Genomic DNA, 43,087 nt, shown 5'->3' with positions numbered 1-43,087 from the left:
CCCCCAAGCTGCGCCCGTTTCCCCTCGCCGCCGCCATCCAGGCCCTGTTACTGGCAGGTACCGCCTTTGGCACCGTGGCCGTCACTGCCCCTGCCGCCCGCGCCCAGGCGCTTGAGAATGCGCAAGCCAAGCGCCAGTACGCGGTTCCCGCCGGCCCGCTGGAGCGGACCCTGACCGCGTTCGCCAGCGCGGCCGGCGTGGAACTATCAGCCGATGCGGCGCTCTTGCAGGGCAAGCGCAGCGCCGGCCTGGCGGGCAGCTACACGGTGCGCCAGGGCTTCGAGGAACTGCTGCGCGGCCACGGCGTGCGCCTGGTGGCGGGCGCCAACGGCGCGTATGCGCTGCGGGCAGAGACAGCACCTGCAGCAGCCGGCGCCCAGGCCAGCGCCACCCTGCCCGCCATCACCATCCATGCCAGCAGCGAACGCGAAACGGCGACAGGCCCCGTGCGCGGCTATGTGGCGCGGCGCTCCGCCTCGGCCACCAAGACCGATACGGCGCTGAACGAGAACCCGCAATCCGTCTCGGTGGTCACGGCCGATGAAATCAGCGACCGCAATGCCGAATCGCTCGACGAAACCCTGCGCTACACGGCTGGCGTGACGCCGAACCAGCGCCCGCTGGGCAGCGACGATTCCTCGCTGCTGCGCGGCTTCACCATCGAGACGAACGGCATCCTGCAGGACGGCTTGCGCAATTCGGGCCGCACCTTTGGCGCCTCGATCGAGCCGTATGGCCTGGAACGCCTGGAAGTGCTGCGCGGCCCCGCGTCCGTGCTGTACGGGCAGATTCCACCGGGCGGCATGGTCAACGCCGTCAGCAAGCGCCCCAGCGCGGATGCCGTGCGTGAAGTGGGGATTGAGTACGGCAGCTACCAGCGCCGCCAGCTGAAAGCCGACGTGGGCGGCGCCCTCGACGCGCCAGGCGCCTGGACGTACCGGGTCGTCATGCTGGGCCGCGAAGCCCATACGCGGCTAGCCCACGACCGCGACAACCGGCTGTACTTCGCGCCTTCGCTCACCTGGCAGGCAGGCCCCGCCACGCGTCTGACCCTGCTGGCCCGCTACGAGCAGGACAACCAGCAGTACGCGTTTCCCAACCAGCTGCTGCAGCCTGGCCCGCGGGGCCAGGTCGACCCAAGCGTCAACCTGATGGGCGACGATAACCGCTTCAAGCGCCGCAATACCATGCTGGGCTACGAATTCGAGCACAGCTTCAACGACACCTGGTCGCTGCGCCAGAACCTGCGCTATACGCGCCTGAAGAACGACCGCACGGACATGTTTCCCCTGGGTCTGAATGACGACGGCACGGTGGAGCGCTATTTCATGCCCGTCGATACGGCGTCGAAGAGCCTGTTCGCCGATACCCAGCTGCAGGCGCGGTTTGCCACCGGCGGCCTGGCGCACCAGGTGCTGCTGGGCGCCGATTACGCGAACATCCGCAACACGGACGATTACTGGCATCAAAAAGGCTTTATCGCGCCGATCGACCTGTACCAGCCCGTGTACGGCAAGCAGCCGCTGGTGCCATCGAAGGCGCCCACGCGCGCCGATGCGCCGTCGCGCCAGCTGGGCCTGTATGCGCAGGATCAATTGAAATGGGACCGCTGGGTCGTGACGGCCGGCCTGCGCCGCGACAAGGCCACGCAGTCGCGCGACGTCACCGACCTCCATAGCGGCGCCGTCAAACCCGACTTCCACCAGTCGCCATCGGCCACCACGGGCCGCGTGGGCGCCGTCTACCTGTTCGATGGCGGCTGGGCGCCGTACGTCAGCTACGCCACCTCGTTTTCGCCCGAACTGGGCATCACGGCCACCGGCGACGCCCTGAAACCGTCGCGCGGCAAGCAGTTCGAAGCGGGCGTGCGCTATGAACCCGCGGGCCAGCGCGCCAGCTACACGGCGGCCGTCTTCGACCTGGTGCGCGACAACGTCACCACCTCCGACATCGGCAACCCGGGCCGCCTGCAGCAAACGGGCCAGGTGGGCTCGCGCGGCGTGGAACTGGAAGCGCGCACGGAGTTCGCCAGCCGCCTGAGCCTGATCGCGCAATACACCTACCTCGATACGGAAGTCAGGAAGAGCAATAACGGCGACCTGGGCTTGCAGCAAGCGGGCGCGCCGCGCCACAGCGCCTCGGCCTGGGCCCGCCAAGCGTTCAACCTGGGCACGGCGCTGCCCGCATATGCGGCGCTGGGCATGCGTTTTCTCGGCGCCATGCGCTCGAACTCCGACGGCGAGAACCTGAACATCCGCAATGGCGGCATCACGCAGTGGGATGCGGCGCTGGGCGTGTCGCGCGGACCGTGGCAGTTTGCCCTCAACGTCAACAATGTGCTCAACAAGCAGACCCTGTATGACTGCGGCTACCTGCCCAACCTGTGCTATCGCAATGCCGAACGCACGGCCAACGTCAGCGCCATGTACCGGTTCTGATGCCATCGCTGCAGATACGGCCGGCATTGGCGGCCATGCACCGCTACGCCGGCCTGCTGATGGCCGGCTTCCTCATCGTGGCCGGCGTCACGGGCAGCGCGCTCGCGTGGAAGGATGAACTGGAGGCGGCCCTGCTGCCCGCCGTCTTCCGCGCGGCGCCGCCAACGCCGCGCGCCGCGCCGCTCGACGCCCTGCTGCTGCGCGAGTCCGTCGCCGCGCGCTTCCCGCAGGCGCAGGTCAGCTACGCGCCGCTGTCGGCGCCAACAGGCCGCAGCATGGTGTTTTACCTGCGCCCGGGCGACGAATCACCGCTGGCCAGCGATGAAGTGTTCATCGATCCGTACACGGGCGCGCTACTGGGCCAGCGGAAATGGGGCGAGATCGGCCAGGGCGCCATCAACCTGCTGCCCTTCATCGAGCGCCTGCACTATGCGCTGGCGCTGGGCGACACGGGCTTGCTGATTTTCGGCCTGATTGCCATCGTCTGGACCATCGACTGCTTCATCGGCGCCGCCCTCACCTTCCCCGCGCGCCTGAAAAAACGCTCGCCGGGCAGCAAACCGTGGCTGCTGCGCTGGCGCCCGTCGTGGCTGCTGCGCCGCCATGGCGGCAGCTATAAACTGGTGTTCGACCTGCACCGCGCGGGCGGCCTGTGGCTGTGGGCCATGCTGCTGGTCTTCGCCTGGAGCGGTGTCGCCTTCAATCTGTACGGCGCGTATGCGGCCGTGATGCATCCGCTATTTCCCCATCAGCCAGCCGAGGAAGTGGTGGCGCGGCACACGCCGTCGCCGGGGCCGCGGCTGGACTGGCCAGCGGCGCGCGCGCAGGGCCGCAGCCTGATGGCGCAACTGGCGCGCAGCGGGCACTTTGCCATCCTCGAGGAAAATGCGCTGGCCTACGAGCGCGGACTGGGTGTCTACAGCTACAGCGTGCGCAGCAGCCGCGACGTGCGCGCCCACAAGGGCCTGACCACCGTCTTCTTTGACGCGGCCAGCGGCCGGCAACTGGCCGTCTGGCTGCCCACGGGCGAGGCCAGCGGCGACACGATCCGCAGCTGGATCAGCGCCCTGCACATGGCCTCCATGTGGGGCTGGCCCTTCAAACTGTTCATCTGCGCCATGGGGATGCTGGTAGCGGGCCTGAGCGTGACGGGGGTGCTGATCTGGCGCCGCAAGCGCCAGGGCAAGGCCAAGATTCATTAGCATGACTTATAAGACCATGCCGATTACAACGGCTTATCAAGGAGTGGATGTCGCCGTAAAGTAGCTCCTGTCAATTACCGAAGGAGCCAGCCATGCATCGCGTCACCCTGAACAACGGCATCAGCATGCCCGTCGCCGGCTACGGCGTCTTCCAGATACCCGACCCGGCCGAGTGCGAACGCGCCGTGATCGACGCCATCGCCGCCGGCTACCGCCTGATCGATACGGCTGCGTCCTATCTGAACGAAGCGGCCGTCGGCCAGGGCATCCGCCACAGCGGCGTGGCGCGCGAACAGCTGTTCGTCACCAGCAAGCTGTGGGTGCAGGACACGGGCTACGAGCGCACGCGCGACGCCATTGAGCAGTCGCTGCGGCGCCTGCGGCTCGACTATCTGGACCTGTTCCTCATCCACCAGCCATTCGGCGACGTGCACGGCTCCTGGCGCGCCATGCAGGATGCGTATCGCGGCGGCAAGCTGCGCGCCATCGGCGTGAGCAATTTCCAGCCCGACCGCCTGATGGACATCATCGCCTTCAACGACATCGCGCCCGCCGTCAACCAGGTCGAAGTGAACCCTTTCCACCAGCAGGCCGACAGCGTGGCCTTCATGCTCGAGCACGGCGTGCAGCCGCAGGCGTGGGCGCCGTTCGCCGAAGGCCGCAACAAGCTGTTCACGAACGAATTGCTGCTGGGCATCGCCGGCAAGCATGGCAAGTCCGTGGGCCAGGTCGTCCTGCGCTGGCTCACGCACCGGGGCATCGCCGTGCTGGCCAAGACCGTGCGCCGCGAGCGCATGGCGGAAAACCTGGCAATTGACGATTTTGACCTCGACGAAGCGGACATGGCTGCCATCGCCACCCTGGAAACGGGCGCCAGCAGCTTCTTTTCGCACCGCGATCCCGCCATCGTCAAGTGGATGGCCGAACGCAAGCTTGATATTTAAGGGAAAACACACATGCCAACAAAAGATACAAGCACGGGCCGCCGCGGTTTCCTGCTGGCGGCGGGCAGCCTGGCCTCCATGCCATTGATCAGCTCGGCACAGAGCCAGGCGGTGCGCGCTACGGTGGCGGGCCGCCGCAAGCTGGGCCAGCTGGAAGTATCGAGCATCGGCCTGGGCGTGCAAAACATGAGCCGCACCTACCAGACGACGGTGCCCAGCCGTCCCGAAATGCATAAAATTATCCGCACGGCCTGGGAACGGGGCGTCACCCTGTTCGACGCGGCCGAAGCCTACGGCCCGCACGAGGTGGAGAGGATACTGGGCGAAGGCGTGGCGCCATTCCGCAATGACATCGTCATCGCCACCAAGTTCGGCTGGAATATCGACCAGCAGACGGGCGAGCGCCGTCCCGGCACCAACAGCCGCCCCGATCACGTCAAGCTGGTCGTCGACGGCATGCTCAAGCGCCTGCGCACGGACCGCATCGACTTGCTGTACCAGCACCGCGTGGACCCGCACGTGCCCATCGAGGACGTGGCCGGCGCCGTGCAGGACCTGATGCGCGAAGGCAAAGTGCTGCACTGGGGCTTGTCCGAGATGGGCGCCAATACTTTGCGGCGCGCCCATGCAGCCCTGCCCGTTTCCGCCGTGCAGAGCGAATACTCGATGCTGTGGCGCGGGCCGGAAGACGGCGTGCTGGCCCTGTGCGATGAGCTGGGCATCGGCTTCGTGCCGTGGAGCCCGCTGGGCGTGGGCTTCCTGGCGGGCGCCATCGACATCAAGACCCGCTTTGCCGAGGGCGACATCCGCCAGGTGGAATCGCGCTTTGCACCGGAAAACCTGCCGCACAACCTGGCGCTGGTGGCATTGGTAAAAAACTGGGCGGCGCGCAAGCAGGCGACACCGGCGCAGATCGCCCTGGCCTGGCTGCAGGCGCAGCGGCCGTGGATCGTGCCCATCCCCGGCACGACGCAGATGGCGCACCTGGAAGACAACCTGGGCGCGGCTGGCGTGCGTTTTACCCCGGCGGAACTGGCCGAGCTGGACCAGGCCGTCGCCGCCATCGCCATCCGGGGCGCGCGCCTGCCCGATGCCGTGCTGGCCTACTCGGGCGTGGAAGCGGCAGTGCGGCCTATCCTCAGGGAAAACCGATAAACGCCTGCGGCACGGCCTGCGTCAGCCACACGCCGTTGTCCGACACATAAAACACGTGGCCCTGCGCCTGCATGGCGGCCGCATCGACCGTCAGCACGACGGGCTTGCCATGGCGCACGCCCACGGCCACGGCCGTTTCGCGGCTGCCCGACAGGTGCACGTGATTGCGCGCTCCCGGCAACAGGCCTGCCGCGCGGATCGCCTCGACAAAGCGGCTGGCCGTGCCGTGGAACAGTATGGCCGGCGGCGTGGCGGGCGGCAAGGCGATATCGACGGCGGCCAAGGAATGCCCCTGGTTGGCGCGGATGCGCAAGCCGTCGCCGCTGATGGCGTAGCGCGACTTGCTGTCGCGCGCCACCACGTCATCCAATTGTTCACGCGAAAGGCGGCGGCCATGCCGGGCTGCCAGCGCCAGCAGCTGGCCGATATCGGCCCAGCCCTGGGCATCGAGTGCGAGGCCGATTTTTTCAGGCGCGTGGCGCAGGATGAGGGAAAGGAATTTGCTGGTATTTACTAAATGATCTGTCATGCCCCAGTTTAACGTTGTCAGAACGCATATGACAAGGTCAGGCGCGCGGAACGCGGTTCCACCGGATGAAAATGCCGGTCGTTCACCCCGTCCGCCCCCTCCCCGGGCAAGCGCGACGCATAGTAGTAATCGATGTCGCTGGCGCGTTTATTCAACAGGTTGAAGACGTCGAGCGACAGCCGCGTCTTGCGGTTGAGCTGGTACGCAAGGCGCGCATACGCGAGCGTCGTCGAGGCGGAGCGCACGCTATTGTCCTCGATCAAGGGACGGGGGCCGAAATAGCGCAGCTGCAAGGCACCCGACCACGGCCCCCGGTCCGTCACCGTCACGCCGAACGACGCCACCTTGCCGATCGCGCCGGGAATGAAGTTGCCGGCCGGATCGTTCTGCGTGTAGCGCGAGCGCGAGGCGGCCAGGTCCAGGTCGAATTGCAGCCACGGCGCGGCAACATAATGGTTGTTCCACTCGATGCCATGGCGGCGGCTGGCGCGGCTGGGCTGCGTTTCGCCCGCGTCGCCCACGAACAGCAGTTCCGACGCGAGATCAAGCCGCCACAGGGCCAGCGAGCTTTGCAGGCCCGGCAGCCATTCCGTGCGCGCGCCCAGTTCCATGCCCCTGGTCGGCACCAGGGGCGTGACGGGAGCCGAAGGCGTGCCATCGGGCAAGCGCGTCTGCGTCGTGCCCCGCGCATCGTTGCTATGGAAACCCTTGCCGTAGTTCACAAAAAATTCCGTCTGGCGCCACGGACCGAGTATCAGGGACAGCTTGGGCGACACCACGTGATCCTGCGCCGTACCGCTGTTGCCGGCTATGCTGCTGGCCACCTTGAAACGGTAGGCGTCGTAGCGCAGGCCCGACACGGAACGCAGCCAGGGCAGCCATTGCGTCGTGTTTTCGCCGTACAGGCCGATGCTGGCCTCGCGCACCTTGTCTTCGCGCACCGTGCTTTGCCGCACTCTGTCCACCGTGTTGTACAGGCCCACGGGCGACAGGCGGTCATGGCGCGCCTGCACGCCGAGCTTGTTGCGCATGGAAAACCCCGCCAGCTCGGTGGTCCAGCTTTCGCTGGCGTTCACGCCCGCCACCGTGCGGCGCTCGCTTTGCCGGAACTGGTCGCCGGTGGCCGGGCTGGCCAGGAAATACGTGAAATCGCTGTTGAGTTCCAGCTGCGAGCGGATCAGGTAGGCGTCCAGCTCGAACACCCGGTTTTCCGTGCGCCGGCGCATGGCGTACGACAGGCTGGCGCGCGACGTATCTCCCCCGTCGCTGGGCGCCAGACTGCCGAAACGGCCGATCTGGCCGGACGCTATGGCGCGCAGCGGCACCTGGTCGGTGGCGTTCCAGCTGTTGCGATACGCCATGCCCGTCACGCTGAACCCGTCGTCCGGCGTGCCTTGGCTGTAGCGCAGCACGCCGCTGTATTTGCGCACGTTTTCCGGCACGTCCCAGGGACCGTTGTTGCGGTTCACTTCCAGGCCGTACAGCAAGGTGCCGGGCCCGGCAGCGGCCGAATCGGCCACGACGGCGCGCACATAGCCGTGCTGGCCCACGGACACGCTGGCCTGGCCTTGCGGCAATCTGTCGGCCAGGCGGATGCGCGCCGCGCCCGCCGAGGCGAAATCGCCTTCGCCGGCGAAATACGGCCCCTTCTTGTAGTCGATGCGCTGCACCAGCTCGGGAATGAGGAAATTGAGGTCGGAATAGCCTTGCCCATGCGCATGCGTGCGCATGTTGACGGGCATGCCGTCGACGTAGGTGGCGAAATCCGTGCCGTGGTCGAGGTTAAAGCCGCGCAGGAAATACTGGTTGGCCTTGCCGTCGCCGCTGTGCTGGGTGACGATCAGTCCCGGCACGAATTCCAGCAATTCGCCCGTGCGCAAGGCGGGCCGGTTGACGATCAGGTCCCGGGTGATGACGCCCTGGCTGGCCGCGTCCGAGGTGCCGACGGCGTTGTCGTAATGGCCCGTCACGCGCACGGTGCGCGACGCATCCGTGGACGATGCGGCCTCCGGTGCAGCCGCCTTGCCGGCGCCGGCCAGCAGCAACAAGGCACAAGCTGCCATCTGTTTGCGTTTTATCAATTGCATCGCGCCTCCCCTTTTTATGATGTCAGTACAGGCTCCTACGGGATATATACGCGGCAGGCCGGCTGCCTGGATTCAGTCTTTTTCAAGGAGCGACCGTGGACCTGAACGACAGCGCCGACAAGGCGGGCAAAACGGCCACGGCGGCCGTGCGCAAGCGCGACGTGCTGCCGTATATCCTGCTGTTCATCCTGCTGGCGGGCTTGCTGGCCGTGCTGGCGGGCGCCCTGCTGCCGCCGTATTACCATGCCGTGCCAGCCCTGTTGTGGAGCCTGGGCTTTTGCGTCAGCGGCATGCTGCTGGGCTTTTTGTTCGGCATACCGCGCAGCCTGCCGTCGGGCACCGTCAATGCCGCGCCGCCCGACGAGCGGGCCAATGGCAAGGGCCGCTCCGCGGACGAACCGCCCGCCGCCGGAGCCGAGGCGGCGGCCGGCAACCCCAGCAATACCTTGTTCCTGGGCACGCCTACGCCCATGGAAATCAATTCGAACCTGGTGGAAGTGTCGGACTGGCTGACGAAAATCATCGTCGGCGTGGGTTTGATCGAGCTCAAAAGCCTGCCCGGCAGCGCGCGCAGCATGGCCGCCTTCATCGCGCCCAGCCTGGCCACGGACACGCCCACGGCCATGGCCATCGTCGGCGGCATCATGCTGTTCTTTTCCGTGCACGGTTTTTTGATCGGCTACCTGCTCACGCGCATTTACCTGTCCATCATGATCAAGCGCGCCGACAGCCTCGTCAAAAACGAATCCGTGCGCCTGGAAAGCGGCAAGGAAATCGAAGTGACGGAACTGAGCCGTTTGCAGCAAAAGTCGCTCGACGACATGCAGGAAGCCGTCACCCAGCTGCTGCTGGCCCATCCGCCGGACGGCGGCGCCACCGTCACGGCCCTGGCCGGCATGCCGACGGCGGAAAAGCCGTCCAGTCTAGTGCTGTGGCTGGACGACCACCCGCGCAACAATACCTTGCTGGTGGAACAGCTGGAACGGGAAAACATCAAGGTGGACCAGGCCGTCTCGACGCGGCAGGCTCTGACCATGCTGCAACAGAAGCCCTATGCGCTGCTCATCACGGACATGGCGCGGGTGGAAAATCGCCGGCGCATCAAGGATGCGGGCGTGCGCACGGTGCGCGAAGTGCGGCAGGCACAGCCTGCATTACCGATCATCGTGTATTGCAGCAAGGATACGTTGGCCAGCTACGGCACGGAAGCGGAAGCGGCCGGCGCCCGCTTCATCACCACCTCGGGCACCAGCCTGCTGGCCAGCGTCAACAAGCTATTGCACGAAGAACGCGGGAATGGGGGTCAACCGTCTAGCTCGTAATGGTAGCTGCCCACATAATGCAGCGAGCTGCGCTGCGGGTGCGCCAGTTGATTGGGCGCAAACACGCACACGGCCGTGTCGGCCAGCACTTTCTGCCCATCCGCGTCCGCGCTGGCCTGCGCCAGCCAGCTATCGCCATACGACGCGCCGTCGAGCAACGCTGCCAGCGGCGCGGGCGCGGCCAGCAGCGCGCTCTCGATGCAGGCCGGCTCATACTGCGTGAGGCCCGTTTCCAGGAAGAATGGCGACGGCACGGCGTCGCCATCTTCCGTGTAGGCGGGCGCCAGGTAGGCCTGCAGCGCTTCCCAGCTGGCAAAGCGGCCGCTGCAGGCAAACACGTGGACGGTGGACACGCTTACAGCTTTTCCATCTTTTGCCGCACGGCCGGCGCCGTCGAGGCCGTCGGCGCCAGTTCCAGATAGGTTTTATACGCCGCTTTCGCCTTGGCGGCATCGCCGGCCTTGGCATAGGCGTCACCCAAGTTCAAATAGGCAATGGCGCGCGACGGGTCCATCTTGACCGTGTTTTCAAACCAGCGGGCCGCTTCGCGGTATTTTTCCTGCTTGTAGAAGACAAAGCCCAGGTTGTTGGCGGCCAGCGCGAAGTCGGGGCGCAATTTCAGCGCTTCCGTAAATTGCGCTTCCGCCTGCGCGTACTGTTTCTCTTTGTACAACTGCAAGCCCCGGTCATTGGCCCGCTGCGCCAGCTGGCGCGTCGAGGTCGGTACGGCGCCCGGCGTGACGATCTTCTGTTCGCCGCCCTGCAAATCCTTCACCGTCACGCTGGCCGCTTGCGGCTTGGCGTCGAGCTTGCTGTTCAGCGCGATGGCTTCCGTCGACAGCTGCGTCGTGTTCGGGCTGAGGAATTCCGTCTCGCCCGGCAATTCGAAGACGAAATCGCCCCCTTCCGAACCGGGCAAGCTGCCGAACGCGGGCGTCTGGTTCGATACGCTGGACACGGCCGGCGCCACGTAGGCCGCCAGTTCCGTGGCCGTGATGAGGCCGTCGCCGTTCAGGTCGCCTTTGCCCGCCAGGCCTTGCAGCAGGGTCCATGTAAACACGGAATGCCCGTTCGGCCCGCCATCGGCCACCAGCTGGTCGCCGCCGCCCGCCGTCAGCATTTGCCGGCCGATGCGCTTGGCGTTGTCGCGCAGGAAAGAGCTGGAACCGGCGCCGCGCGTCAAGCCCAGGCCGCTGTAGCAGGCGTCCATGACGAAGAACGCATGCTTGGCCGTCAGACTTTCCGCGATATTCTGGATTTCCGTCATCGGAATCGCATCCGTGGCGAACTGCGCCGGGTCGGAATCGACGGGAACGATGTAGCCGAGGTCGCGCCCGGAACTGAGTTTGCGCGTGGCGCCGTGGCCGGCGAAGAAGACGAAGATGCGGTCATTCTTTTGCACGCCGCCATGGGCCAGCTTGTCGTGGAAAGCGGCCAGGATATTGTTGCGCGTCGCTTCGCCATTCTTCAGGGTCACGACGCGCTCGGGCGCGAACGCGAATTTCTCGATCAGCGTTTCGCGGATGCCTTGCGCATCGCGCACCGCATATTGCAATTTCGGCCACTTGGCGTAATCGTCGATGCCGATCACGACGGCCCAGGAATTGGCGTAGCCGGTGGTGACGGGCACTTTCTCGGGCGCGGGCGCCGTGCTTTTCGCCACCTGGAAACTCGTGCCATCCCAGCCCGCGAATTGATAGCCTTCGGCGATCAGCTTGTCGAGCACGGCCGGCAAGGCTTTCACCGTGCGTTCGTGGATGTCGTGGAACAGGACGATGCCGCGCCCCGCCTTGTCGACGGACGCCAGCACGCGGTTCGTGATCGAGCTGGGCACGGGGTCGGCCCAGTCCAGCGAATCGATATTCCACATCACGGATTTCAGATGCGCATCGGCCAGCGCGGCCATGCCTTCGCTGTTGCGTGCGCCATACGGAAAGCGGAACAGCGCGGCCCGCTCGGGGCTGATGGCTTTTAGTAAGGTGTCGGTGCCGAGGATTTCGCCTTTCAGCTTGTCGCCCGTCTGCTTCGATAACTGTGCATGACTGAAACTGTGGTTGCCCACGGCATAGCCCTCTTTCATCAGCTTGCGGCTCACTTCCGCGCCCGCGTTCAGCTTGGCGCGGCCTTCCGCGTCCAGGCTTCCTAGGTTGCGGCCCACGTTGAAGAACACGGCCGGCACGCCATACTGTTTCAGGATGGCGCTGATTTCTTCCGTGTAGCGGCGGTGCGGGCCGTCGTCGAAGGTCAGCACGATGGTTTTCTTCGGCAAACCGAGGCCGAAGATTTCCGCTTCATCCTTCTTGGGCACGGGCTTGGCTTCCGGCACGGAGCCGGCCGGCGGTACTGCCGAAGGTGCCACATAAGGCACGACGATGCCGTTTTCCTTCAGAATCTGTTCGCGGCTGTACATTTTTTTCAGCTGCGCCACATAATCGTCCCACCGTTCGCGCTTGAGTTCGATGGCGCGCTGGCCCAGGTTGCCGAAGATTTGCCGGATTTCCTTCTCGTAATTGCGCTCGATCTCGCCCAAGGCATCGAGGTCTTCGGAAATGCGCTTGTGCAGCTTGATTGCCGGCAAGGACGAATCCTTGGCCACGTCGGCCAGCATGCTTTGCAGCAGTTCGCGGAAAGCCAGGCGGTCCGCGTCGTACAGGCCGGGATCGGATTCGATATACGTCAATAAACTGTCGAGTGCTTCGAAGCGCCCCGGATTCGTGGGCGCCGTCAATTGATCCAGCGCAGCATCGAGCCTGGCGATGCGTTCCTGGTTTTCATGGAACAGCGCCTGCCCCACTTTACGGGCTTCGTCGCGCGCGCCTTCCGGCAAGCTTTGCTCGTCGGCCAGCAGCACGATGATCTTGCGGAAATTGCCCAGCAAATCGCGGAACTGGGCGGCCACGGCGGCCGTATCGACGGTGGATTGGGGCGCGGCGGCCGGGCTGCCCGAGGCCGGGGCGCCCGGCGTGGCGGTGGCGGCGGGACGGGTGTAGCTATAAATGCCGGCCCCAGCGGCGAGAGCCACGACAACGGTGGCGGCAATCTTGATCGGCTTGGAAGTCACAGGCTTGTCATTCCCTTCACATACTATGCATACAATTCAGATGGCGCGGATGCGCTCGATGCATAATTGTAAAGCACGCCTGGCACAAGCCCGGCCCGCACGGTGAATTTCGGCAATAATATCGCTGCACACCTTCATAGATAGTGAAAACGGAAAAGACGATGCACAAGAAACTCTGCGCCGCGGCGCTGATGCTGGGCGTGGCCCTGATGCTGCTGCAACTGCGCGCGCATGCGGGCGATGGCACGGACAAGGTCGTGGCCGGGCGCGTGTGCCTGCCGCACTGAGCCACGCCCAAGCTTCCGCTACACTTTCGCAGGCTCCCAGTAATTGGCCAGGCCCAGCTTTTTCAAGCCGGCCGCCACGAAACGCGGTTCCAGCAATTCTTCCGCCGTCAACGGTAGTCGGATCAGCTTTTGTTCCTGCGCAAACGCCAGCACCCGGCGGTAATGGCGGTACACGGCGTCGTCGTACAGGGGCGACCAGCGCTCCTTCCACTGCAGGCCCGGATCGTCGTAGCTGCGCCGCACCACGCTGTCCGGCGTGCCGTTGCGCGTGCCATCCTTGATGATCGCTTCGCGGTTGCCATCGAGCGCCGCCCAGTGCTGGGCCCGCAGCCAGGCCGTGGCGACCAGTTCGGCGATGTCGGGATGGGCTTGCGTAAAGTCGCGCCGCGCCCACAGCTCCGCCCGCATCTTGCGTTCCGGCAAGCCCTTGCTGGACCAGATGATGCGGCCGATGCCCTTGTCTTCCAGCGGGTAGCCATTGATCATGAACAAGGCGTCGACGGCCCCTGTGGCCAGTGCGGCCGTGCCCGGTTTCAAGTCCATATTAATCAGGCGAAAATCCGTGGGCGACATGCGCTGGTCGGCGATCAGCTGGCGCAAGCCCAGTTCCCACGGCCGGCCCCGGTGCACGCTGATGCGCTTGCCCTTCAGGTCGGCCAGGGACGTGGCACGCGAACCGGTGGGCACCAGCAGGAACTGGTCCGTGCCCCGCCCCGCCGGCACGATCACCTGCGTGCGCACGCCGCCCGCGTTGAGTATGACGGACGGCAAGTCGCCATACGCGGCCATGTCGATGCGCCCGCTGGCGAACGCCTCGTTCATGGTCGCGCCCGTGTCACCCGTGACGGGCAGCCATTCCAGCCGCACGCCCCGCTGCCTGAGCTCGCGGGCCAGCCAGCCTTCCTGCTGCACGCGGTAGGCGATGCCGCCCAGTTCCGCCTTGCCGTTTTCCGCAAAGCCCGTCGAGGCGATGCGCAGGGCCGCCGGCGGCGCCCCCGCCGCTTTCGCCGCCGAGGCCGCCTTTCCTGCCAGGGGCAGCAAGGCCAGCCCGCCCATCACCGTGCGTCGCCGCATCGCATTCTCCTCATCATCGAACATGGCCACCGTTGACGTGCTTCCCGCTCAGGCCGCGCGGCGCGTCTGCGCCAGCGCCGCGTCGAAAGGACGGGGATCGATCCACGCGCGCACGTCGACCTTGCTGGGCAGGAAGTTCCAGCGGAACAAAAAGTCGCTGAAATCCTGCAAGCCGGCGACCGACGTTTCCGCCAGGTCCGTGTCCAGGCGCAGGTGGGCATCCTTGCCGTAGGCCACTTGCACCCAGTGCTCGCTGGCATTCGATTCGCGCGCCAGGAAACGGCGCGTCTCGTCCGCATTGCCGCGCGCCCACGCTTCGGCCCGCAGCACTTGCTCGACCAGGGTGACGGCCGAGCTGAAATGGTGGTCGAGCAGGTGCGCATCGACGCTCAGGGTGCGCGGCGTGCCGTTATTGGCGCGGATCAAGGGTTCCGGATGGCTGCCCGTGTCGATCACCGTGTGCAAGCCGAATTGCTGGGCCAGCTGGGCGGCAGAGGCGCCTTTCAGGAAGATGGCGTCCACCTCGCGCCGCAGCAAGCCCAGCAGCTCGGGACTTTGCCCGCCGCGCCGCGCGCCGCTGAACAGATTCGTTGCCGCGCCCCGCTCCGGCGCCGTTTCGCTCTGGCCCGCCTGAATGACATAATCGACCAGTTCCACGTCGGCAACCGTCAAGCCTTCCAGGCTCAGCGCGTTTTCCAGCCCCCGCAAGGCTTGCGCGCGCGCAAAGTCGATCTGCGCCCTGGCCCACAGGGGCAAGCCGAAGCGCCGGCCCTTCAAGTCGCGCACCGTCTGAATGCCGCTGTCTGGCAGGGTCAGGATCAGCTGCGTCTCGTCCGACCACGACAGGCCGATCACGCGCGTGTCGCGTCCCGCCGCGCGCGCCCACAGGGCGGGAATATTGCCGCCGTGGCGGACGGAATTCTGCAGGGTATGGTCGAAATGCGATTCGCGCACGGCTTCCTGGTCCGACTCGCGCAAGGAGCGCAAGCTGGTGCCGTCGGCGCGCAAGGCCTCTTCCAGCCAGCCTTGCTGCAAAGCTATCCCCAGGCCCGTCGGGACGGGGCAGCGCGTGTACCACAGGGTGTCGAGTGCGTTGCTATTGCTCATCTTGTATCTCCAGGTTGATGGATATCAAAAAAACTACAGCGCCATCCTGCGCGCCCATTCATTGCCATCCCACAAGCTGCTGGGGTGTTCTTCCTGCGCCACGGGCGCATGCGTGTCGTCCAGGTCGCTGAAATCCGCATGCAAGCCGTCGCGGATGGCAACGAAACCTGGCGAACCGCGCTGGCGCGGGTGGGCCAGCGGCACGTCCTGCACGCGGCGCACCTTGCCCGGACGGGCATCGAGCACGACGATGCGGTCGGCCAGGTAGACGGCTTCATCGATGTCATGCGTGACCATGACCATGGTGATGCCCTCGTCCTGCCACAGGCGGCGCAGCTCTTGCTGCAGGCGCAAGCGGGTCAGCGCGTCGAGCGCACCGAGCGGTTCGTCCAGCAGCAGCACGTCGGGCCGCCCGACGAGGGCGCGGGCGATGGCCGCCCGTTGCGACATGCCGCCCGATAATTGATGCGGGTACGCATCCGCATAGCCGTCGAGGCCCACGCGCGCGATTTCCGCCGCCACGCGGGCGTCGCGCTCGGCCTGCGGCACACGGGTATTGCTGAAGGCCACGGCCACGTTCTGCTGCACCGTCAGCCACGGAAACAATCGGTGATCCTGGAACACGAGGCCCCGGCGCAAATCCGTGCCGCGGATCGGCACGCCGTCGTGCAGCAGCAAGCCCGTGTAATCCGTATCGAGGCCAGCCAGCAGGCGCAGCAGGGTCGATTTACCGCAACCGGACGCGCCGACGATGGCGACGAATTCACCGGGCGCGATGGTCAGCGAAATATCGTCGAGCACGGGCAGCGGCGCGCCTTTCAGGGAAAACGACTTGCTCACGTGCTGCACTTCCAAGCCGCCGCTCAGCTGCTGCTGTTGCGGCGACAAGGCCGAAGGGGAAACAAAATCATTCATGGCGCACTCTCTGCGGTGGGGGCGAGGGAAGGAATGGCGGCGGGCGGCGCCCGGCGCAGCCAGCGGCTGCCGTGGAAAACCAGCCAGGCGGCCAGCCAGGGAGCCAGCCAGATCAGGAACACATTGCGCAAGCCCGTCAGGTCGGCCAGGCGGCCCGCCGCCAGCGCGCCGGCCGTGCCGCCCACCATGCCGAACAGGGTCAAGTGGGCGGAAACGCGGGCCTTGTCGACGGGGGCGCGGGCGATATTGTCCGTATTGACGAGGTTATTCACGCCCAGGCCCAATCCCAGCAGCACGGAGGCAGCAAGGTAAGCGATGCTGGAGGGCCACAGACCCAGGATCAGCAAGGCCCCCATGATGGCCAGGTGCGCGCCGCCATACAGCTGCTCGCGGTAGCGGCTGGCCAGCACGAAACGCCCCAGGAACAGCAGTACAAGCACGCAGCTGAGTCCCTGCACGGCCATCAGCCAGACGGAGTGGTGCGCAGGCCAGTGCAGCACGCGGATGGCCAGCAGGATGGAAAACACGCCCACGCTGGATGCCGTGAAGCTGGCAAGGATTTCAAACAGGTAAGTGACGCGCACAACGGGCAGGCGCAGCAGTTCGCGCAGGCTGGCCGCACCGGGCAGCGCACCCTGTCCCGCCTGCTTGCGGGGCGCCGTATTGTCAGGCAACACTTGCCAGCCCAGCACCGCCAGGATGGCGAACATCAGGGCGGAAATCAAAAAGCCCGCCTTCAAGCCCAGCTGCGCGATCAGGTAATTGCCGCACAAAGGCCCCAGGAACTGCATGCCGAGGATTAATGTGCCCTTGTACCAGCCCGCCTTGCCCTGCCCCAGTTCCGGCAGGCGCACGAGAAACACCGTGCTCATGGCCACGATGCGCAGCGAGATGCACAGTCCCACGAGAAACATCAGCAGGGCCACCCATTGCCAGCCGGGCAGCCACGGCAGCACGCAAAAGGCCAGCGCCAGGCTCAGACTCACGCCCGCGTACAGGTGCTTCGGATTGCCGCGCGACAAGATATAGCCGGCAGGAATGGTGCCCAGCGCCATGGCCAGGGTTTCCGCGCTGCTGATCGCGGCCAGCTGGAAATTGCTCACGTGCAAATGCAAGCCCAGCAAGGTGGCCAGCACCTTGTTCATGCCGATGGTCACGCCCGACAGCAGGGTCAGGCCGATAAAGCGCAGCAGGAAGGCGCGCAGCTCCCCTTCGCGGGCACTGACGGCCGCGTCTGGCTGGAATGGCAGGGATTTACTCACTGCTGCGCCCCTTCACCAGCAAACGCGCCAGACGCGCAAACGCCACGTTCATCGCTTGCGCCAGCAAGGCGATCACCAGCACGGCCAGCAGGACGACGTCCATGCGGCCCGACACTTCGCCATTGAGCAGCAAGGAACCCATCCCGGGACCGGCCGCAAACAGCAGTTCGCCGCCCAGGCACGCCAGCCAGGCGAACGCCAGCGCATGCGTGACACCGGTGACGATGGCCGGCATGGCGCCTGGCAACAGAATCTGACGCAAGGTCTGCCAGCGCGTCAGGGTCAGCACCTGTCCCACCTCGCGCAAGCGCCCCTCCACCTGGCGCATGCCCGCATACGTGTTGAGCACGGCAGGATAGAAGGCGGCGATGGCGATCACCAGCAACTTGGCGCCGTCGCCATTGCCCACCCACAAGCCCAGCAAGGGAATCAGCCCCAGCAGGGGTACCTGGCGGATGCTGTGGAACAGCGGGCCGATGAGGCGGTCCGCCAGCGGCGACTGCGCCATCAGCGCACCCGTGACGATGCCGGCGCTGCCGCCCAGCAACAGTCCGGCCAGCGTGCGTCCCAGGCTGGCGCGCAGATGCACCCACAGTTCGCCCGTCAAGACCAGGTCGCGCAGGCTGTGCGCCAGATCGCCCAGCGAGACGAAGATGTAGGCGGCGGCCGCGCCCTGGCCCGATGCCCATTGCCAGGCGCCCAGCAAGGCCAGCGGCAGCAGCGCGCCCTTGATGATTAACACTAAACGCTGCCTCATGCGGCGCCTCCCTTACCATCCCCATTACGCTTCCAGCGCATCAATCTTGCCTCCACCGCATGGCAAAGCCGGTCCAGGCCGAAGCCGATCACGCCCGTCAGCACCACGCCCACCATCACCACGTCGAGGCGGAACATTTGCCGGCCCATTTCCATCATCTGGCCCAGGCCGCTGTCGGCAGCCAGCAATTCCGCGCCCACCAGCACCATCCACGAGCGCGACAGGGCGATGCGCATGCCCGTCAGCGCGGCCGGCACGATGGCGGGCAGGACGATGAAACGGATGCGCTGCCAGCGCGAAAAGCAATACACTTGCGCCACCTCAAAGTAGCGCTGCGACAGGTTGCGGATGGCGTCATGCACGGCCAGCGCCACGATGAAAAAACTGGCCTTGGCCACGATAAACACCTTGAAACTCTCGCCTATGCCGAACAGCAAGATAAACAAAGGGATCAGGGCCACGGTCGGCAGCTGGCGCAGGATATTGAACGTGGGGTCGACATAGCTGCGCAAGCCCGGCGACAGGCCCAGCACGACGCCGAAAGCCAGGCCGGCGCTGGCGCCCAGGCCGAAACCGGCCAGCAGGCGGAACAGGCTGATGCCCAGGTGCTGGCCCAGTTCGCCGCTCTCGGCCAGGTCGCGCGCCGTCAGCAGCACTTGCCACGGCGACATCAGGATGTGCGCGGGCATCCATTCGAAGGTGGTGGCGGCCGTCCACAGCAGCAGCAAGGCCAGCGGCGACGCCCACACGGACCAGCGCGAGCGCACAAAGCGCCGCAGCCAGGGAATGGACGCCGCATGCGCTGGCGCTGGCGCTGGCGCGGGAGCGCGCGGCAAGGCGATAGTGAGGGAAGTCATGGCGACCAGTACGCTTGCAATTTCAGCTGCGCCAGCGCCTGGTTGACGAACTGGGGCGCGAACAGGCTGTCGACTTGCAGGGGACGCCCGATCAGCCCCGCGCTCTTCGCATACGCCGCCTCGCCCACGTAATGCTGGCGCAGGCTGGCCGTAAACAGGGGCGACCAGCGCGCCTGCCATGGCGTATGGTCGCCCGCCAGTTCGCGCCGCACCACGCTTTCCACCTGGCCGGCGGATGCCTCCGTGCGCACGTACTCGTCTTCGCCACCGGCGCCGGCGGCCCGGTGGTGCTCGCGCACATACGCCGTCACCACCAGCTGGGCCAGCTGCGGCCAGCGTTGCAGGAAGCCGCTGTCGGCCCACAGTTCGGCGCGCATCTTCCAGTCCTGCGGCGGCGCCTTGCTGGACCAGATGATCTTGCCCACCTTTTTATCTTCCAGCAGGAAAGCATCGCTGAGGGTGAAGAAGGCATCGGCGCCGCCCGTCGCCACGGCCGCCGCGCCCGCCTGCGGGTTCAGATTGAGGATCTTGACGTCGCGCAAGGTCATGCCATTCGCTTCGAGCAGGCGCGCGAATGGGTATTCCCACGGCCGGCCCCGGTGCAGGGCGATCTTCTTGCCCTTCAAGTCCTTGATCGAGCGGGCCGTCGAGCCGTTCGGCACCACCAGATAGGTGTTGCTGAAGCTGCCGCCAGGCAAAATCAGCCGCGTCTGCAAGCCCGAGGCATTGGCGATGATCGATGGCAGGTCGCCATACTGGGCCAGGTCGATCGAACGGTTGGCAAACGCCTCGTTGACTTGCGTCGCCACGGAATTGGTGGTGACGGGCACCCATTCCAGCTTCACGCCCAGCTTGCCCAGTTCGGCCGCCAGCCAGCCTTGCGCGGCCACCTGGGCGGCAGAACCGGCAAACACGGTCTTGCCGGACGGTGCCGTGCGCGCCACGACGGCGATGCGCACGGCGGCCGGCAGCGGATCGGCCGCCGACGCGATGGCTGGCGCCAGCACGCTGGCCGCCAGGGCGGTAGCGAGTACCTTGCGCCAGCTCAAACGTAAGAATTTCAATGACATTGCGAGCCTGTTCTTGTAAGGGTTACACCAGGTCGGTGGCAGGCAACAAGGACAGCGCGCGCGCCGTGTCGATCAGCTTGCTCATCTTCCATTGCTGCAGCAGCACGCCGGGACCGAAGTCGCGCGAACCGCCGATGGCTTCGGCCGCGATCTGGATCTGCGCGCCCTCTTCCAGCAGCAGGATGAATTCGGCCAGCTGCAGCAAGCCCTGCTTGCCCCACACGGTGGCGCCGCCGTTCGCTTCCAGGATGGCCGTGGCATGCGTATTGCGGGCGATTTCGCCGAGGATGAAATCGACTTCCGGCTGGCGGCGGTCGATATAGATGGGGATTTCGCGCACCAGCTGGTAGCGCTGCACGGGCACGTAGCGGATCGGCAGGGTGCGGTGCGTCTGCGCCCACGCGCCCAGCGATGGCGAGTGCACGTGCGAGATCGACGTGACCTCGGGCCGCTCGCGGAACAGCTTTAAATAGCGTGCGCCGCCGTTGTTGGCGTCGCCGAGCAGCACCGTGCCGTCCAGCGCCAGCACGGCCGCCTTCAGGGGCTGGCCGCGGCGGAACGGGCCGGGATCGTTGACCACCACCACCTTGTCGCCAGCGGGCGTGCGCTCGACAAAGCCCACCGTGCCGTTGGCCGTCAGACTGCCCGTCTCGCGCAAGCCGTCGAAGGCGGTCTGCGCATCGCGCCGCACCTGCTCCACGAAGGCCAGTTCGGCCGCCGTCAACTCCTGGGTTTGTACTTGCTCTGGTGCTTGTGCTTGTGCCACGTCCGTCATGTCATGCTCCATTCGGTAAAGAGGTTGAGACCGGGTTTCGTCTACCGTCTACTTTCGCAAGACGCGTGCCAGCGCCGGGGCCGCAAAAATGGCGGAGCGCTGCTGCCTGCGCAACAGCGGCTGCTGGCGCGGCAGCAGCGTTGTGCGCAGCGGCTGTCGGCAAGCCAGCAAGCGGCGCGGGCACGTTTCCTGCACGATTACAGGCTCCACCCACCACGAAAGAATCCCATGACTACCGCAACCGCCCCCGCCGTCGATACCGTCTGGTTCACCCGCTGTCCCGTGCCCACGGCCACGGGCCTGGCCTACAAGCTTGGCTGGCTGGACGAGGAATTCGCCCGCGACGGCATCGCGTTAAAGACGCTGCAGGAAGTGGGCGGCGAGCTGGCGCGCCACCACTACGACCATGGCTTGTCCACGCTCGTGCGCGAAGGGGGCAACCTGCTGGCCCTGCCCGCGCGCGCGCAAGGGGCGCCCACGCGTCTGATCGGCCTGACCTGGATCGACGAATGGCAAGCCATCCTCGTGCGCCCCGGTTCCGGCATCGCCACGCCCGCGCAGCTGCAGGGCAAGCGCCTGGCGCTGCCCGTGTTCCGCGCCGAAGACTTGCGCGAGAACCGGCGCGGGCGCAGCATCGCGCGCGGCATGAGCCTGGCCGGCTACAAGGGCGTGCTGGCATCGGCCGGCCTCACGCTCGACGACGTGCGGCTGGTGGAAGTGGGTGCCGACGCCCAGGCATCGGCCAATCTGGGCGCGGGCCTGTGGCAAGGCATAGGCCCGCTCTTGCGCGGCGAAGTCGACGCCGTCTACGTGAAAGGCGCGGCGGCGGCCGAGGCGGCCCGCGCGGCGGGGCTGGAAGTGGGCATAGCCATCGACGCCCTGCCCGACCGGCGCTTCCGCGTCAACAACGGCACGCCGCGCCCGATCACCGTGCATGCATCCATGCTGGAACAGCATTTCGAGCTGGTCGTGCGCTTCCTGACGCAGACCTTGCGCGCCGCGCACTGGGCGCGCAGCCACAAAGAAGATGTGCTGGCCATCCTGCAGGGCGAGACGCGGGCCGGCGCCGACGCCGTGGCCGAAGCCTACCGCGACGGTTTTCACCTGACCCTGGCGCCCGACCTGTCCGACGACAAGGTGGCGCTGTTCCGCCAGCAGAAGGATTTTCAATTGCAGCACGGTTTTCTCGACCGCGACGTCGACATCGACAGCTGGATCGACCGCCGGCCATTGGAAGAGGCGCAGCGCAGGCTCGACGCGCTGCTGCGGCAGGCGGCATAAGGAAATGGGGCCAGCCCATGGCAACATGTGCTGGCCCCACAGGCACTATCGATTCACGGCAGGCCGGCTGCTAGGCTGCCAGCGCCGCCTGCGGCGCGCTGGCCGGTTGCGCCAGCCGCTGCAGCGAATGGATGGTGGCGGCGCAGGCCGTCGCCAGTTCCACGCCCTTGACCTTGAAGTGCTGGAAGTAGAATGCCTGGTGCTCCTGGCCCGCATGGAAGTGGTGCGGGGTCAGCACGGCCGACAGCACGGGCACGCCCGTCGCCAGCTGCACCTGCATCATGCCGGAAATGACGGCATCGGCGACGAAATCATGGCGGTAGATGCCGCCGTCCACCACCAGGGCGGAAGCGGCAATCGCCGCGTACCGGCCGCTTTTGGCCAGCACTTGCGCATGCAGGGGGATTTCAAAGGCGCCGGCGACGTCGATGACGTCGATATCGCTCTCGGCGAAGCCCAGCGCGGCCATTTCCGCGATAAACGACAGCCTGCATTGCGCGACGATGTCGCGGTGCCAGCCCGCCTGGATGAAGGCGATGCGTTTGGCTGGTGTTGCGTGTGATGCTTGTGACATATAAAAGACTCCTGTTTTCAAGAATAATAAAAACAGGGCATCGGATCGAAGGGGATATGACGGGCGCATGAAAGCCACGCCCAACTGCGCATGCAGGCACGCGCGCAGACGCACCGACGGCAAACGCAGGCCGTCCATGCGCCGGGCGGATGCCGGCGTCGACACAATGATGCCATCCCGCTCTCTCTTTATCCGGACTATACCGTCGGCCCCGGAATCACACCAGGTCTGCTGACCTTGCCGTCATGGCCCGAAGACCGTGCCGGCAAGCGCTCGCGGGCTAGGCACGCATGCCATTACCGCCGGTGGGGAATCGCACCCCGCCCTGAGAACGTTGCATGGCCAGCGCAGCGGGTGCGGCAGCCATGCCCGGCGACTATAGCATATCGCCCCTGCCTCTGCCCTGCGCGGTCAGAACTGCAGCGTGTACGACGCGCCCACTGTGCGGCCCTGGCCGATGATCACCGTGTCGCCGTTGACGGCGCCGGGCACGAAGCTGGTAAGCGTGTGGTTGCGGTAGACCTTGTCGGCCAGGTTGTTCGCATACGCCGTGATGCGCTGCTTGCCGCCCGGGAGCACGTACGACAGGCGGGCGTTGGCCAGCGCGAAGCCGCCCTGGTTCAGCAGGTTGCGCGCGGCATTTTGCGGGTCGACATAGTAGTACTGCTTCGACGTGTAGCGCACGTCGCCGCTGAAGACCAGTTGCGCGCCATTGCCCAGCGGGTAGCGGTAATCGGCCGCCAGCAGGGCCGTCACGTGGGGCGAGCGCACGAATTCGTTGCCGGAGCGGTCGCCGCCATTGTTCTGGATGGCGAAATCGTCGAATTCCGTGCGCAGCAGGCCCAGGTTGGCATTGACGTGCAGGTTGTCCGTCGGCTGCGCCTCGATCTCGAATTCCGCGCCGTTGACGTGGGCCTTGCGCACGTTCTGCAGGTAATTGACGCTTTGCGTGGGGTCGCCGTTGTACACGCCCGTGATATTCACCTGCACGTTCTTGTAATCATAGTGAAAAACGTTGGCGTTGAAATTCAAACGCCCGTCCAGCCATTCGGACTTGATGCCCGCCTCGAACGAGTTCAGGGTTTCCGGCTTCACCGTGTTCAGCGCGCGCACGTCCGTGGCGCTGGTGTTGTAGCCGCCGGACTTGATGCCGTGCGCGTACTTCAGGTAGCCGCGCAGGGTGCGGCTGAAGCGGTATTCGGGCGTCACGTCATACGTCAGCGCGTTCCACGTGGTCGATGGATTCGACGTGAAATTGTTGTTGGCCACGGAGGCGGCCGTGTAATTGCCGCCCCGGACCGTGTTCCACCAGTTGGCCGCATCGCCGAACGTCACCGTGTTCGAGACGGCCTGCACGCGCTGCAAGTCCAGGTCCTTGGTTTCCGTCGTCCAGCGCAAGCCGAACGTGGACAGCAGCTGCTCGCTGAAGTTGACGGTGGTGCTGCCGAAGATGGCCGCGCTGCGCGCCTTGTGCTGGTAGATGGTGCGGTTGTAGCCGACGGGCTGCGTGCTGCCCGCCAGCGCCGGCACGGTGCCGTTGGGCAGGCGCGCGCCGGCCGAATCGGCATCGATCTTTTCATTGAAGTAGAACAGACCCGCCACCCAGCTCACGGCGCCGTTCTGCGGAGACGTCAGGCGCAGCTCCTGCGACACTTGCCGGCTGCTGGCCTTGGAACGGCTGCGGCCCACTTCCAGCGGCGTATTGTCGCTGTCGCCCGTGGCTTCGTTCCTGAAATTTTCATAGCCCGTGATGGAAGTGAGGGTCACTTCGCCCAGCGCATATTCGAGGTTCAGCTGGGCGCCGCCCTGTTGCACGTCGCTGTCGGCCGGCGCATTCGTGCTGACGTCGTCGGGATTCGTGCTGGGGACGTAGCCGTTGCGGTACACGCCATTGGCGCCATAGCTGGCCACGGTCGTGGTGGCGCCCTTGGTCGTGTAGTCGCGGTAATGCAGGTTCAGATTCGCCGTCAGGTCGCGCCCGATCAGGGCCTTGAGCTGGCCGCGGATGGCGCTGTCCTTGAGTTTTCCATCGCGTTCGCCCGTAAACTGGTTGTGGAAGCGGCCCTTGTCCTGCTGCTCCGTATGGAAGGACAGCCGCCCCGCCAGCACCTCGTCGATCAGCGCGCCGCCGATGGCGCCTTCGGCCACGGTGGTGTCGTAGCTGCCGTAGTCAAGCTTGGCGTAGCCGCTGGATTTGAACGAGGGTTTGCGCGAGATCACGTTGATGGCGCCGCCCGTCGTGTTCTTGCCCCACAGGGTGCCTTGCGGGCCGCGCAGCACTTCCACCCGGTCCAGGTCGAACAGGGGAAAGCCCGTGGCGCTGGAATTGCTGATGTAGACGTCATCAAGGTAGAAGCCGACGGGATTCGGAAAGTCCACCTGCTGCTGGCCCGCGCCCACGCCGCGTATCCACCAGCGCGGGCGGCCGTGCTGCTGCGTGCCGGCCGAGGCATTCGGCACGTAATTGAGGATTTCGCTGGCCGAGCGGCCGATGCCCGTGTCGAGCAGCTCCTTGCCGCCTAACACCGTGATCGCGCTGGGCACCTTCTGTGCCGATTCCTCGCGCTTTTGCGCCGTCACCGTCACCGATTGCAGCGAGGCGCCCTCGCCCGAGCCATTGGCGTCGGCCGCGGCAATGACATCGGCGCCAGGCGTTTCCGCATGGGCCAGACCTGGGGCGAGCATCAGGCCGCCGATGGCGAAGGCCGAGCGCAGCGCGCGGCGCACTGGCGTCAGGTGGAAAGGAAATGGGGAAGAGTCGGCGGGAGCAGTCGAACGGCGCATGGGTGATTATCCTTGAGTAAAGTCAAAACGCGAGATGGTGATGACCAGTATTGCAAGGCGCATGCCCGCTGCCGCAGCGCAGCAAAACAGAACGTAAGTATTTGATTTCAAAGGAAGAGTATCGTCATGATAGCGCTGTTGATTTGGCAGCAGCGCCGGTGCCGCGTGCTGCCTGCGCGACAGCAGGCGGTGGCGCTGCTGTCGCGGCAACAGGGGAAAGGATCAGGCGGCGCGCAGCAGTGCCGCCGTGTGGCCGCGCACGAGGGGCAGCACTTCCTCGCCCACGCGGTACGCTTCTTCCAGGTGCGGCGTGCTGGCCAGGATGAAGGCGTCGGCGCCCAGCTGCACCAGTTCATCGAGGCGTTCGGCCACCTGCTGGTAGCTGCCGACGATGCCCTGCGTCTGCCCGCCGCGCAGCAGATTAAAACCGGACCAGATGTTCGGCGCCGTGATCAAGTCCTTGTAGCTGTTCAAGGTGGCCGGGCGGTTGCCGCGCTGGCGCGCCGCGCCCACGGAATCGCCGCCATCGGCACCGAGGAACTGGCGCAGGGTGGCCGCGTCGACGGCGTCAAACCCCTTGCGCACCTCGTCCCACGCCTCTTCCTCCGTGGCGCGGGCGACGATGTCGACGCGCACGGCGCACTTGATCTTGCGCCCCAGCAGCGCCGTCCTTTCATGCACACGGGCGAATTTTTCGCGCAGCTGCTCGAACGGTTCCAGCCACGTCAGGTAGTAATCGGCGTGCTTCGAGGCCGAACCGAGGGCCGCGTCGGAGGAACCGGAAAAATAGATCTCGGGGAAGTCCTGCTCCGACAACGGCGTGGCCAGGCCCGCGTCTTCCACCTGGTAGAACTTGCCCTGGTAGGAAAACGGCCCGCCGCGCCACACGCCGCGCACCACGTCGAGGAATTCCGTCGTGCGCGTGTAGCGGTCGTCGTGGCCGGCCGCATCGCCCCACCACAGCTGCGCCGGGCCGCCGCCGCCCGTGATGACGTTGTACAGGGCGCGCCCGCCCGTGGCCCGCTGCAGGCTGGCCGTCATGCGCGCGGCCACCACGGGGTTCAGAAAGCCGGGCTGGAACGGGATCATGAAGCGGAAGGTGCGCGTCTCGCGCGCCAGCAGTGCGGAAATGGCCCATGGTTCATCCGTCATGGGAAAGGACGGAATCAGGCCGCCCTGGAAGCCCGATAGTTCGGCCGCTCGGGCGATCTCCGCCAGGTAGTCGATATACGTAAAACCGTCGGCGCCGCCGCCACCGAGACCGGCCTGGCGCAGGTTGTCATTGCCGGGGAACCAGTCGCCGCGAAACGGCGTGCGGGCGCGGTGCGAACCCGGTTCGCCATGCGTGGGGATGCGCCAGAAAAAATCGATTGCCATCAGGGGTACTCCTTCAAATAATGTGGATTCAAGCCGCTTGCAGCGCGGATGCCGTCAACGATGCGCGCAAGGCTGGCAATACGTGTTCGCCGATGCGGTAGGCCTCCTCGAAATGGGGGATGGCCGCCAGCACGAAGCTCGACACGCCCGCCTGCGCGTACGCTTGCAGCGCGGCGGCCACCTGCGCATAACTGCCCACCAGGGCCCCGTGGGCACCCGTCTGCGCTTGCGCAAAGCCGGGCCAGAAGGCGGCGGCACGGTCATCGAAGGGCGCATCGTCAGGTAGCCCGGCGCCGCTGCGGTAGCGCCGGGCGTCGCGCAAGGCTTCGTCGAACGTTTCACGGGCCAGCACGTCGATGCGCAAACCCGCCGCCACGGCGCGGCCCAGCTGGCGCGCCTGCGCTTGCAGGCTGCCGATGGAAGGCTGCAAGTCCGCCACGGGCGCCGCATCGAAGACGTGCACGTCGGCCTGGCGCGCCGACAAGGCCAGCGCCTCGGGGCTGTCGCCCGTCAGGTAGATGCCGTTGACACGGTGGTTCGCCAGCGGACCCTTGAAGCCGCCATCCTGCACTTCGAAGAACCTGCCCTTGAAGCTGAACGGCGACGTACTTTGCACGCCGCGCGCCACCGTGATGAATTCATCGATGCGGGGCAGGATCTCGGCGTCGGGCGCCGCATCGCCCTGGCGCCGGCGCGCTGCCGCATCGCCGCCATGGCCGATCTGCCAGGCGAAGCGTCCGCCCGTGAAGCGCTGGAAGCTGACGGCGTTCTTTGCCGCATACACGGCCGAACCCCAGGCCGCGTCGAATTCGGCGATCAGTTTCAGATGGCGCGTGCTGCGGGCCAAATACCCCGCGACGATCCAGCTTTCATCGCCCTGCGTATCGTGGCGTATCTGGATGCCGTCGAAGCCGGAAAGGTCGGCCGCGCGGGCGATCTGGTGCAGGTAGTCGAAGTAATTGAAGGGCGGACGCGCGCCGCGCGGGTCGCTCACGCCCGCCTGCAGGGGGCTGGGCGCGCCAGCGGCCCGTTCGCCCCTGCGCGTGATGCCGGGCGCCGCATAACGGCCGTCGCCGCTGGTGGGCAATTGCCAGATGAATTCGATGGTCATGCATGGACTCCTGTCGTGGGTCGAAGAAAACACCGCTGCACATTGGCGCAGCGGCCTGCCCTTCCCTCCTCGCAGAAAACATGCCATGCCCCGTGGGTCCGCCGGCGCCATTCTTTGTTGATTTGGCAGCAATCAGCTGCATCCATGGCAGCAGATTGCTGCGCGCGCAGCAGCCATGAAAAAAGCCGGAGCCGCAGCGCTGCGGGTCCGGCTTCAGGATTGAAGTGCAGGATTAGTCGATGGCGCCCGCCTTTTTCAGGAAAGTGCGCAGGATGTTGCGGCTCAGGTTCAGGTGTTTCGCCGTGCGCACCTGGTTGCGCTCATTGCGCTCCCACGCGGCGCGCACCAGTTCCTGCTGTATCGCTTCGAATTCCACGGCCTCGCCCGAGTCAAGCAAGGCTTGCCAGGCGCGGGCAAAGCGCTCGGCGGCCAATAAATCGTCCTGGCCCGCTGCGCCGTGGGCCGCGTAGGCGATGTCGGCGCCGCCGGCCCAGGCGTCCGGCACGGGTACAGGGGCGGACGCGGGCGCCGGAGCGCGGTGCCAGCCCGACAAGCTCAGGTCCTCGGCGCGCACGACGCCGCTGCGGCAGACGAGCAGCGCGCGGTGGATGACGTTTTCCAGTTCGCGGATATTTCCCGGCCATGGATAGGCCAGCAAGGCTTGTTGCGCATCAAGGTCCAGCTCGACCTCGCCCAGGTGCAGGCGCTGCGCATAGATGGCCATGAAGTGGCGCGTCAGCGGCATGATGTCGCCCGGGCGTTCGCGCAGGGGCCGCAGCGGCAGGCCGATCACCTGCAGCCGGTAATACAGGTCTTCGCGGAAGCGCCCGGCCCGTACGGCTTCGGCCAGGTCCACGTTGGTGGCGGCGATCAGGCGCACGTCGATGGGGATGGCGCGCCGCGCGCCCAGGCGCACCACTTCGCGCTCCTGCAGCACGCGCAGCAGCTTGACCTGCATCGCCAGCGGCAAGTCGCCGATCTCGTCGAGGAACAGGGTGCCGCCGCTGGCCGTCTCGAACCAGCCCGGTTTGCCCTGCTGCGCGCCCGTAAATGCGCCCTTTTCATAGCCAAACAGTTCGCTCTCGACGAGGGTTTCGGAAAACGCGCCGCAGTTGATCGCCACGAAAGTCTGCTCGGCGCGCCCGCTCAAGCCGTGCACGTGGCGCGCAATCAGCTCTTTTCCCGTCCCCGTCTCGCCCGTGATCAGCACCGTCGCCTCGCTGGGCGCGATGCGTTCGATCAGTTCATGCAACTGGCGCGAACGGGGGTCGGCAAAGACAAAGGCCGTGGCGCGCACCAGCAAGCTCATTTGCTGCGGGTCGCGGAAGGCGACGAGCGCACCATCATCGTCGGCGCTGGCGCCACGGGCAAGGTGGGCGCTGCGCGCGAAATCGCTGCTGAAGTTGTGGGCTAAGAGTTCCATGGGCCGACTATACCGCGCGCCATCTGCCGGCGTGAACGAATGGTGCCGCGCTAGCTTATCCGGATTTTGCATATGCGGGCGCTGGCCCCTTGCTGGCCCGAAGCTTGCATCGGCATTGACGCAGATCATGTCGCCAACCCACCACGGAGCTTCCCCCATGCCAGCACGCCAGCTCGTCCTGAACGTTTTTTTGCAGCGCCACGGCCACCATCCGGCCGCCTGGCGCCATCCATCCGCCAGCGCCAGCGGACGGCCCGACCTGGCCTGGTGGCTGCGCGCCGCCAGGCTGGCCGAGGCGGCCAGGTTCGACAGCTTTTTCATCGCCGACTTCATCGGCCGCTCGGGCGACGTCACGCCGGACACGGGCCGCGCCGCCATCGGCCTGCCGTTCGAACCCTTCACGCTGCTGTCGGCGATTGCCGCCGTCACCAGCCACATCGGTCTGATCGCCACCGTCAACACGAATTACGAGCACCCGTATCACGTGGCGCGCAAATTCAGTTCGCTCGACCACCTGAGCGGCGGGCGCGCGGGCTGGAACGTCGTTTCCTCATTCGCCGAGCATACGGCGCGCAATTTCGGCATCGATGCGCCGCGCAACCACGCGCAGCGCTATGCGCGCGCCGATGAATTCGTCGCCCTGTCCAAGGCCCTGTGGGACAGCTGGGACGACGATGCCTTCGACCGGCCAGACCGCGCCGGCGGCCAGTTCTACCAGCCGGCCGCGGGCCATGCGCTCGATTTCCGGGGCGAGTATTTCGCCTCGCAAGGCTTGCTGGACTTGCCCCGCCCCGTGCAGGGCCACCCCGTGCTGGTCCAGGCGGGCAATTCCGAGACGGGCCGCGAATTTGCCGCGCGGCTGGCCGAAATGGTGTACTGCTCCGCCACCTCGCTGCCCGTGGCGCAGGCGTATTACGCGGACGTGAAAGGCCGCATGGCGAAATATGGCCGCGCCGAAGATCAATTGAAAGTCACTCCAGGCCTGTCCGTCGTGGTGGCGGAGTCGGACCAGGAGGCGCAGGACCAGTTTGGCGAGCTGCAGGCGCTGGTCGACTTCAGCAAGCTGGAATTTGGCGGCTTCGACTTGTCCGGCTATCCGCTCGACGGCCCCCTGCCCGACCTGCCCTACCAGGCGGGCGACAACGGCAAGGGACGTTTTCAACAGCAGCTGGAGCTGGCCCGCCGCGAGCACCTGACCTTGCGCCAGCTGGTGCTGCGCTTTCGCGTGGCGCGCGGCCACCTGCAAGCGATCGGCTCCGTCAAGACGGTGGCCGACGTGATGGAGCAGTGGTTCGTGGAACGGGGCGCGGACGGCTTCAACGTCGTGCCGCCCCTGCTGCCGCAAGGCTTCGAGGACTTTACGCGGCTGGTGGTGCCGGAACTGCAGCGGCGCGGCCTGTTCCGCACCGAGTATGCGGCCAGCACCCTGCGCGGCCACCTGAGACTGGCGCGGCCCGCCAACCCGCATACGCTGGGGCGGGAGCGGGCCGCCTGACCAAGGCTAGACTAGGCTTGATCCGGATCAAAATGCTTGCGCAAGCCTTGCCAGCACTCGAAATAGTCGCTTTGCAGCAAGCCGCCGTCCAGCGCGAACGGCGTGGGCTTGAGGATGGTGCGCGTCTCGAACATGAAAGCCATGGTGTCGCCCACTTTCACGGGCGCGGACGTGTCGCTGTGCGAGGCCTTCTCGAACGTTTGCGCATCGGGGCCGTGGCCGGACATGCAGTTGTGCAGGCTGGCGCCGCCCGGCACGAAACCGGCCGCCTTGGCGTCGTACACGCCATGGATCAGCCCCATGAATTCGCTGGCCACGTTGCGGTGGAACCAGGGCGGGCGGAACGTGTGTTCGGCTGCCAGCCAGCGCGGCGGGAAGATGGCGAAGTCGATGGCGCCGAACAGCGGATTTTCGCTCGGCGCCTGCAGCACGAGGAAGATCGACGGGTCGGGATGGTCGTAGCTGATCGAGCCGATGACATTAAAACGGCGCAAATCGTATTTATACGGCGCATAATTGCCGTGCCAGGCCACCACGTCCAGCGGCGAATGGTCGAGCGTGGTGCGCCACAGGTGGCCGCCGAACTTGGCCAGCAGTTCGCATTCGCCGTCGATATCTTCATACGCCGCGTGCGGCGTGAGGAAGTCGCGGCTGTTGGCCAGGCCGTTCGAGCCGATCGGCCCCATGTCCGGCAAGCGGAAAGCCGTGCCGAAGTTTTCGCACACATAGCCGCGCGCCGCGCCGTCCGGCAGGGTCACGCGGAAGCGCACGCCACGGGGAATCACGGCGATTTCCTGCGGCTCCAGCTCGATCAGTCCCAGTTCCGTGGCAATCGCCAGCCTTCCCTCCTGCGGCACGACCAGCAATTCGCCGTCGGCCGAGTAAAAGAAGCGCTGCATGGAGCGGTTGGCCGCGTACACGTGGATGGCGCAGCCGCTCATCGCTTCGGCGCTGCCATTGCCGGCCATCGTTTGCCAGCCGTCGATGAAGTCCACCGCCGTGGCACTGTCGGGCAGCGGCAGCGGGTCCCAGCGCAACTGGTTCGGCGGCGTGGGGGGCATGGCGTGAAAATCGCTGACGATGCGGGTATTCTGCAGCAAAGTGAATGGCGGATGCTGGCTGGCCGGGCGGATGCGGTACAGCCACGAGCGCCGGTTCTGCGCGCGCGGCGCCGTGAAGGCCGTGCCCGACAATTGTTCCGCGTACAGGCCCAGCGGCGCCCGCTGCGGCGAATTCTGCCCCTGCGGCAAGGCGCCGGCGATGGCTTCCGTGGCAAATTCGTTGCCGAAGCCGCTTTGGTAGCCGGCGCCTATCATGCGCCCTCCGCCAAGCCGTCGGCCGCGTCGCGCAGCAAGCCCTGCACCACATCGGCCCGGCCGATGGTGCCCATGGCCAGCAAGGCGAAGCGGGCGAGGAACAAGGGCGAGCGCTGTTCGCCCAGGCCGCCCATGGTGTGGCACAGCTCCGTGTACAAATTATCTAGTTCGATATCGGTCATGTTGTCTCCTTGTTACTTTGATTGGGCGATGCCGACCGCCGCCAGCGCTGCCGCCACCTGCCCCGCCCGCACTTGCCGCCAGCGCCCCAGCACGTGCCCATCCGGGCGCACGAGATAAAACGTGCCGGGCTGCGCGTCGAATAGCGAGCATACTTGCGCCGTATGATCCCAGGCGCTCCCTTGCTCCCCGCTGCCGGCGATCGCCACGGTCGTCAACGGCAAGCTGTCGCCCAGCGCCAGCAGTTCGGCCGGTACGGCGCCATCGTCGCTGAAGTACAGTCCCGTAAAATGGCCATCCGCACGTTTCAGCAAATCGGTAATATACCGCGCTTTTTGCCCGCCGTTGTGCGGCAGCGCCAGCGGGCACTCGGGCAAGACCGTGCCCGGCGCGGGGCCGGCGGCAAACGTCTCGCTATCGGGCGCATTCAAGGCTGATTGCGAATACGCGATGGCGCTGGTCTGGCGCGGGTTGATCAGCGAGCGCACATGCGCATGCCTGCCCGCCAGGCCCAGCACGGCCGTGCGCATCAGCTCGAAAGCGAACGTGGGCGGCGCCATGAATTCCGTGCTTTTGGTGCCGTGGCGCAGGTTTTCACGGGCGGCGAATACGCGCTCGTCCGAATAGCTGTCGAGCAAGCTATCCGGCGCCTGGCCCTTGACGACGTAGGCGAGCTTCCAGGCCAGGTTGTCCGCGTCGTCGATGCCGGAATTGGCGCCGCGCACGCCGAAGATGGGCACCAGGTGGGCCGCATCGCCCGCGAACAGCACGGCGCCGTGCCGGTATTTGTCCAGGGTCAAGGCGTTGGCTTTATAAATGGTGATCCACACGGGATGCCACGGGGCAGTCTCCCCCATCATGGCCAGCAGGCTGTCCACGCGGGGCGCCACGTTTTCCAGCAGCACGGCCGCCTGCGCATCCTCGTCGTCGCGCAGCTGGTAATCGATGCGCCAGATATCGTCGGGCTGCTTGTGCACCAGCACGGTCGAGCCGGGGTTCGACGGCGGGTCGAAATATGCGAGGCGCTCCGTCGGACGCCCGCTTTTCAGGTGGATATCGACGATGACATAACGGCCTTCATAGCTGGTGCCCTGGAGTTTCAAGCCCAGCGCCTCGCGCACGGCGCTGCGCCCGCCATCGGCCGCCACCAGCCAGTCCGCGTCGATGGTGTAGGTTTCATCGGGCGTGGCCACCGTGACCGTGGCGCCGTCGGCGCGCTGCTGCACGCCCGTGACGCGCGTCTGCCAGCGGATATCGATCAATTCCGGCTGGCGCTCGGCCGCATCGAGCAGGAATTGCTCGATATGGTATTGCGCCAGGTTGACCATCGGCGGCAATTTCTGGTTCGCGTCTTGCGGCATCGTAAAGTGCAGCACTTCCTCGTCGCGGTAAAAGCTGCGCCCGCCCGCCCACGCCAAGCCTTTACTCAAAAAACCGTCGAGCGCACCGAGGCGGTCGATGATTTCCAGGCTGCGCCGCGAAATGCAGATGGCGCGGCTGCCCGTGCAGACGCCGTCGTCCGCCTCGATCAGCACCGAGCGCACGCCGTGGCGCGCCAGGCCCAGGGCCGTGGCCAGGCCCACGGGACCGCCGCCGACGATCAGCACGGGCACGTGCTGCGTGCCGGTGCCGACAGGCTTGCCGGACGGATACACTTTCGGCACATGGGGATAAGGGTGGAATGTATCGCTCATGATGTTTCCTCTTCAACAATATTATTTGCTGCTGCGCGCAATCGGCAGGGTCAGCACGATGGCCGCGCCCGCCACCAGCAGCACGCTGGCGTACAGCAAGCCCGTGGCAAAGCTGTGCGTGACATCCTTCAGCCAGCCCACGACGACGGGGTTCAGGGCCGAGCCGATATTGCCCGTGGCATTGATGACGGCGATGCCGATGGCGCGCGCGCCCAGGCTCAGCGCACGATCCGGCGTGGTCCAGAAGACGGACATGGCGGTATAAGCGCCCGTCGAGGCCATGCACACGCCCAGCAGTTGCACGATGGGGTTGGCGGCATACGCGGTGAACAGCCAGCCGGCCGCCGACAGCAGCATGGGCCAGACGATGTGCCAGCGGCGTTCCTGCAGGCGGTCCGAGCGGCGGCCCCAGGCGATCATGCCGATCACGGTGCACACTTGCGGGATGGCGGCCAGCAAGCCGATCTGCGTGTTGCTGGCGTTGCTATTGAAACTTTTCACGATCAGCGGCGTCCACACGGCCACCATCGCCAGGGTATTCACCAGGCAAAAATAGGCGACGCCGAATTTCAATACCGTGGGCGACAGCATTTCCGCCAGCACCGACGTTTTTTGCTGCGGCGCAACAGGTTTCTGCTCGGCTGCCAGCATGCGCGCCAGCACCTGCTGCTCCAGCCTGGTGAGCCAGCTCGCCTTGCCCGGTGCGTCGTCGAGGTAGCCATACACGGCCAGGCCCAGCAGCACGGAAGGCATGCCTTCGAGCAAGAATAGCCATTGCCAGCCCTTCAAACCCCAGTGGCCGTCCAGCCCCAGGATCAGGCCGGACAAGGCCGAACCAATGGCGGCCGTCACGGGCATGGCGATCATGAACAGGGCATTGGCGCGCGCCCGGTAGGCGCTGGGAAACCAGTACGTGAGGTACAGCAGCATGCCGGGCAGAAAGCCCGCTTCCGTCACGCCGACCAAAAAGCGCAGCGCATACAGGCTGGCCGGGCCGCTGGCGAACAGGGTCGCCGTCGAGGCCAGGCCCCAGGCGATCATCATGGAGCCGATCCATTTACGGGCGCCGATGCGGGCCAGCACGATGTTGCTGGGGATGCTGCAAGCGATGTAGGCGATGTAAAACAGCGTGGTGGCAAAGCCGAACTGGGTGCCGGACAGGCCCAGGTCTTGCATCATGGTCAGGCCGGCGAAGCCGATGTTGATGCGGTCAAGAAAGGAAAACACGAACAGCAGGAACAGAAAACCCAGCAGATGGCGCGATACCTTGCGCATCACCTGCTGTTCCATTTGGTCGGTGGCCGCGTCGAGGACGGGCGCAGTGGTGGCTTGTGTGGCGGGGGGCATGCTTGTCTCCATAAGGTGTCGCCCTCCCCTTGTTGATTTTATTGGGTGAGAGCGGCCGGGTGATCCCGGCTTGCAACACAGTATGCAGACGACGATGCCGGCGGCTGTCCCCATTTTGGGGACGTTTCGCGGCTAAAACTGTCAAAAAGGCGGAGCCATCCCTACGTCCAAGGGATTAGACAGGCGCTGGCGCCATGCACAGCGCAAACAGTTGCCGCTGGCTGGAAATGCCCAGGCGCTTATAGGCGCGCTTCTGGTACGTGATCACGCTGGACGGTTGCACGCCCATGGTCTCGGCGATTTCCACGGCCGTCAGCCCCTCGAGCACGCCGCGCAGCACGTCGAGTTCGCGCTTGCTCAGTTGCGGGCCATGCAGGCGCAGCCGGGCCAGCAGCATGGGCGCGACGCCCTGCGTGGCTTGCCCCTTCAAGCTGTAATGATGCTTGACGGCATGGGCAAACAGCGGCGACAGGGTTTCGATGCCGGCGATCTCGGCGGGCTGGAACTGGCCCTGGCTGCTGTCGCGGTAGAAATTGACGGACAGCCAGATATCGCCGGCCGGCTGCACCAGCAGCGACAGCCGGTCCGAGACATTCGGCTTTTGATAACAGACGGCGCGGTAGCCGGGATGGCGGATCTCGTCGCTCGCTTGCTGGTGCAGCACGATGGCGGGGTCCAGCTTCGGCTGGCGGGCCGGCGCGATGACGCTCTGGTTGCCGTCGAGTGCATAGTAATGGCGCGCGTAGCTGTCGGCGATATCCTGCAAGAAACGCCCGCCCCGCCGGTCGGCCACGGCCACCGTGCGGGGCCGGTTGCCGAATTCATAAGCAAAGATCGTGCACTGGGCGATGGAAGCGGCCGTGCCGGCCGTTTTCAGGATGGCGCCCGCCATGGCATTCACGTCGGCATGGCCGATGGCCGCCACCAGATCGAGGGCGCGCCCCAGGTCCAGCTGCCCTTCCGCCTGCCGCCGTTCCACCTGCCAATAGCGCATGGCCGTCTCCCCCGGCGCTTATTGTTGACGCTGCGGCAAGACCCAGTCCGGCCGGATGTAATGGCAGGTGTAGCCGTGCGGCAAGCGCTGCAGATAATCCTGGTGCTCGGGTTCCGCTTCCCAGAACGGGCCGGCCGGCGCCACTTCCGTCACCACCTTGCCGGGCCACAGGCCGGACGCGTCGACGTCGCGGATAGTCTCTTCTGCCACGCGCTTTTGCTCATCGCTGGTGTAGAAGATGGCCGAACGGTAGCTGGTGCCGCGGTCGTTGCCCTGGCGGTTCTCCGTGCTGGGGTCGTGGATCTGGAAGAAGAATTCCAGGATCTTGCGGTAGCTGATGGCGGTCGGGTCGAAAATGATCTCGATCGCTTCCGCATGCGTGCCATGGTTGCGGTAGGTGGCGTTGGCGACGTCGCCGCCGCTGTAGCCCACGCGCGTGGCGATCACGCCCGGATAGCGGCGCAGCAAGTCTTGCACGCCCCAGAAGCAGCCGCCGGCCAGGATCGCGGTTTCGTTGTTTTGTGTCATGTTGATCATTCCTTGAGCTGAGATACTGGTATGTATCGTCCATCTTACCCTGTCGCGGCGTTTTCTTCAGCGGGCCAGCAAGCGCTTCAGCTGCGCCGCCTGGTAGGCGCCGATGGCGTCGTTGAACAGGCAGCGGATCAGGGGGTCGTCGACGATATCGGCCTCTTCCAGTGCGGCCCGCGCGGCCGCGTCGAAAGGACCATCATTGATGCGCATGTACATCGACGTCAGCGATTCACCGAGCACCAGCGCCGCGTGGCATTTCACCAGCGGCACTTCGGTGGTCCAGCCGGGCGCTTCGCCGGTGGCGGGCACCAGGTCGATCAGGTCGCCATGCGTGCGGTAATGCAGGATGGTGGCGGCGCCGTCATGGCCGTACAGCGACAATCGCCACAGGCGCGGTTGCTGGAAGTAGCTGTCGTCGGGCAGTTCCATGTCGCGGTAGCGCTCAAGCAAACCATTGCGGCAGAAGTCGAGCACCAGCGCCGTGTCGGCGGCGCTCAAGGGGGCGAAACGGCGCGCGATGTCCGCCGTGGCGGGCGCAAGCGCGTCGGGGCGGTAGTCGAAATCCACGTCCTGCGGGCCCACGGGGAGCACCCAGGGCAAGGTTTCGGCGCTGCTCACCCCGTGCGCATCGAGCAGCACGGACGTCGACGGGTCGAGGCGGAAGATGTGCGCATCGGGCAGCGCGGCGCCGATTTCATCGGCAAAGCGGCGGTAAGTAATCGGGAACATCGCGTGGTTGTACCAGGACCAGTCTTCCTGCACGAACTGGCAGGAACTGGGCACCAGGTAACGGGGCGCCAGCGCGCGCAGCTGCGGCACCCAGTCGTCGGGCAGCTCGACCGGGCCAGGCTGCGCCTGCGACGGCGCGATGACGGCGATCTCGCGCATGGTCTGGAACGGCCACAAGACCATGTCCCAGGGCGCGAACGCGGCCAGCTGTTCCAATGTTTCGGGGCCGATCCAGGAGTCGACGACGTTGAGCACATTCAGGCCGGCGGCGCGCACCTGGAACAGCGAATCGACGTCATCGTCCAGCGCCCGGCGCGGGATCACCTCGATGGCGCCCACCCGCACGGGCACGTCGACCTGCAGCCGCTCGACGGACGTAAAACCGAGCGCGCGGAGCATCGCGAACAATTCGTCGAAGACGCAATACAGATAAATGGGCGTGGCGCGGTCCAGCGCATCGAGGCTGTCGAGCGAGCAGTGGTCGTCGTGGAAGTGCGAAATGAAGACGGCATCCCAGCGCAGCCGGCGCACGGCGTCGAGGTCGAAGCGCACGGACGGAAAGGCGTGGCAGTTGCGGCTGAACGGATTTTCGACGATGGGATCGAAGGCGATGGCCGTGCCTTCGCATTCGAAGACATAGCCGGCGTGCAGGATGCGGGAGATTTTCAGGGGCATGGGAAATCGGAAAGAACCCAACGGCGGAAATGCCGGGGTCGGACCCTGAGGGTCCCACCCCAGACTTTGCCTTTGGGGTAAAAAAGGACGCTAGCTGTGCGCCAGAGACAAGGCTCAATACGGATTATTCAGCACATCCATCGCAAAATACGTAAAGATCATGTCCGCGCCCGCGCGCTTGATGGCGCCCAGGGTTTCCTGCACCACGCGGCGCTCGTCGATGGCGCCGGCTTGCGCGGCGAACTTGATCATCGCATATTCGCCGCTGACCTGGTAGGCGCCGATCGGCAGGCGCGTCACTTCGCGCAGGTCGCGGATGATGTCCAGGTAAGCGCCGGCCGGCTTGACCATCAGCGCGTCCGCGCCTTCGGCTTCGTCGATCAAGGATTCGCGCACCGCTTCGCGGCGGTTCATCGGATCCATCTGGTAGGTCTTGCGGTCGCCCTTCAGTGTGCTGCCGGCCGCGTCGCGGAATGGGCCGTACAGGCCCGAGGCGAACTTGGTCGAATACGCCATCACGGGCGTGTCGTGGAAACCGGCCGCATCGAGCGCGCTGCGGATGGCCGCCACCTGGCCATCCATGGCCGCCGATGGCGCGATGATGTCGGCGCCCGCCTGGGCCGCGATGACGGCTTGCTTGCCCAGGTTCAGCACCGTGCTGTCATTGTCGACCGTGTCGCCATGCAGGATGCCGCAATGGCCGTGGTCCGTGTATTCGCAGAAGCAGGTGTCGGACATGACCACCATTTCCGGCACGGCGTCCTTGATGATGCGCGACATGCGGGCCACCAGGCCGTCCGGGTTCAGGGTGTCCGTGCCGTGGCTGTCCTTGTGGTGCGAAATGCCGAAGGTCATGACGGAGCGCAAACCGGCGCGCGCATAGCGCTCGATTTCCTGCGCCAGCTTCGCTTCGGGAATGCGGCGCACGCCGGGCATGGACTTGATGTCGATGAAATCGCTGCTGCCTTCGTCGACGAAGATCGGCAGGACCAGGTCGCGCGGATTGATCTCGGTTTCGCGGAACAGCTCGCGCAGTTGCGGGGTCGCGCGCAGGCGGCGCATGCGCGAAGTGGGGAATTGTGCTGGCATGGGGTGACTGGCTTCAGGTTAACAACGCCGATAAGTATACGCCGATCGCGCCGCTTGCGCCGGGCTGGCCGGCAAAAAAGCCGCGCAGGTCAAAAAATGCCGCCCTGCGCTTTCATTGCGGCAGCAACAGGGCCGCCACTTGCCAGCGCATGTCCGCCGCCAGCTGCACCAGCATGGCGCCGCGGCGGCGCGCGTCCGCCCGCTTTTTCGACGGCACCAGCTCCAGGTCGGGCATGCGGCAAGGGCCGCACGGCAGGCGGAAATTGCCGTCGCCGGTGGGCAGCGCATGCAGTTCGCGCCACGCCAGGTCGTAGTCGCACGAGATATGGCGGCGCCGGCGCCAGTTCAGCGCGATGCGGTTGGCGTTGCTGACCAGGTCCAGGTGGCCGCAGCCGAAAAAATCGCCCAGGTCGCGCAAGGCGGCGACCATCAGGTTTTTCGGCCGGCAGCCGTGCAGCGCCCGCGTGGCTTCCTTCACCGCCAGCGCGCCGGCGGGAGAGCGCAAGCCCTGCAAGGCACCCAGCTGGATGGCGCCGCCGCCGGGCTGGGGACGGAACAGGAAACTGGCCAGGTACAGCGAGACGCCGTCGCGCGTCAGGCGCAGGCACAGCTCCCCTTCGCGGTGGCTGTCGTGGATGGCCGTCAGCTGCAGGCGGTAGGTGGCGCCATCCTTGCCCTCGATGGCGGCCAGCACCAGCGCGCGGCGCGCCGCGTATTCCACCAGCGGCCGCGCGCCCGCCTGCCACAGGAAGCGGTAATGCCCGCGCAGCAGCTCCACGCGCGCCGCGCAAGCGAGCTGGCGGCTGGCGTAGGGGCGGTAAATCTTGTACAGCAGGCTGGGATGGGCTTGCGCCAGCGCAGCCAGTCCCGGCGTGCCGGCGATGTAGGCTTGCCAGCGCGCGCGCTGCAGCGGGAAGACCAGCGCGCCCAGCGCGGCCTTGAGGCGGTGGCCATGCTGGCGCGGTGCTGCCTGTTGCGGCGCGGCGTTGTCGCCGGTGGCGGTAAAAGTAGGCATGAAAACGGCTCTGCGACGGATCGGAACAGACAAACCGCGGCAGGCCGCGGGCAGCCCGGAACAGGCGGCCGCGCACGCAGCCGCTCTACGCCGGGTAGAGGGGATGATAGGGGGAGGCGAAAACGAAGGGGGTTACAAGTTGGTAATGTGCCGTCCGGCTACACTAGCGCGGCAGCCGCAAACGCAGGCGCAAGCCCGGCGCCGCATCCTCGATCTCCAGGCTGCCGCCGTGCAGGGCCGCGATGGCGGCCACGATGGACAGGCCCAGGCCATTGCCGGGCAAATGGCGGCTCTTGTCGAGGCGGTAAAAGCGCTGCGTCAGCTTCGGCAATTCCTCGGCAGGCACGCCGGGGCCGTTGTCGCGCACGGCCAGCCAGCTGCCCTGCTCATCGCTGCCGGCCGACACTTCCACCGTGGCGCCCTGCCCCGCGTACTTGATGGCATTGTCGACCAGGCTGGCCAGGGCGCTGCCCAGCAGGTTGCGGTCGCCGCGCGCCGGCACGGCCTCGCCATACATCTGCACCAGCAGCACGCCCTGCTCGTCGGCCGTGGCTTCATACATTTCCACGATGTCGGCGCCGATCTGATGCAGATCAATGTCGTCGAAATTCTCGGGACGCATGCCCGATTCGGCCGCCGCGATCTGCAGCAGCTTGTCGAACACGCGCGTCAGGTCGTCGATGTCGTCGATGGCCGCCTGCGCCGTGCTCTCGTAGCCGGCCACGCCCTGCTGCTGGCGCAAGGCGCCATCGAGCTTGTTGCGGATGCGCCCCAGCGGCGTGCGCAAGTCGTGCGCGATGGCGTTCGACACGTGGCGCACGCCTTCCATCAGGTGTTCGATGCGGTCGAGCATGCGGTTGATGTCGCGGCTCAGCAAGCCGAATTCATCCTCGCTGGAGACGGGAATGCGCCGGCTCAGGTCGCCCGCCTCGATCTCGCCCGCCGTGCGGCGGATCTGCCCGATGCGCGCCTCGAGCTGGCGCCGGAACAGCCAGGCGCCCGCCACCACCAGCAGGATGGCCACGCCGCCGCCATAGGCCAGCGAGCGCAGCACCAGGGTGCGGATCGACTTGCCCTCTTCCATGTCGCGTCCGACGAACAGGCGCGCGCCGCCCTCCAGATCGCGGATCAGCATGCGCGCGGGCACCCTGCGGCCTTCGCGCGTGACGTCGCGGTGCAGCAGGTGGCCCACGGGGCTGCCCAGGTCGGGCCAGGACGACAGATTGCCCGCCACGCGGCGGCCATCGGCGCCCACCAGCAGGAAGATTTCCGTATCGCTGTCGGTGCGGTCGGTCAGCAGATGGGCGATTTCCGCCGTCGTGCGGCTGGCATCGTCCTGCTGGTACAGCGCGGCGAGGCGCTCCGAGAGCAGGGTCAGCTTGCGATCCACGCTGCGATCGAGCACGCCGATGGTGCCGAAATAGAACACGGCGCAGACGATGCTGATCGACACCACCACCAGCACGCCATAGCCGAGCGCCAGCCGGGCCGCGATCGAGCGGTGCAAGTTACGCACTGTCGAGCACGCCCAGGGTGTAGCCGACGCCGCGTACCGTGTGGATCAGCGGCGGTGAAAATTCCTTGTCCACCTTGGTGCGCAAGCGGCTCACCTGCACGTCGATGACGTTGGTCTGCGGGTCGAAATGGTAGTCCCACACGGCTTCGAGCAGCATGGCGCGCGTGACGGACTGGCCCTGGTGGCGCATCAGGTATTCCAGCAGGCGGAATTCGCGCGGCTGCAGGGCGATTTGCCGGTTGGCGCGCGTCACGCGCATGGTGCGCATGTCGAGCACCAGGTCGGCCACCTGCAGCTGCGTCGATTCGGGCACGGGCGCGGCGCGGCGCAGCAGCGCCTCGATGCGCGCCAGCAGTTCGGCGATGGCGAACGGTTTCGACAGGTAATCATCGCCGCCGCTGCGCAGGCCGCGCACGCGCTCGTCGACGCTGGACAGGGCCGACAGCACCAGCACGGGCGTGTTGCGGCCCATGCCGCGCAGGCGCGCGACGATGGCCAGGCCGTCGATCTCGCCGGGCAGCAGGCGGTCGAGCACCAGCGCATCCCAGTCCTCGCCGCAGGCCAGGCGCATGCCGTCGATGCCATTGTCGCAAGAGGTGACGTCGTGGCCCGCTTCGCGCAGGCCGGCACAAATGTAACGGGAAGTTTCGGCTTCGTCTTCGATGACCAGGCAGCGCACGGGGGATTCCTTGTAAGTTCAGGCAGCAAATACGCGCAGCATACGCCAGGCGCGCGCCACTTGCCAGCCCCGGCGTGCGCCGCCAGGCGGCGGCCGGCTAGTTACATTTGCCGCGCAGCCTGGCGATCGCCACGAAGGGCAAGGCATACACGCCGCCGATGCCGATCGGGCCGATGCTGGTGGGCTGGCGCTTCAAGCCGTCGGCGTGCAGGCAGTCGGGCACCTTCGCCTCGGCGAAGGCGGCGGCGAACTGCTCGTATTTTCTGTCGGCGCGTATCGTCACCTGCTGCATGGCCGGCTGCGGCAAAGCGTCGCGCGCCTGCGCCTCTTCGGCCAGCACGGCACGCACGGCGTCACGTATCATCGATTGCGTCAATTGCGATCCCGGTTGCGGTTGCGGTTCCGGTGCCGCTCCCGGGACCGCGTCCAGCG

The 43,087-nt window shown here is 66.2% G+C and carries 37 protein-coding genes and 1 riboswitch (1 of these 38 running past the window's edge); of the genes, 8 read left to right on the top strand and 29 right to left on the bottom strand.

The window, feature by feature from the left end; translation table 11 throughout:
- The 4 genes from AC07X6_RS22735 to AC07X6_RS22720 all read left to right on the top strand — a co-directional run.
- Window positions 1–2,438, top strand: a 2,438-nt coding sequence (locus AC07X6_RS22735) for a TonB-dependent siderophore receptor (RefSeq protein WP_494792490.1), incomplete at its 5' end; no start/stop codon positions are given.
- Between the two features lie 35 nt (window positions 2,439–2,473).
- Window positions 2,474–3,640, top strand: a complete 1,167-nt coding sequence (locus AC07X6_RS22730; RefSeq protein WP_494792489.1) for a PepSY-associated TM helix domain-containing protein — start codon at window positions 2,474–2,476, stop codon at window positions 3,638–3,640.
- Between the two features lie 92 nt (window positions 3,641–3,732).
- Window positions 3,733–4,584, top strand: coding sequence for an aldo/keto reductase (locus AC07X6_RS22725; protein WP_494792488.1), 852 nt, complete (start codon window positions 3,733–3,735; stop codon window positions 4,582–4,584).
- A 12-nt stretch (window positions 4,585–4,596) separates the two neighbouring features.
- Entirely contained in the window at window positions 4,597–5,739 is a 1,143-nt protein-coding gene (locus AC07X6_RS22720) for an aldo/keto reductase (RefSeq protein ID WP_494792487.1), read from the top strand.
- On the opposite strand, the gene AC07X6_RS22715 is transcribed toward AC07X6_RS22720, so the two are convergent.
- Window positions 5,723–6,268, bottom strand: coding sequence for an RNA 2'-phosphotransferase (locus AC07X6_RS22715; RefSeq protein ID WP_494792486.1), 546 nt, complete (start codon window positions 6,266–6,268; stop codon window positions 5,723–5,725). The genes AC07X6_RS22720 and AC07X6_RS22715 overlap by 17 nt on opposite strands.
- Window positions 6,269–6,285: 17 nt before the next feature.
- Window positions 6,286–8,355 carry a TonB-dependent receptor gene (locus tag AC07X6_RS22710; RefSeq protein WP_494792485.1) on the bottom strand — a complete coding sequence of 690 codons (2,070 nt, stop codon included), beginning with the start codon at window positions 8,353–8,355 and terminating at the stop codon, window positions 6,286–6,288.
- Window positions 8,356–8,450: 95 nt separating this feature from the next.
- On the opposite strand from AC07X6_RS22710, the gene AC07X6_RS22705 reads away from it, so the two are divergent.
- Window positions 8,451–9,677: a response regulator gene (locus AC07X6_RS22705; RefSeq protein WP_494792484.1), complete on the top strand. Its 1,227-nt coding sequence runs from the start codon at window positions 8,451–8,453 to the stop codon at window positions 9,675–9,677.
- Here AC07X6_RS22705 and AC07X6_RS22700 read toward each other — a convergent pair.
- Both AC07X6_RS22700 and AC07X6_RS22695 read right to left on the bottom strand, forming a co-directional pair.
- Window positions 9,659–10,030: an immunity 22 family protein gene (locus tag AC07X6_RS22700; RefSeq protein WP_494792483.1), complete on the bottom strand. Its 372-nt coding sequence runs from the start codon at window positions 10,028–10,030 to the stop codon at window positions 9,659–9,661. The genes AC07X6_RS22705 and AC07X6_RS22700 overlap by 19 nt on opposite strands.
- A 2-nt stretch (window positions 10,031–10,032) precedes the next feature.
- On the bottom strand, window positions 10,033–12,738 hold the full coding sequence (locus AC07X6_RS22695; RefSeq protein ID WP_494792482.1) for a polysaccharide deacetylase family protein: 2,706 nt from the start codon (window positions 12,736–12,738) through the stop codon (window positions 10,033–10,035).
- Between the two features lie 161 nt (window positions 12,739–12,899).
- On the opposite strand from AC07X6_RS22695, the gene AC07X6_RS22690 reads away from it, so the two are divergent.
- Window positions 12,900–13,025 (top strand): hypothetical protein, encoded by a 126-nt coding sequence (locus AC07X6_RS22690; RefSeq protein WP_474291523.1) that lies wholly within the window; start codon window positions 12,900–12,902, stop codon window positions 13,023–13,025.
- A gap of 18 nt (window positions 13,026–13,043) precedes the next feature.
- Here AC07X6_RS22690 and AC07X6_RS22685 read toward each other — a convergent pair whose 3' ends face one another.
- From AC07X6_RS22685 to AC07X6_RS22650, 8 genes are read right to left on the bottom strand one after another with little or no spacing between them, the layout of a single operon-like run.
- Window positions 13,044–14,099, bottom strand: a complete 1,056-nt coding sequence (locus AC07X6_RS22685) for an ABC transporter substrate-binding protein (protein ID WP_494792481.1) — start codon at window positions 14,097–14,099, stop codon at window positions 13,044–13,046.
- Between the two features lie 48 nt (window positions 14,100–14,147).
- Window positions 14,148–15,206: an ABC transporter substrate-binding protein gene (locus AC07X6_RS22680; RefSeq protein WP_494792480.1), complete on the bottom strand. Its 1,059-nt coding sequence runs from the start codon at window positions 15,204–15,206 to the stop codon at window positions 14,148–14,150.
- Window positions 15,207–15,239: 33 nt separating this feature from the next.
- A complete protein-coding gene (locus AC07X6_RS22675) occupies window positions 15,240–16,121 on the bottom strand; it encodes an ABC transporter ATP-binding protein (RefSeq protein ID WP_494792479.1) in 882 nt (293 codons plus the stop codon).
- Window positions 16,118–17,383 carry an MFS transporter gene (locus AC07X6_RS22670; RefSeq protein WP_494792478.1) on the bottom strand — a complete coding sequence of 422 codons (1,266 nt, stop codon included), beginning with the start codon at window positions 17,381–17,383 and terminating at the stop codon, window positions 16,118–16,120. Before AC07X6_RS22670 ends, AC07X6_RS22675 begins: the two co-directional genes overlap by 4 nt.
- Entirely contained in the window at window positions 17,376–18,140 is a 765-nt protein-coding gene (locus tag AC07X6_RS22665; RefSeq protein ID WP_494792477.1) for an ABC transporter permease, read from the bottom strand. Before AC07X6_RS22665 ends, AC07X6_RS22670 begins: the two co-directional genes overlap by 8 nt.
- Window positions 18,137–18,997, bottom strand: a complete 861-nt coding sequence (locus AC07X6_RS22660; RefSeq protein ID WP_494792476.1) for an ABC transporter permease — start codon at window positions 18,995–18,997, stop codon at window positions 18,137–18,139. The genes AC07X6_RS22665 and AC07X6_RS22660 overlap by 4 nt, the downstream gene beginning before the upstream one ends.
- Window positions 18,994–20,067 carry a PhnD/SsuA/transferrin family substrate-binding protein gene (locus AC07X6_RS22655; protein WP_494792475.1) on the bottom strand — a complete coding sequence of 358 codons (1,074 nt, stop codon included), beginning with the start codon at window positions 20,065–20,067 and terminating at the stop codon, window positions 18,994–18,996. The genes AC07X6_RS22660 and AC07X6_RS22655 overlap by 4 nt, the downstream gene beginning before the upstream one ends.
- Window positions 20,068–20,089: 22 nt before the next feature.
- Window positions 20,090–20,842, bottom strand: a complete 753-nt coding sequence (locus AC07X6_RS22650; RefSeq protein WP_474291539.1) for a class II aldolase/adducin family protein — start codon at window positions 20,840–20,842, stop codon at window positions 20,090–20,092.
- A gap of 228 nt (window positions 20,843–21,070) precedes the next feature.
- Here AC07X6_RS22650 and AC07X6_RS22645 point away from each other — a divergent pair, with 228 nt between their 5' ends.
- Window positions 21,071–22,123, top strand: a complete 1,053-nt coding sequence (locus AC07X6_RS22645) for an ABC transporter substrate-binding protein (protein ID WP_494792474.1) — start codon at window positions 21,071–21,073, stop codon at window positions 22,121–22,123.
- 70 nt (window positions 22,124–22,193) lie between these two features.
- Here the strand turns inward: AC07X6_RS22645 and AC07X6_RS22640 are convergent, their stop codons facing one another.
- From AC07X6_RS22640 to AC07X6_RS22620, 5 genes are all read right to left on the bottom strand, one after another.
- On the bottom strand, window positions 22,194–22,697 hold the full coding sequence (locus AC07X6_RS22640) for a 6,7-dimethyl-8-ribityllumazine synthase (RefSeq protein ID WP_230537493.1): 504 nt from the start codon (window positions 22,695–22,697) through the stop codon (window positions 22,194–22,196).
- Window positions 22,698–22,872: 175 nt separating this feature from the next.
- A riboswitch (FMN riboswitch) is annotated at window positions 22,873–23,034 on the bottom strand.
- Between the two features lie 74 nt (window positions 23,035–23,108).
- Window positions 23,109–25,481 carry a TonB-dependent receptor gene (locus AC07X6_RS22635; protein ID WP_494792473.1) on the bottom strand — a complete coding sequence of 791 codons (2,373 nt, stop codon included), beginning with the start codon at window positions 25,479–25,481 and terminating at the stop codon, window positions 23,109–23,111.
- 222 nt (window positions 25,482–25,703) lie between these two features.
- On the bottom strand, window positions 25,704–26,858 hold the full coding sequence (locus tag AC07X6_RS22630) for an LLM class flavin-dependent oxidoreductase (RefSeq protein WP_494792472.1): 1,155 nt from the start codon (window positions 26,856–26,858) through the stop codon (window positions 25,704–25,706).
- 28 nt (window positions 26,859–26,886) lie between these two features.
- The gene (locus AC07X6_RS22625; RefSeq protein WP_494792471.1) at window positions 26,887–27,969 is read right to left on the bottom strand and encodes an LLM class flavin-dependent oxidoreductase; all 1,083 of its coding nucleotides are present in this window, start codon (window positions 27,967–27,969) and stop codon (window positions 26,887–26,889) included.
- 232 nt (window positions 27,970–28,201) lie between these two features.
- On the bottom strand, window positions 28,202–29,392 hold the full coding sequence (locus AC07X6_RS22620; protein ID WP_494792470.1) for a sigma-54 interaction domain-containing protein: 1,191 nt from the start codon (window positions 29,390–29,392) through the stop codon (window positions 28,202–28,204).
- A 157-nt stretch (window positions 29,393–29,549) separates the two neighbouring features.
- Between AC07X6_RS22620 and AC07X6_RS22615 the strand changes: the two genes are divergently transcribed.
- A complete protein-coding gene (locus AC07X6_RS22615) occupies window positions 29,550–30,887 on the top strand; it encodes an LLM class flavin-dependent oxidoreductase (protein ID WP_494792469.1) in 1,338 nt (445 codons plus the stop codon).
- 11 nt (window positions 30,888–30,898) lie between these two features.
- Here the strand turns inward: AC07X6_RS22615 and hmgA are convergent, their stop codons facing one another.
- From hmgA to AC07X6_RS22555, 12 genes are all read right to left on the bottom strand, one after another.
- Complete coding sequence (gene hmgA / locus AC07X6_RS22610) at window positions 30,899–32,203, bottom strand: homogentisate 1,2-dioxygenase (protein WP_494792468.1); 1,305 nt, start codon at window positions 32,201–32,203, stop codon at window positions 30,899–30,901.
- Window positions 32,200–32,385: a hypothetical protein gene (locus AC07X6_RS22605; RefSeq protein WP_494792467.1), complete on the bottom strand. Its 186-nt coding sequence runs from the start codon at window positions 32,383–32,385 to the stop codon at window positions 32,200–32,202. The genes hmgA and AC07X6_RS22605 overlap by 4 nt, the downstream gene beginning before the upstream one ends.
- A 12-nt stretch (window positions 32,386–32,397) precedes the next feature.
- Window positions 32,398–34,077 carry an FAD-dependent oxidoreductase gene (locus AC07X6_RS22600; RefSeq protein ID WP_494792466.1) on the bottom strand — a complete coding sequence of 560 codons (1,680 nt, stop codon included), beginning with the start codon at window positions 34,075–34,077 and terminating at the stop codon, window positions 32,398–32,400.
- 21 nt (window positions 34,078–34,098) lie between these two features.
- Window positions 34,099–35,424 (bottom strand): MFS transporter, encoded by a 1,326-nt coding sequence (locus AC07X6_RS22595; protein WP_494792465.1) that lies wholly within the window; start codon window positions 35,422–35,424, stop codon window positions 34,099–34,101.
- A gap of 175 nt (window positions 35,425–35,599) precedes the next feature.
- Window positions 35,600–36,418 carry a helix-turn-helix domain-containing protein gene (locus tag AC07X6_RS22590; protein ID WP_230537484.1) on the bottom strand — a complete coding sequence of 273 codons (819 nt, stop codon included), beginning with the start codon at window positions 36,416–36,418 and terminating at the stop codon, window positions 35,600–35,602.
- Window positions 36,419–36,436: 18 nt separating this feature from the next.
- The gene (msrA, locus tag AC07X6_RS22585) at window positions 36,437–36,946 is read right to left on the bottom strand and encodes a peptide-methionine (S)-S-oxide reductase MsrA (RefSeq protein WP_494792464.1); all 510 of its coding nucleotides are present in this window, start codon (window positions 36,944–36,946) and stop codon (window positions 36,437–36,439) included.
- Window positions 36,947–37,012: 66 nt separating this feature from the next.
- Window positions 37,013–38,356, bottom strand: a complete 1,344-nt coding sequence (locus AC07X6_RS22580) for an MBL fold metallo-hydrolase (protein ID WP_494792463.1) — start codon at window positions 38,354–38,356, stop codon at window positions 37,013–37,015.
- A 114-nt stretch (window positions 38,357–38,470) separates the two neighbouring features.
- Complete coding sequence (hemB, locus tag AC07X6_RS22575) at window positions 38,471–39,445, bottom strand: porphobilinogen synthase (RefSeq protein WP_070218449.1); 975 nt, start codon at window positions 39,443–39,445, stop codon at window positions 38,471–38,473.
- A gap of 112 nt (window positions 39,446–39,557) precedes the next feature.
- Window positions 39,558–40,460 (bottom strand): VirK/YbjX family protein, encoded by a 903-nt coding sequence (locus AC07X6_RS22570; RefSeq protein ID WP_494792462.1) that lies wholly within the window; start codon window positions 40,458–40,460, stop codon window positions 39,558–39,560.
- 163 nt (window positions 40,461–40,623) lie between these two features.
- Window positions 40,624–41,976, bottom strand: coding sequence for a sensor histidine kinase (locus AC07X6_RS22565; protein WP_494792461.1), 1,353 nt, complete (start codon window positions 41,974–41,976; stop codon window positions 40,624–40,626).
- Window positions 41,969–42,655 carry a winged helix-turn-helix domain-containing protein gene (locus AC07X6_RS22560; protein ID WP_230502901.1) on the bottom strand — a complete coding sequence of 229 codons (687 nt, stop codon included), beginning with the start codon at window positions 42,653–42,655 and terminating at the stop codon, window positions 41,969–41,971. The genes AC07X6_RS22565 and AC07X6_RS22560 overlap by 8 nt, the downstream gene beginning before the upstream one ends.
- Window positions 42,656–42,752: 97 nt before the next feature.
- Window positions 42,753–43,087, bottom strand: partial view of a hypothetical protein gene (locus tag AC07X6_RS22555; protein ID WP_494792460.1) — the 3' portion only. The gene runs 67 nt beyond the window's last position; the window shows 335 of its 402 coding nt (coding positions 68–402); its start codon lies beyond the right edge, outside the window — the gene reads right to left on this strand; it ends in the stop codon at window positions 42,753–42,755.

The organism is Janthinobacterium sp. GW460-12-1-14-LB5, from assembly GCF_059423585.1.
Note: the sequence above shows the minus strand (reverse complement) of the source record. Positions and strands in the feature narration are given on the sequence as shown.

Excerpts from the sequence above, each read along its gene's own strand:
- AC07X6_RS22600 (WP_494792466.1), bottom strand. The coding sequence starts at position 34,077 with ATGAGCGATACATTCCACCCTTATCCCCATGTGCCGAAAGTGTATCCG.
- AC07X6_RS22725 (WP_494792488.1), top strand. The coding sequence starts at position 3,733 with ATGCATCGCGTCACCCTGAACAACGGCATCAGCATGCCCGTCGCCGGC.
- msrA (WP_494792464.1), bottom strand. The coding sequence starts at position 36,946 with ATGACACAAAACAACGAAACCGCGATCCTGGCCGGCGGCTGCTTCTGG.
- AC07X6_RS22730 (WP_494792489.1), top strand. The coding sequence starts at position 2,474 with ATGCACCGCTACGCCGGCCTGCTGATGGCCGGCTTCCTCATCGTGGCC.
- AC07X6_RS22625 (WP_494792471.1), bottom strand. The coding sequence starts at position 27,969 with ATGACCATCGAATTCATCTGGCAATTGCCCACCAGCGGCGACGGCCGT.
- AC07X6_RS22655 (WP_494792475.1), bottom strand. The coding sequence starts at position 20,067 with ATGTCATTGAAATTCTTACGTTTGAGCTGGCGCAAGGTACTCGCTACC.
- AC07X6_RS22615 (WP_494792469.1), top strand. The coding sequence starts at position 29,550 with ATGCCAGCACGCCAGCTCGTCCTGAACGTTTTTTTGCAGCGCCACGGC.
- AC07X6_RS22620 (WP_494792470.1), bottom strand. The coding sequence starts at position 29,392 with ATGGAACTCTTAGCCCACAACTTCAGCAGCGATTTCGCGCGCAGCGCC.
- AC07X6_RS22720 (WP_494792487.1), top strand. The coding sequence starts at position 4,597 with ATGCCAACAAAAGATACAAGCACGGGCCGCCGCGGTTTCCTGCTGGCG.
- AC07X6_RS22680 (WP_494792480.1), bottom strand. The coding sequence starts at position 15,206 with ATGAGCAATAGCAACGCACTCGACACCCTGTGGTACACGCGCTGCCCC.
- hmgA (WP_494792468.1), bottom strand. The coding sequence starts at position 32,203 with ATGATAGGCGCCGGCTACCAAAGCGGCTTCGGCAACGAATTTGCCACG.
- AC07X6_RS22640 (WP_230537493.1), bottom strand. The coding sequence starts at position 22,697 with ATGTCACAAGCATCACACGCAACACCAGCCAAACGCATCGCCTTCATC.
- AC07X6_RS22630 (WP_494792472.1), bottom strand. The coding sequence starts at position 26,858 with ATGGCAATCGATTTTTTCTGGCGCATCCCCACGCATGGCGAACCGGGT.
- AC07X6_RS22595 (WP_494792465.1), bottom strand. The coding sequence starts at position 35,424 with ATGCCCCCCGCCACACAAGCCACCACTGCGCCCGTCCTCGACGCGGCC.
- AC07X6_RS22580 (WP_494792463.1), bottom strand. The coding sequence starts at position 38,356 with ATGCCCCTGAAAATCTCCCGCATCCTGCACGCCGGCTATGTCTTCGAA.
- AC07X6_RS22715 (WP_494792486.1), bottom strand. The coding sequence starts at position 6,268 with ATGACAGATCATTTAGTAAATACCAGCAAATTCCTTTCCCTCATCCTG.
- AC07X6_RS22635 (WP_494792473.1), bottom strand. The coding sequence starts at position 25,481 with ATGCGCCGTTCGACTGCTCCCGCCGACTCTTCCCCATTTCCTTTCCAC.
- AC07X6_RS22590 (WP_230537484.1), bottom strand. The coding sequence starts at position 36,418 with ATGCGCTATTGGCAGGTGGAACGGCGGCAGGCGGAAGGGCAGCTGGAC.
- AC07X6_RS22690 (WP_474291523.1), top strand. The coding sequence starts at position 12,900 with ATGCACAAGAAACTCTGCGCCGCGGCGCTGATGCTGGGCGTGGCCCTG.
- AC07X6_RS22675 (WP_494792479.1), bottom strand. The coding sequence starts at position 16,121 with ATGAATGATTTTGTTTCCCCTTCGGCCTTGTCGCCGCAACAGCAGCAG.
- AC07X6_RS22660 (WP_494792476.1), bottom strand. The coding sequence starts at position 18,997 with ATGACTTCCCTCACTATCGCCTTGCCGCGCGCTCCCGCGCCAGCGCCA.
- AC07X6_RS22650 (WP_474291539.1), bottom strand. The coding sequence starts at position 20,842 with ATGACGGACGTGGCACAAGCACAAGCACCAGAGCAAGTACAAACCCAG.
- AC07X6_RS22710 (WP_494792485.1), bottom strand. The coding sequence starts at position 8,355 with ATGCAATTGATAAAACGCAAACAGATGGCAGCTTGTGCCTTGTTGCTG.
- AC07X6_RS22685 (WP_494792481.1), bottom strand. The coding sequence starts at position 14,099 with ATGCGGCGACGCACGGTGATGGGCGGGCTGGCCTTGCTGCCCCTGGCA.
- AC07X6_RS22570 (WP_494792462.1), bottom strand. The coding sequence starts at position 40,460 with ATGCCTACTTTTACCGCCACCGGCGACAACGCCGCGCCGCAACAGGCA.
- hemB (WP_070218449.1), bottom strand. The coding sequence starts at position 39,445 with ATGCCAGCACAATTCCCCACTTCGCGCATGCGCCGCCTGCGCGCGACC.
- AC07X6_RS22605 (WP_494792467.1), bottom strand. The coding sequence starts at position 32,385 with ATGACCGATATCGAACTAGATAATTTGTACACGGAGCTGTGCCACACC.
- AC07X6_RS22665 (WP_494792477.1), bottom strand. The coding sequence starts at position 18,140 with ATGAGGCAGCGTTTAGTGTTAATCATCAAGGGCGCGCTGCTGCCGCTG.
- AC07X6_RS22645 (WP_494792474.1), top strand. The coding sequence starts at position 21,071 with ATGACTACCGCAACCGCCCCCGCCGTCGATACCGTCTGGTTCACCCGC.